This window comes from Candidatus Corynebacterium faecigallinarum, assembly GCF_052264515.1.
GTDB lineage: Bacteria > Actinomycetota > Actinomycetes > Mycobacteriales > Mycobacteriaceae > Corynebacterium > Corynebacterium faecigallinarum.
In genome coordinates this window covers 115,343-172,110 of sequence record NZ_JBQQOC010000001.1, presented here as the reverse complement: position 1 = coordinate 172,110, position 56,768 = coordinate 115,343, and the positions used below count along the sequence as shown (strand labels likewise).

Annotated in this window: 53 protein-coding genes, 7 tRNA genes and 1 pseudogene (2 of these 61 running past the window's edge); 40 read left to right on the top strand and 21 right to left on the bottom strand. The window is 66.6% G+C overall.

Annotation, left to right across the window (positions count from 1 at the left end):
* The 6 genes from galE to ACTXPP_RS00765 form a co-directional block, all read right to left on the bottom strand.
* Positions 1 to 168, bottom strand: the beginning of a protein-coding gene (gene galE, locus ACTXPP_RS00790) for a UDP-glucose 4-epimerase GalE (protein WP_301495795.1). The gene continues 849 nt to the left of window position 1, outside the view; 168 of the gene's 1,017 nt are visible here — the first part of the coding sequence; the start codon lies at positions 166 to 168; its stop codon lies beyond the left edge, outside the window.
* Positions 169 to 178: 10 nt separating this feature from the next.
* Entirely contained in the window at positions 179 to 925 is a 747-nt protein-coding gene (locus ACTXPP_RS00785) for a metal-dependent transcriptional regulator (protein ID WP_301495793.1), read from the bottom strand.
* 147 nt (positions 926 to 1,072) lie between these two features.
* Positions 1,073 to 2,203 (bottom strand): sigma-70 family RNA polymerase sigma factor, encoded by a 1,131-nt coding sequence (locus tag ACTXPP_RS00780; RefSeq protein ID WP_301495791.1) that lies wholly within the window; start codon positions 2,201 to 2,203, stop codon positions 1,073 to 1,075.
* A 127-nt stretch (positions 2,204 to 2,330) separates the two neighbouring features.
* Positions 2,331 to 2,804, bottom strand: coding sequence for a D-aminoacyl-tRNA deacylase (gene dtd / locus ACTXPP_RS00775; protein WP_301495790.1), 474 nt, complete (start codon positions 2,802 to 2,804; stop codon positions 2,331 to 2,333).
* Positions 2,801 to 4,426 carry a DUF7782 domain-containing protein gene (locus ACTXPP_RS00770; RefSeq protein WP_301495788.1) on the bottom strand — a complete coding sequence of 542 codons (1,626 nt, stop codon included), beginning with the start codon at positions 4,424 to 4,426 and terminating at the stop codon, positions 2,801 to 2,803. The genes dtd and ACTXPP_RS00770 overlap by 4 nt, the downstream gene beginning before the upstream one ends.
* Entirely contained in the window at positions 4,416 to 4,991 is a 576-nt protein-coding gene (locus tag ACTXPP_RS00765; protein ID WP_301495786.1) for a DUF3099 domain-containing protein, read from the bottom strand. Before ACTXPP_RS00765 ends, ACTXPP_RS00770 begins: the two co-directional genes overlap by 11 nt.
* Before the next feature lie 98 nt (positions 4,992 to 5,089).
* Between ACTXPP_RS00765 and ACTXPP_RS00760 the strand changes: the two genes are divergently transcribed.
* From ACTXPP_RS00760 to ACTXPP_RS00750, 3 genes are all read left to right on the top strand, one after another.
* Positions 5,090 to 5,344, top strand: a complete 255-nt coding sequence (locus ACTXPP_RS00760) for a DUF3039 domain-containing protein (RefSeq protein WP_301495785.1) — start codon at positions 5,090 to 5,092, stop codon at positions 5,342 to 5,344.
* Positions 5,341 to 7,074 carry a DEAD/DEAH box helicase gene (locus ACTXPP_RS00755; RefSeq protein WP_301495783.1) on the top strand — a complete coding sequence of 578 codons (1,734 nt, stop codon included), beginning with the start codon at positions 5,341 to 5,343 and terminating at the stop codon, positions 7,072 to 7,074. Before ACTXPP_RS00760 ends, ACTXPP_RS00755 begins: the two co-directional genes overlap by 4 nt.
* A gap of 114 nt (positions 7,075 to 7,188) precedes the next feature.
* The gene (locus ACTXPP_RS00750; protein ID WP_301495781.1) at positions 7,189 to 7,551 is read left to right on the top strand and encodes a hypothetical protein; all 363 of its coding nucleotides are present in this window, start codon (positions 7,189 to 7,191) and stop codon (positions 7,549 to 7,551) included.
* Positions 7,552 to 7,670: 119 nt separating this feature from the next.
* Here the strand turns inward: ACTXPP_RS00750 and ACTXPP_RS00745 are convergent, their stop codons facing one another.
* Both ACTXPP_RS00745 and ppgK read right to left on the bottom strand, forming a co-directional pair.
* On the bottom strand, positions 7,671 to 9,371 hold the full coding sequence (locus ACTXPP_RS00745) for an RNA polymerase sigma factor (protein ID WP_301495779.1): 1,701 nt from the start codon (positions 9,369 to 9,371) through the stop codon (positions 7,671 to 7,673).
* Between the two features lie 150 nt (positions 9,372 to 9,521).
* Positions 9,522 to 10,355, bottom strand: a complete 834-nt coding sequence (gene ppgK / locus ACTXPP_RS00740) for a polyphosphate--glucose phosphotransferase (protein ID WP_301495778.1) — start codon at positions 10,353 to 10,355, stop codon at positions 9,522 to 9,524.
* A 56-nt stretch (positions 10,356 to 10,411) separates the two neighbouring features.
* On the opposite strand from ppgK, the gene ACTXPP_RS00735 reads away from it, so the two are divergent.
* Positions 10,412 to 11,365, top strand: coding sequence for an inositol monophosphatase family protein (locus tag ACTXPP_RS00735; protein WP_301495776.1), 954 nt, complete (start codon positions 10,412 to 10,414; stop codon positions 11,363 to 11,365).
* 201 nt (positions 11,366 to 11,566) lie between these two features.
* Positions 11,567 to 11,866 carry a DUF4193 domain-containing protein gene (locus tag ACTXPP_RS00730; RefSeq protein ID WP_301495774.1) on the top strand — a complete coding sequence of 100 codons (300 nt, stop codon included), beginning with the start codon at positions 11,567 to 11,569 and terminating at the stop codon, positions 11,864 to 11,866.
* 126 nt (positions 11,867 to 11,992) lie between these two features.
* Here ACTXPP_RS00730 and ACTXPP_RS00725 read toward each other — a convergent pair whose 3' ends face one another.
* Positions 11,993 to 12,502, bottom strand: a complete 510-nt coding sequence (locus tag ACTXPP_RS00725) for a DUF3093 domain-containing protein (RefSeq protein WP_443340443.1) — start codon at positions 12,500 to 12,502, stop codon at positions 11,993 to 11,995.
* Positions 12,503 to 12,602: 100 nt separating this feature from the next.
* On the opposite strand from ACTXPP_RS00725, the gene dut reads away from it, so the two are divergent.
* The 5 genes from dut (at position 12,603) to dxs (ending at position 18,131) form a co-directional block, all read left to right on the top strand.
* Positions 12,603 to 13,061 (top strand): dUTP diphosphatase, encoded by a 459-nt coding sequence (gene dut / locus ACTXPP_RS00720; RefSeq protein WP_301495770.1) that lies wholly within the window; start codon positions 12,603 to 12,605, stop codon positions 13,059 to 13,061.
* Positions 13,062 to 13,140: 79 nt separating this feature from the next.
* Entirely contained in the window at positions 13,141 to 14,022 is an 882-nt protein-coding gene (locus tag ACTXPP_RS00715) for a DUF3710 domain-containing protein (RefSeq protein ID WP_301520900.1), read from the top strand.
* Between the two features lie 44 nt (positions 14,023 to 14,066).
* Entirely contained in the window at positions 14,067 to 14,699 is a 633-nt protein-coding gene (locus tag ACTXPP_RS00710; protein ID WP_301498502.1) for a DUF3159 domain-containing protein, read from the top strand.
* Positions 14,696 to 16,072, top strand: a complete 1,377-nt coding sequence (locus ACTXPP_RS00705) for a class I SAM-dependent RNA methyltransferase (RefSeq protein ID WP_301498500.1) — start codon at positions 14,696 to 14,698, stop codon at positions 16,070 to 16,072. The genes ACTXPP_RS00710 and ACTXPP_RS00705 overlap by 4 nt, the downstream gene beginning before the upstream one ends.
* A gap of 100 nt (positions 16,073 to 16,172) precedes the next feature.
* A complete protein-coding gene (gene dxs / locus ACTXPP_RS00700) occupies positions 16,173 to 18,131 on the top strand; it encodes a 1-deoxy-D-xylulose-5-phosphate synthase (RefSeq protein ID WP_301524739.1) in 1,959 nt (652 codons plus the stop codon).
* Here the strand turns inward: dxs and ACTXPP_RS00695 are convergent.
* Together ACTXPP_RS00695 and ACTXPP_RS00690 are read right to left on the bottom strand one after the other, a co-directional pair.
* The gene (locus ACTXPP_RS00695; RefSeq protein WP_443340442.1) at positions 18,102 to 19,370 is read right to left on the bottom strand and encodes an HRDC domain-containing protein; all 1,269 of its coding nucleotides are present in this window, start codon (positions 19,368 to 19,370) and stop codon (positions 18,102 to 18,104) included. The two genes, dxs and ACTXPP_RS00695, sit on opposite strands and share 30 nt — an antisense overlap.
* 11 nt (positions 19,371 to 19,381) lie before the next feature.
* Positions 19,382 to 20,095, bottom strand: a complete 714-nt coding sequence (locus ACTXPP_RS00690) for a DUF3000 domain-containing protein (RefSeq protein WP_443340441.1) — start codon at positions 20,093 to 20,095, stop codon at positions 19,382 to 19,384.
* Between the two features lie 90 nt (positions 20,096 to 20,185).
* Between ACTXPP_RS00690 and hemE the strand changes: the two genes are divergently transcribed.
* The 3 genes from hemE (at position 20,186) to hemQ (ending at position 23,597) form a co-directional block, all read left to right on the top strand.
* Positions 20,186 to 21,346 (top strand): uroporphyrinogen decarboxylase, encoded by a 1,161-nt coding sequence (gene hemE / locus ACTXPP_RS00685; protein ID WP_301497399.1) that lies wholly within the window; start codon positions 20,186 to 20,188, stop codon positions 21,344 to 21,346.
* Positions 21,343 to 22,752: a protoporphyrinogen oxidase gene (gene hemG, locus ACTXPP_RS00680; protein ID WP_301497397.1), complete on the top strand. Its 1,410-nt coding sequence runs from the start codon at positions 21,343 to 21,345 to the stop codon at positions 22,750 to 22,752. Before hemE ends, hemG begins: the two co-directional genes overlap by 4 nt.
* Positions 22,753 to 22,877: 125 nt before the next feature.
* Entirely contained in the window at positions 22,878 to 23,597 is a 720-nt protein-coding gene (hemQ, locus tag ACTXPP_RS00675) for a hydrogen peroxide-dependent heme synthase (RefSeq protein WP_301497395.1), read from the top strand.
* 1 nt (position 23,598) lies between these two features.
* Here hemQ and msrB read toward each other — a convergent pair whose 3' ends face one another.
* From msrB to ACTXPP_RS00635, 8 genes are all read right to left on the bottom strand, one after another.
* Positions 23,599 to 24,030 (bottom strand): peptide-methionine (R)-S-oxide reductase MsrB, encoded by a 432-nt coding sequence (msrB, locus tag ACTXPP_RS00670; RefSeq protein WP_301497393.1) that lies wholly within the window; start codon positions 24,028 to 24,030, stop codon positions 23,599 to 23,601.
* On the bottom strand, positions 24,027 to 25,358 hold the full coding sequence (locus tag ACTXPP_RS00665; protein ID WP_301497391.1) for a glycosyltransferase family 87 protein: 1,332 nt from the start codon (positions 25,356 to 25,358) through the stop codon (positions 24,027 to 24,029). The genes msrB and ACTXPP_RS00665 overlap by 4 nt, the downstream gene beginning before the upstream one ends.
* Before the next feature lie 206 nt (positions 25,359 to 25,564).
* Positions 25,565 to 25,640, bottom strand: a tRNA-Gly gene (locus ACTXPP_RS00660).
* Positions 25,641 to 25,671: 31 nt separating this feature from the next.
* Positions 25,672 to 25,743: transfer RNA gene (locus ACTXPP_RS00655), tRNA-Val, on the bottom strand.
* Between the two features lie 43 nt (positions 25,744 to 25,786).
* Positions 25,787 to 25,862: transfer RNA gene (locus ACTXPP_RS00650), tRNA-Gly, on the bottom strand.
* Positions 25,863 to 25,893: 31 nt separating this feature from the next.
* Positions 25,894 to 25,965: transfer RNA gene (locus tag ACTXPP_RS00645), tRNA-Val, on the bottom strand.
* 8 nt (positions 25,966 to 25,973) lie between these two features.
* Positions 25,974 to 26,045 (bottom strand) — tRNA-Cys (locus ACTXPP_RS00640).
* Between the two features lie 71 nt (positions 26,046 to 26,116).
* A tRNA-Gly gene (locus tag ACTXPP_RS00635) sits at positions 26,117 to 26,189 on the bottom strand.
* Positions 26,190 to 26,529: 340 nt separating this feature from the next.
* Here ACTXPP_RS00635 and ACTXPP_RS00630 point away from each other — a divergent pair.
* The 14 genes and pseudogenes from ACTXPP_RS00630 (at position 26,530) to ACTXPP_RS00565 (ending at position 39,317) form a co-directional block, all read left to right on the top strand.
* Positions 26,530 to 26,604, top strand: a tRNA-Val gene (locus ACTXPP_RS00630).
* A 228-nt stretch (positions 26,605 to 26,832) separates the two neighbouring features.
* Positions 26,833 to 27,408, top strand: coding sequence for a copper resistance CopC family protein (locus ACTXPP_RS00625; RefSeq protein ID WP_443340440.1), 576 nt, complete (start codon positions 26,833 to 26,835; stop codon positions 27,406 to 27,408).
* A 3-nt stretch (positions 27,409 to 27,411) separates the two neighbouring features.
* Positions 27,412 to 28,689: a Dyp-type peroxidase gene (locus ACTXPP_RS00620; protein WP_443340439.1), complete on the top strand. Its 1,278-nt coding sequence runs from the start codon at positions 27,412 to 27,414 to the stop codon at positions 28,687 to 28,689.
* A 245-nt stretch (positions 28,690 to 28,934) separates the two neighbouring features.
* Entirely contained in the window at positions 28,935 to 30,923 is a 1,989-nt protein-coding gene (thrS, locus tag ACTXPP_RS00615; RefSeq protein WP_301494062.1) for a threonine--tRNA ligase, read from the top strand.
* On the top strand, positions 30,883 to 31,527 hold the full coding sequence (locus tag ACTXPP_RS00610) for an HIT family protein (RefSeq protein ID WP_443340438.1): 645 nt from the start codon (positions 30,883 to 30,885) through the stop codon (positions 31,525 to 31,527). Before thrS ends, ACTXPP_RS00610 begins: the two co-directional genes overlap by 41 nt.
* A 4-nt stretch (positions 31,528 to 31,531) precedes the next feature.
* A pseudogene (gene pgsA, locus ACTXPP_RS00605) lies at positions 31,532 to 32,185 on the top strand (phosphatidylinositol phosphate synthase); the annotation flags it as partial.
* A gap of 145 nt (positions 32,186 to 32,330) precedes the next feature.
* Complete coding sequence (locus ACTXPP_RS00600) at positions 32,331 to 33,305, top strand: phosphatidylinositol mannoside acyltransferase (protein ID WP_443340437.1); 975 nt, start codon at positions 32,331 to 32,333, stop codon at positions 33,303 to 33,305.
* Positions 33,302 to 34,468, top strand: a complete 1,167-nt coding sequence (locus ACTXPP_RS00595; protein WP_443340436.1) for a glycosyltransferase family 4 protein — start codon at positions 33,302 to 33,304, stop codon at positions 34,466 to 34,468. The genes ACTXPP_RS00600 and ACTXPP_RS00595 overlap by 4 nt, the downstream gene beginning before the upstream one ends.
* Entirely contained in the window at positions 34,465 to 34,941 is a 477-nt protein-coding gene (locus ACTXPP_RS00590; protein ID WP_301494018.1) for a hypothetical protein, read from the top strand. Before ACTXPP_RS00595 ends, ACTXPP_RS00590 begins: the two co-directional genes overlap by 4 nt.
* Positions 34,942 to 35,107: 166 nt before the next feature.
* Positions 35,108 to 35,998 (top strand): pyridoxal 5'-phosphate synthase lyase subunit PdxS, encoded by an 891-nt coding sequence (gene pdxS, locus ACTXPP_RS00585; protein ID WP_443340434.1) that lies wholly within the window; start codon positions 35,108 to 35,110, stop codon positions 35,996 to 35,998.
* A 6-nt stretch (positions 35,999 to 36,004) separates the two neighbouring features.
* Complete coding sequence (locus tag ACTXPP_RS00580) at positions 36,005 to 36,895, top strand: acyl-CoA thioesterase (protein ID WP_443340433.1); 891 nt, start codon at positions 36,005 to 36,007, stop codon at positions 36,893 to 36,895.
* Complete coding sequence (pdxT, locus tag ACTXPP_RS00575; protein WP_443340432.1) at positions 36,892 to 37,560, top strand: pyridoxal 5'-phosphate synthase glutaminase subunit PdxT; 669 nt, start codon at positions 36,892 to 36,894, stop codon at positions 37,558 to 37,560. Before ACTXPP_RS00580 ends, pdxT begins: the two co-directional genes overlap by 4 nt.
* A gap of 59 nt (positions 37,561 to 37,619) precedes the next feature.
* Positions 37,620 to 38,480, top strand: coding sequence for a hypothetical protein (locus ACTXPP_RS00570; protein ID WP_443340431.1), 861 nt, complete (start codon positions 37,620 to 37,622; stop codon positions 38,478 to 38,480).
* 84 nt (positions 38,481 to 38,564) lie between these two features.
* The gene (locus ACTXPP_RS00565) at positions 38,565 to 39,317 is read left to right on the top strand and encodes a YebC/PmpR family DNA-binding transcriptional regulator (RefSeq protein ID WP_443340430.1); all 753 of its coding nucleotides are present in this window, start codon (positions 38,565 to 38,567) and stop codon (positions 39,315 to 39,317) included.
* 10 nt (positions 39,318 to 39,327) lie between these two features.
* On the opposite strand, the gene ACTXPP_RS00560 is transcribed toward ACTXPP_RS00565, so the two are convergent.
* Complete coding sequence (locus ACTXPP_RS00560) at positions 39,328 to 39,777, bottom strand: DUF3817 domain-containing protein (RefSeq protein ID WP_443340429.1); 450 nt, start codon at positions 39,775 to 39,777, stop codon at positions 39,328 to 39,330.
* 131 nt (positions 39,778 to 39,908) lie between these two features.
* Between ACTXPP_RS00560 and ruvC the strand changes: the two genes are divergently transcribed.
* The 9 genes from ruvC (at position 39,909) to ACTXPP_RS00515 (ending at position 50,601) form a co-directional block, all read left to right on the top strand.
* Positions 39,909 to 40,409 carry a crossover junction endodeoxyribonuclease RuvC gene (gene ruvC, locus ACTXPP_RS00555; RefSeq protein WP_443340478.1) on the top strand — a complete coding sequence of 167 codons (501 nt, stop codon included), beginning with the start codon at positions 39,909 to 39,911 and terminating at the stop codon, positions 40,407 to 40,409.
* The gene (ruvA, locus tag ACTXPP_RS00550) at positions 40,406 to 41,050 is read left to right on the top strand and encodes a Holliday junction branch migration protein RuvA (protein ID WP_443340428.1); all 645 of its coding nucleotides are present in this window, start codon (positions 40,406 to 40,408) and stop codon (positions 41,048 to 41,050) included. The genes ruvC and ruvA overlap by 4 nt, the downstream gene beginning before the upstream one ends.
* A 29-nt stretch (positions 41,051 to 41,079) precedes the next feature.
* Positions 41,080 to 42,162 carry a Holliday junction branch migration DNA helicase RuvB gene (gene ruvB, locus ACTXPP_RS00545; protein WP_443340427.1) on the top strand — a complete coding sequence of 361 codons (1,083 nt, stop codon included), beginning with the start codon at positions 41,080 to 41,082 and terminating at the stop codon, positions 42,160 to 42,162.
* 29 nt (positions 42,163 to 42,191) lie between these two features.
* The gene (gene yajC, locus ACTXPP_RS00540; protein ID WP_443340426.1) at positions 42,192 to 42,629 is read left to right on the top strand and encodes a preprotein translocase subunit YajC; all 438 of its coding nucleotides are present in this window, start codon (positions 42,192 to 42,194) and stop codon (positions 42,627 to 42,629) included.
* Between the two features lie 135 nt (positions 42,630 to 42,764).
* Positions 42,765 to 44,687, top strand: coding sequence for a protein translocase subunit SecD (secD, locus tag ACTXPP_RS00535; protein ID WP_301494037.1), 1,923 nt, complete (start codon positions 42,765 to 42,767; stop codon positions 44,685 to 44,687).
* Between the two features lie 3 nt (positions 44,688 to 44,690).
* Entirely contained in the window at positions 44,691 to 45,938 is a 1,248-nt protein-coding gene (secF, locus tag ACTXPP_RS00530; RefSeq protein ID WP_301520195.1) for a protein translocase subunit SecF, read from the top strand.
* 18 nt (positions 45,939 to 45,956) lie between these two features.
* On the top strand, positions 45,957 to 47,732 hold the full coding sequence (locus ACTXPP_RS00525; RefSeq protein WP_443340425.1) for an ABC transporter substrate-binding protein: 1,776 nt from the start codon (positions 45,957 to 45,959) through the stop codon (positions 47,730 to 47,732).
* Positions 47,729 to 48,298, top strand: a complete 570-nt coding sequence (locus tag ACTXPP_RS00520; RefSeq protein ID WP_443340423.1) for an adenine phosphoribosyltransferase — start codon at positions 47,729 to 47,731, stop codon at positions 48,296 to 48,298. Before ACTXPP_RS00525 ends, ACTXPP_RS00520 begins: the two co-directional genes overlap by 4 nt.
* Positions 48,299 to 48,333: 35 nt before the next feature.
* Positions 48,334 to 50,601 (top strand): RelA/SpoT family protein, encoded by a 2,268-nt coding sequence (locus tag ACTXPP_RS00515; RefSeq protein WP_301494044.1) that lies wholly within the window; start codon positions 48,334 to 48,336, stop codon positions 50,599 to 50,601.
* Positions 50,602 to 50,795: 194 nt separating this feature from the next.
* On the opposite strand, the gene ACTXPP_RS00510 is transcribed toward ACTXPP_RS00515, so the two are convergent.
* Positions 50,796 to 51,635 (bottom strand): peptidylprolyl isomerase, encoded by an 840-nt coding sequence (locus ACTXPP_RS00510; protein ID WP_443340421.1) that lies wholly within the window; start codon positions 51,633 to 51,635, stop codon positions 50,796 to 50,798.
* Positions 51,636 to 51,762: 127 nt separating this feature from the next.
* Here ACTXPP_RS00510 and ACTXPP_RS00505 point away from each other — a divergent pair, with 127 nt between their 5' ends.
* From ACTXPP_RS00505 to ACTXPP_RS00490, 4 genes are all read left to right on the top strand, one after another.
* Positions 51,763 to 52,437, top strand: a complete 675-nt coding sequence (locus ACTXPP_RS00505; protein WP_443340420.1) for an MBL fold metallo-hydrolase — start codon at positions 51,763 to 51,765, stop codon at positions 52,435 to 52,437.
* Between the two features lie 4 nt (positions 52,438 to 52,441).
* The gene (hisS, locus tag ACTXPP_RS00500; RefSeq protein ID WP_301494050.1) at positions 52,442 to 53,740 is read left to right on the top strand and encodes a histidine--tRNA ligase; all 1,299 of its coding nucleotides are present in this window, start codon (positions 52,442 to 52,444) and stop codon (positions 53,738 to 53,740) included.
* 105 nt (positions 53,741 to 53,845) lie between these two features.
* A complete protein-coding gene (betT, locus tag ACTXPP_RS00495) occupies positions 53,846 to 56,026 on the top strand; it encodes a choline BCCT transporter BetT (RefSeq protein ID WP_443340419.1) in 2,181 nt (726 codons plus the stop codon).
* Position 56,027: 1 nt separating this feature from the next.
* Positions 56,028 to 56,768, top strand: partial view of an aldehyde dehydrogenase family protein gene (locus tag ACTXPP_RS00490; RefSeq protein ID WP_443340418.1) — the beginning only. 753 nt of this gene lie beyond the right edge of the window; the window shows 741 of its 1,494 coding nt (coding positions 1-741); the start codon lies at positions 56,028 to 56,030; the stop codon falls past the right edge of the window.

The following is a 56,768-nucleotide window of genomic DNA, read 5'->3' as shown; positions in this document are numbered from 1 at the left end:
GCCGGCGGGGACGGCGTCCCGGTTGCCGGTGGAGAGGTCGTCGATCACGGAGACCCGGTAGCCCTGCTCCACCAGCACGGTGGCGCAGACACTACCGACATAGCCCGCGCCGCCGGTGACCAGGACATGGTCGCCGGCGGGGGAGGTGCCCGGTGCAACCGGTGCCATACGCGTAGACCTACTTCTCGATGACGATGCGGATCGCGTGACCGAGCCCCTCGGGCACGACGACGACGGAACCGTCCTCGGTGGTGATGGTCAGTCCGTCCGGGGTGTCCTGGATGGTCACCGTGACACCCGGGCGGATGTCGTTCTGGCCGAGCTGGCTGATCACCTTGTGCTCGACCTGGACGATCTCGTTGAAGCTGACGATCGTGGCCTTCGTCGGCGCACTCAGGTCAATGTCGGCGGCGCGGTGGGAGCCGTCCTCGGGGACCGGATCAGCCCTGACCTCAGTGTCGTCCACAGGGTCAGTCACTGAGCCGTCCTCGGGGACCGGATCAGCCTCGCCCAGCTTGTCCAGGCCCGGGACCGGGTTGCCGAACGGCGACGTCGAGTGGTTGTCCAGCACACTGATCAGGCGCTTCTCGACCTCAACGCCCATCACGTGCTCCCAGCGGCAGGCCTCGTCGTGGACGGACTCCCAGGGCAGGCCGATGACATCGACCAGCAGGCGCTCGGCGAGGCGATGCTTACGCATCACCGCGGTCGCGTGGTCACGACCCTCCTCGGTGAGCTTCAGGGAACGGTCGTCGGCGATCCAGAGGAGTCCGTCGCGCTCCATACGGGCGACAGTCTGGCTCACCGTCGGGCCGGACTGCTCGAGCCGCTCGGCGATGCGGGCACGCAGCGGGGGAATGCCCTCCTCCTCCAGCTCATAGATCGTCCGGAGGTACATCTCGGTGGTATCGACGAGGTCCTTCACTCGACCATTACCTTTCTCTGAAACACGGGCCCGTCAACCTGGACGGGCGATGTGAGGGAACTATTCACACAGCGGTAATTCACAAGGTACACGTTATTACCGTCCGGTGGTGACCGGTGCTCGCCTGCCCTGCCTCGTCTGTGAGGGTCACACGGCGTATTCGCGCAGTCGGGCAGCCCGGTCACCCTCACGAAGCTTCGACATGACTTCCCGCTCGATCTGGCGGACCCGCTCGCGGGAGAGGCCGAAACAGCGTCCGATCTGGTCCAGGGTGCGGGGCATGCCGTCGTCGAGACCGTAGCGCAGCTTGATGACGTCCTGCTCGCGCTCCTCGAGGGTGTCGAGCACCGCGCGGACATCGGAGTGGCGTAGCGACGCAACGACCGCAGCCTCAGCGTCGGTGGCTTCCGAATCCTCGATGAAGTCGCCCAGCGGGGCCTCCTCGTCGGAACCGACCGGCATATCCAGGCTCACCGGGTCACGGGACTGCTTCAGGAGCATCTCGATCTTCGACTCATCGATGCCCGACTCCTCGGCGAGCTCCTCGTTCGTGGCCTCGCGGCCGAGGTGCTGGTACATCTCCCGCCTGATCCGGGACAGTTTGTTGACCTGCTCGACCAGGTGGACAGGCAGCCTGATGGTGCGCGACTGGTCGGCCATGCCACGGGTGATCGCCTGGCGGATCCACCAGGTGGCGTAGGTCGAGAACTTGAAGCCCTTGGCGTAGTCGAACTTCTCCATGGCGCGGATCAGTCCAAGGTTGCCCTCCTGGACCAGGTCCAGCAGCGGCATGCCTCGGCCGGTGTACCGCTTGGCCAGGGACACCACCAGGCGGAGGTTCGCTTCCAGCAGGTGGGTGCGGGCGGCGCGCCCCTCGCGGGCCAGGACCTTCATGTCGCGCTTGGTCGCGCGGGTCAGCTTCTCACCGCTGTCGAGGATGTGCTCGGCGTACAGGCCGACCTCGATCTGCTTGGAGAGCTCGACCTCGTCCTGGGCGGTCAGCAGGGCGGTCTTTCCGATGCCGTTGAGGTAGACCCGCACCAGGTCAGCCGAAGGGTTCTCGTTGTTACCGCGGCGGCGACCCTTGTCTTCGGGGGCGCTGCGTTCGCTGTCGGTGTCGCCGTCGGAACTGTCACCGGAGCTGTCGGTAGGGTTGTCGTTGACAGCGGATTCGTCGAGGTCTTCGACGTCTGCCGGTACATCCCGGTCTGTGGCGGTCGTCTCCAGAATGTCGTTCTCCGCCGGTGTGCCGGCGCCCTTGGTACTGCGGTTGCCCATCTGGCTGACCTCCTGGGTTTGGGTGTCTGAAGCTCTGACTATGCCAACGGGGCACCCGATAGTTTTGTTCCCCGGGTCATGTGCGGCCCCGGAACGAATTACACCAATGTGGGGGTGGTGGTCGGGATCATGCCTCGATGATGAGGGTATATGGTCCGAGATTGGTGGACGAGACCTCCATCATCGCCCCGAACCGACCGGTCTCCACCCGCATCCCCCGGGACCGCAGATCGTCCACGATCTTCTCGAGGACCTCGGCCGCCTGCTCACCGGGCGCGGCCGGCGACCATGACGGTCGCCGACCTTTCGCCGTCGCCCCCATCAGCGTGAACTGACTGACCACCAGGACCTCGGCACCGTTGTCCTGGGCGCTGACGTCACGCCCGGACTCCCATGACTCACCGGCAGGCGGCAGGATCCGCAGCTCGGCGATCTTCCGTGCGACCGTGGCCCAGGCCTCCGGGTCGTCGTCGCGTCCCGCCCCGACCAGGGCGAGCAACGCGCCGCGTCCGGCACCGTCCCGGTCAGCGTCGACATGACCGACGACTTCACCGTCAACGACCACCGAGGCGGTCGCCACGGTACTGACCACCGCCCTCACAGTTCCGCCCCGCTGAAGCCGCTGTCGTCGCTGTCGTCAGTGTCGCCCAGGCCATCCACCAGCTCGACGGGCAGCACCAGACCATGGCGTACGAGGTCGACCACCAGCGGAACGAGGGCGGTGGTGAACTCGTCTTCGTCGAGCCCGTTGACCGCACAGTACAGCTCCGCGGTGTCACGCAGACTCAACCCCTGCGGGGACAGGCCGGCGATGACCGCCGACAGTGGGGCGTCGACCTCGTGGCTGTAGCGCGGCCCTTCGGTACGGGTCAGCCGGAGGACCTCCGGGTGGAAGCCCACGGCAGGGATGTCCTCGGTGCCGATCGTCGCCAGCTCGACGGTCTCCCTCGCCAGCCCCGGACGCACCTGGAACCGGGCGTCCAGGAGCCGGTCTGCATCGGTTTCGGCCAGCCAGGCGGCCCGGGTGAAGTGCTCGGCCACCTCATCACCGAAGAACTCCAGGTCCGGGGTGTCCAGCACCTCGAAGGTCACTTCGGAGGGTCCGTCGATGCGTTCCAGATGCACGTACCCCATGCCGATCCGGGCCACGTCATGCTGCTGCAGGTAGTCGAGCCAGTGGGTGCACCGTCGTCGTCCCTCCGGGGAACGGAGGTCGACCGAGGCGTCCGACAACCAGGTGCGCACGTACACCGACGGCGACACCTCGTCGCGCTGGACGACCCAGGCGCGGATACCCTCGGACGGTAGCCAGGAGGCCACCCGGTTCGCCGGGGATTCCGTCAGGCTGGTGACCCAGGCGCCGAGCAGGTGCGCGGTGCCGCCGGGGGCGAGGTGGGCTGCGACGCCCTCGACGACGGTGCGGGAGGCACCGTCCAGCTCCAGTCCGGAATCACGGTAGATCTGGCCGTCCTCCGCAGGGCCGACGACGAAAGGGGGATTCGACACGATGCGGGTGAACGTCTCATCAGTCACCGGCTCGAACCAGGAGCCCTCCCGGAAGTCGACCGGGGTGGCATCGGTGCCGGTGACGCTGCGCTCGGACGCACGGGCGTAGTCCAGGGCCCTGGTGTTGACGTCGGTGGCCACCGTGCGGGCGGCGGGCAACAGTAGTGCCAGGACCCCGGACCCGGTGCCGAGGTCCAGCAGACTCTCGGTGGGGGATGCCGGAACTTGATTGAGTAGCGTCAACGGAGCCTGACCCACTCCGGGAACGTGGTCACTGCGGCGGGTGGTGGTGGCTGCCGAGGCATCCGGGTCCGAGGCGATCAGCACCGGGCGGCCATCACCGTGGCGGTCGTGAGTCACCGGGCGGATGTCGATGGTGGAGCGCACCAAGGCGTCCGTATCAGTCTGGTCGGCCGCCAGGATGCCGGCGGCGACCAGGTCATCTGCCAGGTCATCGCCGAGTACCCCGGCGACGGCGCCGAACTCCACCGGCTCCCGGAGGAAGAAAACCGCTGTCAGGGTGGCGCTCCGGGGGTCGACAGCACCGGTGTCCCTGCGACGGGTCAGATGCCACACCGCGGCACCGGGGTTGCCGGACAACGCCTCGGCGTGACCTTCACGCCCCAGGGCGGCGAGCACCAGGTCGGCGCTGTAGTCCAGCGCGGTCAGCGCCCGGACCAGGTCGCCGAGGGCGGGGGACTGGACATCAGCGCTCATCAGGATCCTCGTTTCTCTCTGTGCTCTCTGTGCTCTCTGTGCTGTCTGTGCTGCCGGTGTCATCCATCTCGCCAGGGGTGTCCTCAGGTTCAGCGTCGATGACCTCGGACTCCGACGCCGCGGAGTCACCGCCGTCAAGTTGGGGACGGTGGGTGCCCGCGGTGCCTGACTCCAGCGCAGTACGCATCGCCTGCCGCTGCTGACGGACCAGGGCCGGCTTGTAGACCTTCGGCTGACCCTTCTCGGTGTCCGGTGCCTTTTCATTCGCCAGTAGCACCGCGACCCACGGCAACGGCAACGACGCGACGGCGAAGAACGCGGCCAACAGCGGACTGTGCAGCCAGGCGTAGGCCACCACCGCCAGGACGAGCAACGGGATACGGGCCAGCTGCAACGCCGCATAAACCCGCTTACGGTGACGCCAGTCGTCCAGCCGAGGCTTCTTGGCCGTGGTGATCAGTGACACCTCGTCACCGCTGTCCCGCAGCGGAGGGTGCGACTGTTGCGGACGCCGTGGGTCGCGGCTGTCGTCCTGCCGCTGTGTGGCGTCCTCGTTGTCTGGCATGGGGTCCACCGTAGTCCTGCACAGTCACAGCACAACCCGTGGGACCGGCCAATCGTCCAATCGAGGTGCGTGGCTGGAAAACAGCGGACGCGAGGGGCATGATTGGGGCTGTGACTACTCCATCAACGACAACGATTGAGCGCCCGGACGTCCGCACGGACGACCAGACGTCGGACGACACCCCGAAGTTCTTCCACTACGTCAAGAAGGACAAGATCGTCGACTCCGCGGTGAACGGAAGGATGGTCGTCGCCCTCTGCGGCGAGACGTTCCCGGTCACGAAGCAGGCGAAGCCGGGCTCCCCGGTGTGCCCGGACTGCGAGAAGATCTACCAGGGGCTCCGCCGGAAGTGAGTCTGCCAACGTCGTACGGCACTCTGCGTGCCTGGCAGCAGGCTGCGCTGCGCCAGTACATCGACCAGGCCCCCCAGGACTTCCTCGCGGTCGCGACCCCCGGGGCAGGTAAGACCACCTTCGCCCTGACTGTCGCCCGCATGCTGCTGGACAACCGCACCGTGCAGCGCATCGTCATCGTGGTGCCCACCGAACACCTGAAGACCCAGTGGTCGCAGGCGGCGGCCCGCCAGGGAATCTCCATCGACGCGGAGTTCACCAATTCCTCGGCGGTCAACCACGCCCACCAGGGCGTGGCGGTGACCTATGCCCAGGTCGGCATGAAGCCGACCAAGCACTACCAGGTGGCAACCGCCCAGAAGACCCTGGTGATCCTCGACGAAATCCACCACGCCGGTGACGCCAAGAGCTGGGGCGACGGTGTGCGCTTCGCCTATGACCAGGCCGAACGACGCCTGGCGTTGACCGGTACCCCGTTCCGTTCGGACGACTCGGCCATTCCCTTCGTCGGCTACCAGGAGATCGACGGGGCTATGGTCTCCCAGTCGGACTACACCTACGGCTACTCCGAGGCCCTTGCCGACGGCGTGGTGCGTCCGGTGGTCTTCATGGCCTACTCGGGTGAGGCCCGGTGGCGCGACAGCGCCGGCGAGGAGTACGAGGCGCGTCTCGGCTCGCCCCTGAATGCTGAGCAGACCGCCAGGGCGTGGAAGACCGCGCTGGACCCGAAGGGGGAGTGGATCCCCGCGGTGCTGGCCTCGGCCCACACGAGGCTGATGCAGATGCGGCAGAGCATCCCGGACGCCGGCGGTCTGGTCATCGCCACCGACACCACCACCGCCCGCGCCTACGCGGTGATCCTGGAACGCATCAGTGGCACGAAGGTCACCGTCGTGCTGTCCGACGAAGTCGGAGCCAGCGACCGGATCAAGCAGTTCTCCGACTCCACCGACCAGTGGATGGTCGCCGTCCGCATGGTGTCGGAGGGTGTCGACGTTCCCCGTCTCGCCGTCGGCGTGTACGCGACCTCGGCGTCGACCCCGTTGTTCTTTGCCCAGGCCATCGGACGTTTCGTTCGTTCGCGTCGCCCCGGGGAGTCAGCGAGTGTCTTCGTGCCGAGTGTGCCGGTACTGCTGGACCTGGCGTCCAACATGGAACGCCAGCGTAACCACGTGCTGGGCAAACCGGACCGTCCGAATGAAGGCTGGGACGATGAGCTCCTGGCGCAGGCGAACAAGCAGGAGGACGAGCCGGACGAGCTGAAGGGCTATGAGACGCTCGGCGCGAACGCCGAGCTCGACCACCTCATCTTCGACGGGTCGAACTACGGCACCACGGTCGCCGGTTCGGAGGAGGAGCAGGAGTACCTGGGGTTGCCCGGGCTGCTCGACGCCGAACAGATGCGTACCCTGCTCCAGCAGCGGCAGACCCGGCAGCTGGACAACCGGGAGCGGGCGGCGAAGTCCGCCGAGGTGGAGCAGAAGGAGCGTGCCACCCGGGTGTCCGACGACTCCGCGGACAGCTCCGCCGGGGCCGACCGGGTCGCCAGTGAACAGCTGCCGGCGTTGCGCAAGAAGCTCAATGCGCTGGTCGGTGCGAAATCCGCGCGTACCGGGCGTCCGCACGGTGCCATCCACAACGAGGTCCGGCGCAACTGTGGTGGGCCGCCCACCGCACTGTGCAGCGCCCAGCAGTTGCAGGACCGGATCGCCTACCTGCGTGACTGGTGACCGCTGCTTGATACTCTGGGCGGTGACAACAGCGGGTGCCGACAGTGTTGCGCACCCGGCCCCCAGACCAGCCGGTCACGGTAGCTCGTGCGGCGGAGAGGCGACGCCACCACCATGGCCCTGGCAGACAACACCCCGGCGGGACGCGATGTGCCCGGAACCAACCGTCGGCAGAGCCGACTGAGTATCGCCGCCCTGCTGCTGGCGGTGCTGGCCGTCCCCGCCGCACTGTTCCCCTGGTTGGGACTGGTGGTTGCCGTGGTGGTGCTGGCCGTCGCACTGGTCGCCTTGATCCGGACGATGCGTTCCTCCGAGATCAGTCGCGGCTACCCCATTGCCGCGGTCGGGGTGTCGATCGCCGCTGTCGCCCTGGCCGGCATCATCACCAACGGCACGGCGAATCAGATCGAGGAGTGCGATCCGCAGGACCAGGCGGAGCTGGAACAATGCCTGGAGGACGGCCGCTCCAGCAACTGACGACTGACCCGCCGGGCAGCGGGGGGGGGGCTGCACCGGCGGGTCAGAGTGGGCAGAGCGGGGGAGAGTGAGCCAACGCGGCGCCGTCGCGGCCACGTCGGTGCCCCTCCGTCGTCGGACTACTCCAGGTAGTCGCGCAGTACCTGGGAACGGGAGGGGTGGCGCAGCTTCGACATCGTCTTCGACTCGATCTGACGGATGCGCTCGCGGGTGACCCCGTAGACCTGGCCGATCTCGTCGAGGGTCCGAGGCATGCCGTCGGTCAGGCCGAATCGCAGCTTGACCACACCGGCCTCCCGCTCGGAGAGGGTGTGCAGCACATCCTGCAGCTGGTCCTGCAGCAGGGTGAAGCTCACCGCGTCGACGGCGATGACGGCCTCGGAGTCCTCGATGAAGTCACCGAGCTGGCTGTCGCCCTCGTCGCCGATGGTCTGGTCCAGGGAGATCGGCTCGCGGGCGTACTGCTGGATCTCCAGCACCTTGTCCACGGTGATGTCCATCTCGCGGGCCAGCTCGTCCGGGGTGGGCTCACGGCCCAGGTCCTGGAGCAGCTCGCGCTGGATCCGGCCCAGCTTGTTGATGACCTCCACCATGTGCACCGGGATACGGATGGTGCGCGCCTGGTCGGCCATCGCACGGGTGATGGCCTGGCGGATCCACCAGGTGGCGTAGGTGGAGAACTTGTAGCCCTTGGTGTAGTCGAACTTCTCGACGGCGCGGATCAGGCCGAGGTTGCCCTCCTGGATCAGGTCCAGGAACGCCATGCCGCGGCCGGTGTAGCGCTTGGCCAGTGAGACGACCAGACGGAGGTTCGCCTCCAGCAGGTGGTTCTTGGCCTTTCGACCGTCGCGGTCGATCTCGCGCAGGTCGCGCTTCTGCATCGGCGAGATCTTCTCCTCGGAGTTGAGGATCTCGTCGAGCTTGTGGTGGGCGTAGAGGCCGGCCTCGATACGCTTGGCCAGCGACACCTCCTGCTCGGCGTTGAGCAGTGCGACCTTACCGATCTGCTTGAGGTAGGCACGCACCGAGTCAGCAGAGGCAGTGAGCTCGGCATCCTTACGGGCCTGGCGCAGCGCAGCGGACTCGTCCTCGTCCCAGACGAAGCTGCCGTCGTCGGCCTTCGCTTCACCGGACTCCTCGGAGTCGTCGTCGGCGGCGGCGCTGCCGGAGCCTGCCCCGTCGGTGGCCTCGTCCTCGGAGTCGGCGTCCTCCTCATCGTCCTCCAGGTCGTCGCCGAGGTCGAGGTCGGCCTCCACATCATCGACGTCATCGACAACATCGACATCATCAATGTCGTCGATGCTGGTGAATCCGTCGACCTGGTCCGCGGTACCCTCGACTTCGTCCGCATCATCACCGGTGGTGGTGGCGTCCTTGGCCTTGGCTCCGCGGCGGGTCTGCTCGGCGGCATCTGCGGCGGTGGTCTTCTTCGCCGCGGTCTTCGTGGCCGTCGCCTTGCGGGCGGTGGTCTTCTTGGCTGTGGTCTTCTTGGCTGCGGTCTTCTTCGCCGTCTTCTTGGTGGCGGTCTTCTTCGCGGCAGTTTTCTTGGCAGCCGTCTTCTTCGCAGTGCCGGACGCACCGGTGGCACCCGCAGGCGATGCCGTCTCGGCGGCGTCTGCGGTGGAAGAGGTGGCTGTCTCAGCGGCGGCAGACGTGACCGGGGAGGCAGCGCGAGGCGCGGCCTTGCGGGCGGCGGTCCGGGCGGTCTTCTTCGCCGTCGTCTTCTTCGCCACCTTTCGACCGGTCGTCGTTGCCGAGGCCGCCGGGGCGTTGCCGCCGTCGGCGTCGTTTCCGGAGGTGGAACTGGTGTTGGCCGCCACGAAAGACCTTTCTTGCGGGGTCAGGGGACTTGCTTTCGGTGCTCCTCCATCAGGAACACAGTCGACCCCCGATTATAACCCAGGCGGCGCGAAAGGCGGTTGTTGGACCCCGGAGACTCCAGGAAGTCAGTGCCGGTACCCCCGAAACGGTCAGGGGCGCACCCCGTCACGCACCGCCAGGGCGGCGCCGATGATTCCCGCCCGGTTGCGAAGCTTGGCCGGGACCACAGTCACGTCCACGGTGAGCTTCGGAACCCACTTCTCGTGCTTCCGGGAGATGCCGCCACCGACGATGATCGTCGTCGGGTTGAGGATCCGGACGTACTCGTGCAGTACCCGGTCGACCCGTCCAGCCCATTCCCGGTAGGTCAGGTCTTCACTGGTGCGTACCGCCGCCGAAGCCCAGTCCTCGGCGTCCATCGCCGGAAACAGCAGGTGGCCGAGCTCGGTGTTGGGGAACAGCTCTCCATCATGCAGCAGCGCCGAGCCGATCCCGGTGCCGAAGGTCAGCAGCAACACACTGCCTGAGGTGGCCTTTGGATCCCCGAAGGCGACCTCGGCGATGCCCGCAGCGTCCGCGTCGTTGAGGACCGTGAACTCCGGGGCGGACCCGGCACCGGCAACCCCGGCGGCCGCCAGCCGGGTGGTGAACAACTCCCGGCAGTCGGTTCCGATCCAGGAGGGGTCGATGTTCGCCGCCGTCCGCGCGGTCTGGTCGGTGACGACCCCCGGGACGGTGAGTCCGACAGGTCCGTCCCACCCGGCCTGCAGCAGTAGTTCGGCGACGGTGTCTGCGACCGCCTCCGGCGTGGCGGGGCGGGGAGTGGGGATCCGGATCCGGTCACCGATGAACTCGCCGGTCCCCAGGTCCACCCGGGCCCCCTTGATCCCGCTGCCGCCGATGTCCACACCGAAACCGATGTCGCATGTGCCGGTGACGGTGGCTGCTGACCTGCTGTCTGACGAGTTGTCCGAGGTGCTCATGGTTTCCTGATGCTACCGCAGCCTTGGCCCCCGGGAGCGGTGGCAGAATAGGGAACATGGCTGAACAGAGCAACCACCACCTCCTCGACGAACAGTCCACCCGGTCACTGGACCCCGCAGCCGCGGCGGCCCTGGCCGGGAGAACCCCTGACGACCTGCGCCGCATGTGCGTGTCGATCGCCGCAGAAGCCGCCGCCCTGGTGCGGTCGGCACGGCACTCTGCGGGGGTGCGGGTGGGTGTCAGCGGCACCAAGTCCTCTGCGGTGGACCCGGTCACCGAGATCGACCGGGCCAGCGAGACGCTGATCCGCGACCGGATCGCCGCACACAGTGCCGCAGCAGGGGGGCAGGACGTCATTCTCGGCGAGGAGGAGGGCGGACGCATCGTCGAAGGGCGGGTCACCTGGGTGGTTGACCCGGTGGACGGCACGGTGAACCTGATCTACGGGATCCCCGCCAGCGCGGTGAGTATCGCCGCCACCGTCGACGGGGTTCCCGTCGCCGGTGCGGTGGCCGACATCGCCCGCCGTCGGGTGTTCTCCGCCGCCGTGGGGGAGGACGCCCGTATCGCCTGGGAAGCCGACCTCTCTGCCGAGCAGACGCTGCCCCGCTGGTCCCCGGAAAACACAGACGGAGACCTGTCCACCGCCCTGGTGGCCACCGGTTTCTCCTACCAGGCCGACAACCGGGCGGCGCAGGTAGGTCTGCTTGCCGACCTGATGCCACGGATCCGTGACATCCGGCGGGTCGGCTCGGCGGCACTGGACCTGTGCGCGGTGGCCGCCGGACGCGTCGACGGCTACTACGAGCACGGCCTGGGCCCCTGGGACCATGCTGCCGGTGGGCTGATCGCGGCCCGGTCCGGGGCCGTGGTCTACCTGCCCCGGTTGACGGCCGGTTACGCCGACGGACTGCCTGTGCTGGCGGCAGCACCATCGATCGTCACGGAACTGGCGGGGGAGATCGTGGGTACCCGCATTCCTGATCCTGATCGCGGGCGGTTGACCTAGTGCTTCGGTGTTTTTCCGGGGTCTCTCGGCCACCGGTGTGGGGTGGCGAAGTGACAAGTGACGTTCGCTGTTTTACTATGCGCGTCTAGTGCCCGGGAATGTTCGTCGGTCCAGCACCGTTGACCACGCATATCCACCCGGTGACCTGCGCGGGGGAGACTCCGTCACAGAACAGACACAACTGCCACGAGGAGCACGATTATGGCTACCGACTACGATGCGCCGCGCACCCGTCCTGAGGACGAGATCGAAACCGATTCACTTGAGGGACTGAAGGCCGCAGAGAAGGCTGAGCCCGCTGTCGACGACAATGACGACGGAGACGTCGTCGAGCCGATCGACATCCCGTTGGCCGACCTGTCAGGTGAGGAGCTCAGTGGTTCGGTGATTCCGCGCCAGAACGACGAGTTCACCTGCTCGGTCTGCTTCCTGGTCCAGCACCGCACCCGCATTGCCGAGGACAATGGTGCAGGTGAGCTGATCTGCGTGGACTGCGCCTAGATTCGACACGGCGCCACACGGCGTCATTCAGCGCCATTCAGCGCCACACGCAGTGCTACAAGTGAACGGCCCCACCTCGTGACGAAGGTGGGGCCGTTCATGTCACGTAAGGTGTGTCGGCGTCTGTCAGTCGACGACGGGACGTCCGAACGCGGCGAGTAGCTTCTCTGGATCATGGGTGGAGATCAGCCAGTAGGGGGAGGGGTCGTCCGGGTCGTCGAGGACGAGCATCGCCATCGAGGGGACCCAGGTGCGGTGGATCACGAATGCCGCCGGATCGAGCTGGCGCCCCATCGCCGCGCTCCGGGCACTCGGCGGCACCGCGAGAGTCCGGCTGACCACCGATGCCGGAAGAGACGCCTCTCCAGCCCGCAGCCAAGTCTCGCCGTCCTCGGCGCGCTCCACGACGAGCTCGTTGCGCGACAGGTGCAGCAGCGACCAGACGACCGCTCCGGCGGCGAGGAGCCCAGCGATCACACCCCAGTACCAGCCACGGCCCATCTGCCCCTGAAAGCCGATCAGGGTGGCCACCCCGAGACCAATCACCCACCAAGACAGCGGGACGCGTTGGCGCTCGCGGTACAGCACACCCGGCCCCACCCCGTCAGGATGGATCTGGCCAGAATCCTGAGGCACGTCTTCTCCTGTCGCTTCGGGCTCGTTCACGATCTCCCAGTGTATCCGCATGGGGGCCGAACCCGATAAGCCGACCCTCCCCCCGGTAGACTCCGGCACCATGACTGACAGTCCCGACTCTGCGTTGAAGATCCTCCGGCTCGATCCTGATCTGCCGTTGCCGCGCCGGGCGCACCCTACCGACGCCGGTATCGACCTGCATTGTGCGGTCGACGTCACGCTGGCGCCAGGGGAGCGTGCTCTGGTGCCCACCGGCATTGCCGTCGCTCTGCCGGCGGGCACAGTCGGACTGGTCCACCCCCGTAGTGGGCTGGCCACGAAGAAGGGACTGTCGATCGTCAACGCCCCGGGAACCGTGGACGCCGACTATCGTGGCGAAGTGAAGGTCTGTCTGGTGAACCTGGACCGCGTTGATCCCATCGAAATCACCCGCGGCGACCGTATCGCCCAGTTCCTGGTGCAGCAGGTGTCGCTGTGCGAGGTGGTCGAGGTGTCGGACGCCGATGATCTCGGTGATACCGCCCGGGGTTCCGGCGGTCACGGGTCCACCGGAGTCTGACCCCTCCCGCCGACTGCCTCCGCAGTCGACGACAGTTACGCAACACGTATGTACGCAACACAGTAGGGAGATTCACAGCATGTGGCCTTTCGGCAAGAAGAAAGACACAGCCACCGGTGCCGCCGACCGCGAGACCGGTCAGCCGACCCGCGCGGCAGCTCCGGCCGAGACAGGGGCCTCGGCTGAGGCACCAGCCCCGGTCGAGGTGCCCGCCACGGACCAGCAGTCCACCCCGGACACCACCGTCGCTGCCGCCTCGGGGTACGACCCGGTCAACGGCAGCTTCGGCCCGTTCGACGGCGACAACGTGGACTTCCGGGAGTTCGACTACTCGGACTTCGCGAAGAGTGGACTGGACCTCGGATCGCTCCGGGTCCCGGTACCGCACAACGGTGAGGTCCAGGTGGAGATGGGGTCCAAGGGCCCGCAGATGATCCACATCCTCACCCCGTTCGGCCGCCTCACCCCGGTCGCCATGGCCGCCCCCCGCTCCGGCAACCAGTGGGCTGACAGCATCTCGGACGTCACCAAGGGGATGAGTGGTGACGGCCTGGAGGTCACCGTGGGGTCCAGCCTGTGGGGTCCGGAGGTGCTGGGCACCGTGAAGAATGGTGCGATGCGGGTGATCGGCGTCGACGGTCCCCGCTGGATGCTGCGTATGACCTTGGCTGGTCCGCTGGACAAGGCCGACCAACTCGCCGAGCTGGCCTACGAAGTCATTTCCCGGACGTTCGTCTACCGCGGCACTGAACCGCTGCCGGCCGGTCAGACCCTGCCGGTGACGATTCCGGCGGCGATGGCCGAGGAGCTGAAGAAGCTCGTCGAGCAGCGTCAGAAGGAGGCTGCGGACAAGAACGGCGAGTCGGGCCAGGCACAGAACAAGAACCAGGCTCCATCCCAGGACCCGGCCCAGCCCCGCCGCGGGTCCACTGCCGACCAGCACCTCGGGGACGAGAAGTGACCCACCCGGACCCCCACTCCGGGGAGGCCGCGGCACCGACGGTGATGGAGCAGATGGGTGGCCTGTCGGGACTGGTGTCCTCGGTGCTGCCGGTGCTTGTGCTGGTCCCGGTGAACCAGAAGTGGGGTCTTGGTCCCGCTCTGGCGGCCGCGGTCGGTGTCGCCGTGCTGGTCTTCCTCTGGCGCCTACTGCGCAAGGAGACGGTCATGCCGGCGGTGTCCGGGCTGATGGGTGTCGGTATCTGTGCCCTGATCGCCTGGTTGATGGGTGATGCGAAGGGCTACTTCGCCTACGGCATCTGGTATTCCCTGGCGGCCGGTATCGTCTTCGTCATCTCGGTCGTGGCGCGGTGGCCGTTGGTCGGTGTGATCTGGCGCGGGGTCAACGGCTCCGGCCATGCGTGGCGCAATGTCCGAACCGCCCGGCTGGCCTTCATGTGGGCCACCCTGGCGTGGGCCGTGGTGTTCTTCTCCCGCTTCATCGTCCAGCAGTGGCTTTACGGGCAGGACGATGTGGCATGGCTCGGTGTTGCCCGTATCGCCATGGGCCTCCCGCTGACCGCGGTGGTCGTGCTGATCACCGTCTGGGCCGTACGCGTCGCCGACAAGGCTGAACGTGCCTCCCGTGCCGTGGAGAGTCCTGACGTTCCCGACCATCATGACCAGGAGACGGTGTGACTGTCACGCTCGACATGCTCGGCCCCGCCCACGGCGGGAGTACAGTCGCAAGACTTGACGGTACAGACGGCAGGGTCGTCTTCGTCCGCGGTGCACTGCCCGGGGAGACCGGTGTGCCGGTCGAACTCGACACTGACCCAGAGACCTCCCGCAAGCGCTTCCTGAGCGGTTCCGTCGTCGATTCTGCGGCCATCGCCGGTCCTTCGGCCCACCGCGTCGCCCCGCAATGCCCGGCGGCCGCCCGCGGTGCCGGCTGCTGCGACCTCGACATCATCGACGCCGAGGGCTCCGTCGAACTGAAGACCCGCGTGGTCCTCGACCAGTTCGCCCGGATCGGCCGTATCGACCTCGACGATGCCGGAGTCCCGGTTCGCCAGCTTTCGCCGGCCCCGTTCACCGGCTACCGGACCCGCGTGCGGTTGGGGGTCGACGAGAGTGGCCAGGCCGGACTACGTCTGCGTGCCAGCAACGGGATCGTTCCGGTCACCGAGGTGGGCTGTGCACAGTGGGCACCTGCGTTGGCTGATGGCCTGGCAGAAACGCTCGCCGAGGCGGAGCTGACCCCGGGGGCGGAGGTCTGTGTGGCTCTCGGGGAGGACGGCCTGCGCGGCATCGTCGAAGTCCCGGCCGCCCGTGCGTCCAACCCCCGGTCCCGTTCCGGTCGTCGTCGCCGTGTCCCGAAGGGCCAGCGCAGGAGCGACACCCGGATCGAGCGCCGGGTCATCGAGCACCAGGGTACCGGTGAGCCCGGCACCGTGACCCGCACAGTGAAGGGGGTGAGCTGGCCGATGCCGGTGGAGGCCTTCTGGCAGGCCCACGGTGCGGCCGCCGAACTGTACTCCGGCTGGGTGCACGACACCGTCACCGGTGCCGTCACCGGCACAGCCGCCACATCATCGGCACCGTCAGAGCCTGCAGAACCGACTGTGTCGTCAGAGCCGACGGCATGGGACCTCTACGGTGGTGCGGGCGTTTTCGCCGCCGCGCTCACCGAGGCGCTGCCCGGCACGCCGGTCTACAGCGTCGACGGTGCCTCGGACGCCACCGCGGCCGGACGCAGCGTCCTGGTCGAGCGGGACGTCCGCTTCGTCACCGGTGACGTCGCCGACGCACTTGCCGAGCTCTCCGGGGCAGACCCGACAGTCGTTGTACTGGACCCGCCACGCACCGGTGCCGGAGCGCCGGTCGTCGACGCGGTCATCTCCCGGGCACCGCAGCATATCCTGCACATCGGGTGCGATCCGGCCACAGCGGCACGCGACGCCGCCGGCTTCATCGCCGGGGGCTACCACCCGGAATCGGTGACGGTGGTCGATGCCTTCGGGTTGACCCACCATGTCGAGGTCCTGGTGCACTTCACCCGCCAGGGATGACACCCTGCCCCACGTAGAATGGGCACCGACAGTCACACCAGAGTTGCCAGACCGGCTCGTCCGGCCGTCACGCCGGACACGATCGGAGACCGAGACATCCATGACCTCCACATCACTTCTCGAGGGGATCTCGTCACCGGATGACCTGCGGTCACTGACCGCCACCCAGCTGGAGAACCTTGCCGGGGAGATCCGTGAGTTCCTCATCGAGAAGGTCTCGGCCACCGGCGGACACCTGGGTTCCAACCTGGGGGTCGTGGAGCTCACCATTGCCCTGCACCGGGTCTTCGACTCGCCGTCCGACCCGATCATCTTCGACACCGGGCACCAGTCCTACGTCCACAAGATCCTCACCGGGCGCCGCGACCTCTTCGGCACGCTGCGTCAGCGTGACGGACTCTCCGGATACCCCGACCGGGCCGAGAGCCCGCACGACTGGACGGAGTCCTCCCACGCCTCAGCCGCGCTGTCGTACGCTGACGGCCTGGCGAAGGCCTTCGAACTGACCGGGCAGGCCAACCGCCGGGTTGTCGCCGTTGTCGGCGACGGGGCGCTGACCGGCGGGATGGCCTGGGAGGCACTCAACAACATCGGTGACGCCAAAGACCGGCCGGTGACCATCGTGGTCAACGACAACGGCCGGTCCTACTCGCCGACGGTCGGCAGCCTGGCGCAGCGCCTTGCGTCGTTGCGACTCCAGCCGGCCGATAACAATACCGCCAGGGCCGGCAGGGCCGGCAGGACCGGCAAGTTCCACCAGGCGATGACCCTGTTGAGGTCCTTCAGGGAGAGGGTCAAGAGCATTCTCATGCCGCAGGAGCTGTTCAGTGCCCTGGGGTTGAAGTACATCGGCCCGGTCGACGGCCACGACATCGCCGCGCTGCAGGACGCGTTGAGCTACGCCCGCAGCTACCCCGGGCCGGTCATCGTGCACACCCTGACCACGAAGGGCAACGGCTACCCGCCGGCCGAGAACGACGAGGCCGACCAGATGCACTCCACCGGGGTGATCAACCCGTCGACGGGCCGGGCCGTGCAGGCCAGGCCCCGGAGCTGGACCGATGTCTTCGCCGAGGAGCTGGTCCGGATCGGGCACCGGCGGGACGACGTCGTCGCCATCACCGCCGCCATGGCCGGGCCGACCGGTCTGGCCCGGTTCGCCGAACGGTTCCCGGACCGTACCTTCGACGTGGGCATCGCCGAGCAACATGCCCTGACCTCCGCCGCTGGCCTGGCACTCGGTGGTCTGCATCCGGTGGTGGCGGTGTACTCGACCTTCCTCAACCGGGCGTTCGACCAATTGCTGATGGACATCGGACTGCTGCACCTGCCGGTGACCCTCGTCCTCGACCGGTCCGGGGTGACGGGACGGGACGGGGCCAGCCACAACGGTATGTGGGACCTGACGCTGACCGGGGCGGTCCCCGGCATCCACGTCGCCGCCCCGCGCGACGGCCGGCGCCTGACCGAGGCACTGCTCCGCTGCCTGTCGGTGACCGACGGGCCCTCGGTCATCCGGTTCGCCAAGGGCGCCGTACCGCAGGACGTCCCGGCGGTGCGCTCGACCGACGGTTACGACGTCCTGCACGAAAGCACAGCCGCGGGCCTGGACGGCCTGGACGGCCTGGACGTCCTCGTGGTCTCCTACGGCAGGCTGACCGACCTGGCGTCCGCCGCCGCCGATGAACTGGAGACCGCCGGTCACCGGGTGCGTGTGGTCGATCCTCTGTGGGTCACCCCGGTGTCCCACACGCTGGTGGAGTTGGTCGGCCAGGCTGACCTGGTCGTCACGGTGGAGGACAACGGGGTGCATGGTGGTGCGGGCCAGATGCTGCACCGGGCAGTCACCGAGGCGGACATCTCCACCCCGGTGCGCTACCTGGGGATCGACCAGCGCTTCCTCGACCACGGGTCCCGCGGTGAGGTGCTGGCCGAGGTCGGTCTCGACGAGGAGTCGGTGCGGCACCAGGTCACCGAGTGGGTCGGCAGCGAAGTCGCCCGGAGACTCACCGGGGGCGACGGGCCAGCGTCAGCCCAGCAGGTCAACCACGACCGGTAGCAGGACCGGCACCAGCAGGTTCAACTGCCACGGGCGGCAACCGCAGTCCTGGAGCAGCGAGCCGAGCAGGTTCTCCACATCCCCGACCGGGTCCTCGGACCCACTGCCGGGAACAGTGGCTACCGATGCCTGCGACACATCCCAGGCCACCGAACGCAGGTGACGGATGACGATCAGGTCCTCCACCCGGATCCCGGTGTCCCCGGAAAGATCACCGACGGCCCCGCGGAAACCCTGGAGCAGGGCATGGGCCCGCGGATAGTCCTGCGCCCAGTGCCGGTGGTCGGGACGCCTGGCACCGGAGCGCGGCAGCGTCGGCAACGTCGAGGAATCGGCTGCCAGAGCGTCCTGCACCGCCTGCAACAGATCCGTGCGTGCGGCACGATCGACCCGGCGCCCACCGGACTGGGGACGGCTGAGCTGACGCGACGCCTGCGACGGACTCTTCGCCACATCGAGGAGCGATGAGCTGCGCAGCACCTGCTCCGGGGGAATGTCACGCTCCCGGGCGATACGGGTGCGTTCCTCGGTGAGTCGACGGGCCACCTCCAACCCCCGCCGGTTACGCAGTGAGCCGATACCCCGCAGTTCCCGCCAGTCCTGGGGCTGTACCGGATGTGACCAGTCGACCCTGATGCGCTGACACTCCTGGTGGTACCACTCGGCACGGCCCAACGACGTCAGTCGGGACATCGCCGTGTCCAGCAGCTCGATGAGCAACTCGACGTCCAGGGCGGCGTAGGACAGCATGGCGGTCGGGATCGGACGCGCCGACCAGTCCTCCCGGCCCTTGTCCTTTGCCACGGTCACCCCCAGCAGGTCACCGAGCATGCCGGCCAACCCGACCTGCCCGTAGCCCAGCAGTCGTCCGGCGACCTGGGTGTCATGCAACTGCGGGGTGCGCCAGCCCAGGGAGGTCAACGCCGGCAGGTCCGAATGGCCGGCGTGCAGGATCCACGGGGAGTCGTTCATCACCGGGGCCAGCAGGTCCCCGGCCCCCGGGACCAATGCCGGATCGACAAGATGGGTTCCGGCCCCCTCACGGCGGACCTGCACCAGGTAGGCGCGGTCGTCGAACCGGAAACCGGAGGCACGCTCGGTGTCGACGGCGATAGGGCCACGTCCGTCACCGAGGACCTCGGCGACCCGGCGCACCGCAACAGCGGTGTCCGCCACCGGGGGAACACCCTCACGAGGGCGGCTCAGGTGCTGGACGGGGGAGTCGGGGTGATGGGGCACGGCAGTCAAACCTAGCGGCTTCCGATGGCCGTGATCCCCTCGGGCGGAAGACCCGCCACATTCGCCAACACATGGGCGAAGGCGGTGACATGGCCGGACAGGTCGGTTCCAGTGGCCGTCCAGGACGCCCGCAACTCGATCTGGAAGGCACTCGCCGGCCCGGCGATGTCACCGAACCGACTCGACGCGGTGGCGGTCACCGTCCCACCCAGGTCCGAGAACGCGGCGGCCGGGCTGCTCTCGCCACTCTCGGCACTGTCGGCACTGTCGCCGTCCTCGCTGAGCTGGTCGAGCTCCTCGGTCAACCAGTCCCACGCCACATCAGGGAGCAACGGATCCTGGGCCACCGAAGAATCAAGGTCGGCCTGAATGTAGGCGACCAGCTTCATGATCGTCGGACCCTCATCGGTGCCCGGATCATGCAGCAGGATCAACCGGCCGAAGGCATCACCGTCGGCATCGGTGGGGATGTTCACCGGGACGGCGGCTTCCCCACCGTCGTCCCGGACATCTCCGGCGAGTAATCGGTCGACCTCCAGCCCCACCGCGTGACTGTACGGCGCCAGTTTTCGTGGTGGGCGAATATCGGTGACGGTAATCCCGCCACGCACCTTCGCATCGTGCATCGAGGTCACCGCGTCGCGGAACGGGCCCGGGGCGCTCTGCTGCCCCGAGTCCGCAGCCCGCGGCCCCGACTCTCCTGTCAACTCACGTTCAACGCTCACGGGGGTCAATGTAACGACGGTGGGGGAGGAAGTGGGGTAGGCGCGCCGTCGGGCACCGTCATTGCGTCGGTCCCTGGCATAATCGGGCGCATGGAGAACCACAACCCTCACCTGCCCGGAGCCGACCTCGTTGCCGCCGCAGCAGCTGCCCGACGGGCCCGCGCCGACGCTCCCTTCCTTGCCGCCGCACGAGGGGAGGAGCCGTCCCGCCGTCCGGTCTGGATGATGCGCCAGGCAGGCCGCTCGCTGCCGGAATACCGGGAGCTGCGTAAAGACATCGGCATGCTGGACTCCTGCTTCCGTCCCGACCTGCTCGCCGAGATCACCCTGCAACCGGTGCGCCGACACGACGCGGACGCGGCGATCCTGTTCTCCGACATCGTCGTCCCGCTCAAGGCCGCCGGAGTACAGGTGGACATCGTCGCCGGACGTGGCCCGGTGCTCGCAGAACCGATCCGCACCGCCGACGCCATCGACGCACTGCCGGTGGTCGACGCCAGCCAGCTCGACGCGATCGTGGAGGGCATCGGTGGGGTGCTGTCCGAACTACGCGACGACCAGGTCCTCATCGGCTTCGCCGGGGCACCGTTCACCCTGGCGTCCTACCTCATCGAAGGTGGACCGTCGAAGAACCACGGTGTGACCAAGTCGCTGATGTACTCCCAGCCGCAGCTGTGGCACGCACTGATGGAGAAGCTGACCCCCACCGTCATCCAGTTCCTGCAGAGCCAGATCGGCGCCGGCGTCGACGCCGTGCAACTCTTCGACTCCTGGGCCGGCTTCCTCACCCTGAGTGACTACCGCGAGTACGTCGCCCCCTACTCCGCCCGCATCATCGAGGCAGTGCGCCCCTACGACATCCCGGTCACCCACTTCGGCGTCAACACCGGCGAACTGCTCGGCGAGATGGCCGCTGTCGGCCCCGACATCCTCGGCATCGACTGGAAGACCCCGCTGGACGTGGCCGCGCGCCGGGTCAGCGATTCGCTGGAGGCCGCCCACCAGGCCGGTGACGAGCGGGTGCCGGCCGACCGGCTGGTCCGGGCGATCCAGGGCAACCTCGACCCTGCGGTGCTGCTGTCCACCCCGGAGGTCATCGCAGACCAGGTGCGCCGGGTGTGTGCCGAGGCCGACCGTGCCGTCGATGCCGGGGATGCCTGCGGCCATATCTTCAACCTGGGCCACGGTGTGCTCCCGGAGACCCCTGCCGACGCGATCACCCGCGCCTTCGCCGAGGTGCATGAGCTGTGACCGGGCCACGGATCGCGATCGTCGGCGGCGGAGTCAGCGGCCTCGCCGCCGCCTGGGAACTGCGGCGTCGGTTGGGACCTGAGGCGCACATCCAGATCCTGGAGGCCTATGACCGCATCGGCGGAAAGCTGAAGACCGTGGACTTCAGCGACGGTCCGGTGGACATGGGTGCCGAGGCCTTCCTGACCCGTCGTACCGGGCTGGCCGGTGTGATCACCGAACTGGGACTGGGCGATGAGCTCCGGGTGCCGTCCGGTGCCCGCAGCGCCTTCCTCGTCGACGGTGAACTGGTCGACATCCCCGCTGCCACGATGATGGGCGTCCCGGCCCGTGGTGCGGATGTCGCCGAGGTACTGACCCCGGAGGCGTGTGCGGCGATCGATGCCGAACGTGATGGCGCGCCGCTGCCGTGGACCCCCGGTGACGATGCCAACGTCGGCGAGCTCGTCCGACAGCGGTTCACCGGTGAGGTCGTCGACCGGCTGGTGTCGCCGATGCTCGGTGGGGTGTACTCCAGTTCCGCCGACGATCTCGGGGTGCGCGCCACCATCCCGCAGCTCGCCGACGCCCTCGACAATCTCGCCGACCGTGGTGAGGACGTCCACCTGTCCACCGCCGTCCAGCAGGTGCTCGACGAGCGTGCCGCCGCCAGCGCCAGCGGTGACGGGACGCCGGGCCCGGCGTTCAACACCCTGGCCACCGGCTACCGCACCCTGGTCAACCGGCTTGCCGAAGCGTCGGCAGCCGATATCCGGGTCAACACGCAGGTGGAGTCCATCGGTCATTTGACTGACCGGATCTACCTGGAGCCGGTCGGACGGGTCGACGCTGTCATCGTCGCCGTCCCCGCTCCGACCGCGTCAGTGCTGCTGCAGGATATCGTCCCGTCGGCCGCGGAGATCCTCGATGAGGTGAAGCTCGCCAGCTCCGCGGTGGTCGGCATGAGGTTCGAGACCACCGAGGGGCTACCGGAACGCTCCGGAATCCTCATCGGGCAGGACGGTCCGACCCGGGCCAAGGCCTTCACCTTCTCTTCGCGCAAGTGGCCCCACATCGGCGAGCGGGGGACCGGTGCCGGGGCCTTCGTCCGCGCCAGTTTCGGCACCTTCCACGACCCCAGCCTGGTCGAGGCCGAGGACCGCACACTGATCGGCTACGCCCTGGAGGACCTCGCCGCGGTCACCGGGTTCACCGCCCGGCCGGTGGAGACCTTCGTCCAGCGCTGGTGGGGTGGTCTGCCGGTGTACGGTGTCGGCCACCCGGCGACGATGGACGCGGTGCGTCGGGCCGTGGACGCAGCCCCCGGTGTCGCCGTGGCCGGCGCCTACCTCGACGGGGTCGGCGTACCTGCCTGCGTGGAGGCGGGACGCGCTGCCGCGGAGAAGATCGTCGCAGAGCTGGTCTGACACCGGCCACGCCCTGATATCGGGGGTGGTCAGGCCACCCTTTGGCGTAGACTGAACCTGTCACGGAGGAACGAGATTCTCCGCGTGAAATCACCGTCGCACACGAGACAGGACAACAGATAGCAATGGCAAAGCTCGACTTCAAGGCGCTCAACGAGAAGCTGCAGTACACCATGTGGTCGGTGTTCAAGGTCAGGCAGGGGGAACTTGACCTGGAGGACGGCGACCGTGCAGCCGTCGCGGCGGAGTTCTCCGCCTTCCTGGCGTCCTTCGACGACGAGGAACTCACCGTCCGCGGTGTCTACGACCTCACCGGCCAGCGCGCTGAGGCGGACATCATGATCTGGTGGCACGCCGAGAAGTTCGACGACCTGCAGCGCGCCTACCGGCGCTTCCTCAAGGAGACCGCACTGGGTCGGGCCAGTGAGCCGGTGTGGACCAACTCCGCACTGCACCGCCCTGCGGAGTTCAACAAGTCCCACCTGCCGTCGTTCATCATGGGGGAGGATCCGGGCGAGTGGATCGCGGTCTACCCCTTCGTCCGCTCCTACGAGTGGTACCTGCTGCCGGACGCCGAGCGTCGCACCATCCTCGCCGAACACGGGATGGCCGCCCGCGGATTCGACGAAGTCCGGGCGAACACCGTCCCGGCCTTCGCCCTCGGCGACTACGAGTGGATCCTCGCCTTCGAGTCCCCGACCCTGGACCGGATCGTGGACCTGATGTACCAGATGCGCTACACCGAGGCACGTCGCCACGTCCGTGAGGAGATCCCCTTCTTCACCGGACGCCGGGTCAACAGCTCCGCCGAGGAGCTCGCCGGATTCCTCAGCGAGCTTCCCTGAGCTACTTCTCCCTGAGTTCCAGCGCGATACCGTTGATGCAGTAGCGCAGGTCGGTGGGGGTGTCGTAGCCCTCGCCGGCGAAAACGTGGCCGAGGTGCCCACCACAGGTGGCGCAGAGCACCTCGGTCCTTCGCGTTCCGAGCGAGTCGTCGGCGCGGGTGATGACCGCGTCGGTGTCCGCCGGGTCGAAGAAGGACGGCCATCCGCAGTGCGAATGGAACTTCTCGGTGGAGCGGAACAGCTCGGTACCGCAGCCTCGACAGTGGTACACCCCCTCGGTCTCCAGATCGGTGTAGGAACTGGTGAACGGACGCTCGGTCGCCGCATTCCGCAGGACCTGGTAGGTGTCCGGGGCCAGGCGCTCGCGCCACTGCTCGTCGCTGAGGGCGGAGAAGTCCTCGATGGGGTTGACCTCAGGGGTGTGGTCGGTCATCGTCGATGCCTCGCTTCATACTCGTCGGGGGAGTCTGTGTCGGTTGTGCCACCGTCCGGGGTTCCACTGTCCGGAGATCCGGCGTGGCTGTCGGTGTCGACCGGTGCAACGTGACCGGGGCCGTCATTGTTCCCCGACCCGGCTTCCTCACCGTTGCCGGCACGCCAGTCGGTGACCAACCACACCACCACGCAGGCAGCGGCTGTGATGACGATCAGTCCCCAGCCGACGGTGCCGCGGGTGTACTCGATGATCTTGCCGGCCCGCTCCCACCGGTCGGACCCCCACTCGTCGTAGGACAGACACCAGTAGATACCGAACCAGGTCACCGGGTTGTGCATCACCGACAGGCGCCCGAAGACGGTGAAGATCATCGGCAGCAGCATCATCGAGTAGTACATCTGGCCCAGGGAGCTGACCAGGAACACCCCGGTCATCAGGATGCCGGTGGACGTCGCCGCCCACATCCACGGGTCGCTGTTGCGCCAGCGCAGCAGTCCGAGCACCGCCACGGCAATGGCCAGGGCACAGAGCCCGCGCAGAACCAGGACGATCCAGTCGTCCATCCCGTAGTAGACACCCACCCCGGAGATGGAGGAATTGGCGTAGTCACGGACCTCGCCGAGATAGGGCACCAGCTTGTCCAGGTAGTCGCCGGGCTGGTTCATCAGTGGAATGGCAGCCAGGTTCAGCACCACCGGTACCGCGATACCGGAGATGACCGCCGACCACTGGGCGCGGACGAACGGCAGGAACAACAGGACGGCGAACTGGGGTTTGACGGTGATGGTCAGACCGATGACCAGGCCGGCCAGGATACTGGCCCACCGACTGTTCTGCCCGTTACCGGGGCCGAGTTTCCACGAGATGTCGCCGCGTCCGACAAGCAACCACCAGAGGAAGGCCACCTCGGCGAGCAACAGGATGCCGTTGATGTTGGAGAACAGCAGCGTGTTCGTCACCGACTCGGTGGCGAAGACCAGGAAGATGGCCACCGGCAGCACCGGTCCGGTCAACGGCTGACGGACAATCTTGGTCAGCAGTGCCAGGGCAGCGATCACGGCGATGGCGTTGGCGGCGATGAACATCGCCCGACCGAGACCCCAGGACGGGGCGAGGGTCATCGGGCTGAGCAGCAGGGTGCCGCCGGGGGAGTAGAGGTAGTGCGGGTCGACGAAGCTGTAGTTCTCGTTGTAGACCGGCACGCCATCGCGGAAGCGGTGCAGTGCGTCCCACACGGTAGTGAAGTCGTCGGTGGGGTGCTGGTTCTGTGGAATCAGCACGATGCGGTGCAGCATCGTCATGATGGCCAGCGGCCATGCTGCCATGGTCAGTGCCCCAGACGGGGTGCGCAGTGAAGCCCAACGAGAGGGCGCGCGTCCGTTCGAGGGAGGAGTTGTCGTAGTCATGGCGGTCACCCCGAGAATGTTAGCTGTTGTGCGGTCCGAAATACGGTTCCGCCACGGATTACGTGGACCGCACACGCCGGACGCCCGCCGCCTCCCGGGGGAGACGGCGGGCGTCCGGCCTGTCGTGGAGCGGATGACGAGACTCGAACTCGCGACCCTCACCTTGGCAAGGTGATGCGCTACCAACTGCGCTACATCCGCAAAAAAGTGACCAGGCGACGATGCCTGTTCGTGCGCGATACTGGGATCGAACCAGTGACCTCTTCCGTGTCAGGGAAGCGCTCTCCCGCTGAGCTAAACGCGCGGGCTTCTCCCGCCGCCACCAGCCCAGGGCCGGTAGGGGGAAGTGGAGCGGATGACGAGACTCGAACTCGCGACCCTCACCTTGGCAAGGTGATGCGCTACCAACTGCGCTACATCCGCAAAAAAGTGACCAGGCGACGATGCCTGTTCGTGCGCGATACTGGGATCGAACCAGTGACCTCTTCCGTGTCAGGGAAGCGCTCTCCCGCTGAGCTAAACGCGCTTACTGCGAGGTGGAAACGGGAATCGAACCCGTGTACACGGTTTTGCAGACCGTTGCCTAAGCCACTCAGCCATTCCACCGTGGCGTCTCCGCCTCGTTCGGACCTTGACTCTACCGGTTGGGCACCGGAAGAGTAAAACCTAAGACCCTGAGCGGATGACGAGACTCGAACTCGCGACCCTCACCTTGGCAAGGTGATGCGCTACCAACTGCGCTACATCCGCAAGCACCGTGTTGTTCCGGTGCGCTGCAAAACTCTATATGTTCCGTCCCCTAGGCACAAATGTGCACGTCATCGTTGGTTCCGGCGTGGGATGTCGGGCATGGTGCCCGGCAATCGAACCCCATCGTTGTGATTCTGCATCGAGAATGTCTGGTGATTGCACCGTTATTGCCCTGTGGTTCGGCCCTGTGGTTCCGCCCCGGTGCGCTGGCGGCGGTTCGCACGGGGCATAAGGGCGACAGGGCCTGCGACCGCAACGGCGAAATCAACCATCCATGCCGTGACGTGCGAAGTTGTGCTCGGGTGGTGTGGTGGTGATAGGTTACATCTCGTTCGCCCGAGGTCCCATAGCTCAGCGGAAGAGCGTTCCGTTCACACCGGAGAGGTCGCTGGTTCGAACCCAGCTGGGACCACCACGACACTACAGCCCGTCAGTACCGTCACGGTACCGACGGGCTGCTTTCGTTTATCCGGTGTCACCTGCCATAAGCTGGGCCTGTACCCCTATGCAGGTGTCCCCGGGAACTGCCGGGCAGTCCGGAACGACCTGTGGAGCGAAGGGCCGTAGACTACATGCTGCGCCCCGATTCACCTGTGCTGATTGACCTGCGCAGCCTGACCTGCGCTGATCTGAAAGGACGACGATGTCCCGTTCCTCCACCACTGTCCGCCGATGCATCCCGTTTGTCGCGCCGATTGCCGCTGCGGGACTGGTGATCGCGACGACTCCCGCCGCCTTCGCCCACGACCAGGTGGCCGGTGGAAGCCCGGAGCCTGAGAGCACCGTCTCCTCGGTTCCGGAGTCCATCGTGGTGGAGAACTCGGCGGAACCCCGCGAGGACTACAACTCGATCGCCCTGTCGCTCTGCGGTGACCAGGTGGTGTCTGGCGAGCCTTCCATCGACGGCTCGTCATTGACCCTCGACGTCCCCTCGGACGAGGACCTGGCTGACGGTGAGTACACGGTCGGTTACCAGATCACCTCCTCGGACGGTCACCCGATCCGCGGCAGCTACACCTTCACCCTCGACACCGGGAGTGGCGAGGTCGTCGACTGCGCGTCCGGTGAGGAGGAGTCCGCCTCCGGCGATGCGGACGAGGACGGTCTGCCCTCGTGGACCGGCACGGCGCTCGGCATCACTGGTGTCATCGTTGTGGCAGGTGCCTTGATCATGGCTATCGCCCGATTCCGGAACATGAACCGCGACGAGGACAACTGACCCATGATGTCTTCTCGCACCACCCGACGTAGCTTCCTCACCGGAGTCGGGGTTCTCTCGGCTACTGCGGCAGTAGCTACCGCCGCGTCCTGCGCCAACGGCGGTGGGACAGACGGTGACGGCACGGACAACAGTGGCGCAGACGGTGCAGGTGGCACAGGCACCGGCGGTATCGGCGACACCGGCACGGTCACCTTCGACGGCCCCCACCAGGCCGGCATCACCACACCACTGCAGTCCCACAACACCACCGTGGCATTCACGCTGCGTGACGGGGTGGACGCCGACGGCGCCCGGCGGCTGCTGCGTCTGTGGACCGACGATGCCAGGCGGCTGTGCACCGGCGGGACCGTCCTGGCCGACCTGGAACCCGAGCTCTCCGAGACCACCGGGAACCTCACCGTGACCTGTGGGTTCGGCGCGTCCTTCTTCAACCGGACCAAGATAGGGAACCGGCCGGACTGGTTGGAGCCGCTGCCGAAGTTCACCGGTGACCGTCTCGACAACACCTGGGGCGAGCGGGACATCGTCCTGCAGATCTGTGGTGACGACCGCACGACGGTCTCCCACGCGGTCCGCGTGCTGGTGCGGGGCGGGGCGGACTATGCCCGGCCGTCGTGGAGCCAGGAGGGCTTCCTCGACATCCCGCTCGACACCGACGGACAACAGGGAACCCCGCGCAACCTCTTCGGCTTCAAGGACGGCACGGTCAACCCGGACACCGCGGACGAGCAGGACGAGCATGTCTGGATCGGCGAAGGACCACTCGCCGGCGGGACATGCATGGTCATCCGGCGCATCGCCTTCGACATGCCGGAATGGGAGGCCGCGGACCGGATCACCCGCGAGGTGTCGATGGGACGCACCATCGTCGAGGGCGCGCCGATCGGTGGGGAGAAGGAGTTCGACGAGCCGGACTTCGAGGCCTTCGGTGACGACGGACTGCCGGTCATCGACACCAACTCCCACATCGCCCTGGCCACCGCCACCGGGCACGAGGACACCGACCCGCTGCTTCGTCGGGCCTACAACTACGACCTGCCGGTCACCGTCTCCGGTGCGGACGATCTGGTCGACGCTCCGCTGATGGACCTCTCGGACACCGGCTTGATCTTCACCTGTTTCCAGCGTGATCCCCGACGGTCCTTCATCCCGATGCAGCGGCGACTGGCGGAGGGGGACCGGCTGAATGAATGGATCGTCCACGTCGGCTCGGCGGTGTTCTATGTGCCGCCGGGAACCGACGAGGACGGCTTCTGGGGCGAGGAGCTCTTCGACTGACCTGATCCGTGCCGGTGGCACGGCTGGTCACCCCGCCAGGTAGTGTAGTCCTCGACTTCCAGTCGAGGATCGATGAAGCGATCCGGACCGTCACCAGGTATGTGACTGTCCTCATCTGTCGTGTTAGGAGCACACCCGAAGTGAGTAATTCAGCATTGGACGCCGGCAACGGAATCGGAAACCCCGAGGTCACCGTGCCGGAGGCGACGTTCACCGTCCCCGCCGGTGAGTCCGCTGGCGCCGCCATGCGTCCCCTGGAGCTGCCGAACAAGGGCCCGCAGGCCATTGTCTGCGTCCGTGATGCCGAGGGAAACCTCCGCGACCTGGCCTTCACTCCTGACACCGACACCGAGGTCACCGCCGTCGCCGCCGACACCGAGGACGGACGTGGTGTGATCCGCCACTCCTGCGCCCACGTGCTCGCACAGGCTGTTCAGAAGGAGTTCCCGGGCACCAAGCTCGGTATCGGCCCGGCCGTCGAGAACGGCTTCTACTACGACTTCGAGCCGGCCGAGCCCTTCACCCCGGAGGACCTCAAGCGCCTCGAGAAGGCGATGAAGAAGATCATCAAGTCAGGTCAGCGCTTCGAGCGTAAGGCCTATGACTCGGTGGAGGACGCCCGTGAGGAGTACCTCGACGAGCCCTTCAAGCTGGAGCTGGTGGACGACAAGTCCCGGGGTGACATCCCCGAGGACGACGCCGCCGCCGAGGTCGGCGAGGGCGAACTGACCGCCTACTCCAACCTCAACCCGCGCACCGGCGAGGTGGAGTGGTACGACCTGTGCCGTGGCCCCCACGTGCCCACCACCCGCTACATCCCGGCCTTCGCCCTGACCCGCACCTCCGCCGCCTACTGGCGCGGTGACCAGTCCAAGGCCGGCCTGCAGCGCATCTACGGCACCGCCTGGGAATCCAAGGAGTCCCTCGACGAGTACCAGACGATGATCGCCGAGGCCGAGAAGCGTGACCACCGGCGTCTCGGCTCCGAGCTTGACCTGTTCAGCTTCCCCGACGAGATCGGCTCCGGCTTCCCGGTCTTCCATCCGGACGGAGCGACGATCCGCCTGGAGATGGAGGAGCACTCCCGTCGCCGCCACATCGCCTCGGGCTACTCCTTCGTGTCCACCCCGCACATCACCAAGGGCACGCTGTTCGAGAAGTCGGGCCACTTGGACTGGTACGCCGACGGCATGTTCCCGCCCATGAAGCTGGACGAGGAACGCGACGCCGACGGCAACATCACCAAGCAGGCCGTCGACTACTACGCCAAGCCGATGAACTGCCCGATGCACAACCTGATCTTCGCCTCCCGTGGCCGGTCCTACCGTGAGCTTCCGCTGCGACTCTTCGAGTTCGGCACGGTCTACCGCTACGAGAAGTCCGGTGTGGTCCACGGCCTCACCCGTGCCCGCGGCTTCACGCAGGACGACGCCCACATCTACTGCACCGAGGACCAGCTCGAGGTCGAGCTGACCACCGTGCTGGAGTTCATCATCTCCCTGCTCAAGGACTACGGTCTCGATGACTTCTACCTGGAGCTGTCGACCAAGGACCCGAACAAATACGTCGGCTCCGACGAGGTCTGGGAGAAGGCCACCGAGACTCTGCGTGCGGTCGCGGAGAAGTCCGGCCTCGAGCTCGTCCCGGACCCGGAGGGCGCGGCCTTCTACGGCCCGAAGATCTCCGTGCAGGCCCGCGACGCCATCGGCCGCACCTGGCAGATGTCCACCGTGCAGCTGGACTTCAACCTGCCGGAGCGTTTCGACCTGGAGTACACCGCCAACGACGGCACCAAGCAGCGTCCGGTGATGATTCACCGCGCCCTGTTCGGTTCCATCGAGCGTTTCTTCGGCGTGCTGCTGGAGCACTACGCAGGCGCCTTCCCGGCCTGGCTGGCCCCGCACCAGGTCACCGGCATCCCGGTCGCCGACGAGTTCATCGCCTACCTCGAGGGCATCACCGCCGAGCTGCGTGAGCACGGTATCCGTGCCGCGGTCGACACCTCCGACGACCGCATGCAGAAGAAGATCCGCAACCACACCACCGGCAAGGTGCCCTTCATGCTGCTGGCCGGTGGCCGCGACGTCGAGGCCGGGGCGGTCAGCTTCCGCTTCCTCGACGGCACCCAGGTCAACGGTGTGCCGAAGGACGAGGCCGTGCGAATCATCACCGAGTGGGTCCGGGCTCGCCGCAATGAGCAGCCCAACGGAGAGAACATTGCCGAACTCCGCTGACACCCGCCCCACCTCCGACAGTGTCCCCGGCACCATTGGCGGCAACGGTGAGACGGTGACGGATACCGGCGTCGGGATAGAGGACGGACTCGCCCGGCTGTGGGCCCCGTACCGGTCGGCCTACATCGCCGAGAACGGGGCGTCCGGAGGTGCTGGCGCATCCGGCGCTGGCTCGAAGAGCGACGATCCTTTCGAGGACCTGCCGGAGAAGTCGGACGAGGAGGCCCTCATCGTGGCGCGCGGTGCCGAGGTCTTCTGCATCCTCAACCTCTACCCGTACAATCCGGGGCACATGATGGTCCTTCCGTACCGGAAGGTCGCGTCATACGAGGATTTGACCGACAGTGAGACTGCCGAAATGGCAGACTTCACCAAGAAGGCGATCCGGGTGCTGCGTCGGGTGTCACGTCCGGAAGCGTTGAACGTGGGCATGAACCTTGGCAAGGCCTCCGGTGGGTCGGTGCCGGGACACCTGCACCAGCACATTGTGCCGCGGTGGCAGGGCGACACCAGTTTCATGACGGTGTTGACCGGTTCGAAGATCATGGTGCAGTTGCTGGGGGAGACCCGCCAGCTGCTGGCGCAGGCGTGGAAGGAGATCTAGAGGAATGTTGAGCGTTCGCGGACGCCGTCCGGCGGCGGTGGTCATCGAGCCGATCGCCCGACGGTTGGTCAATTGGGGAGTGTCCCCGAACGCGGTGACGATCACGTCGACCGCGGTTGCCGTCATCCTCTCCATCGCTCTGATCCCCACCGGTCATCACTTCCTTGCCGGCATCCTGCTCGGCATCACGGTGGCCACCGACATGGTCGACGGCACCATGGCGCGTATGCGTGGCGGTGGCACCAAGTTCGGTGCCACCCTCGACGCCACATGCGACCGCATCTCCGACGGTGCACTGTTCGGCGCGATCGCCTGGTGGCTGGCCTTCCAGGACGAGCATTCACCGCACAAGGGACTGTTCGCCGCCGCCCTGGTGATCATCGTGGCCAGCCAGGTCACCTCGTATGTCAAGGCCCGTGCCGAAGCCTCCGACATCAAGGTCGACGGCGGGTTGATCGAGCGTCCGGAACGCCTGATCATCGGACTGGTCTCTCTCGGCATCTCCGGACTGGGCGTGCCGTACATCCTGGGGATCGGCATAATCGTCCTGGCCATCGGCTCGGTCTATACCGTCATTGAACGACTGGTCCTGGTGGCACGGTCGGATGCCGCCTCGGAGGTCATCGCCGCCCCGACGGGCGCGGCGGAGTTCCCCTCTGCCGAGGGACATGACGAGGCAGGGAAGGATGCTGCACAGTCGGAGGCCGCGGGATCGGACGCTGCAGGTACCGGCTCAAGCTCCCGCACTGACTCCGACACGAACCCGGGCGGCGACACCCCCGGAAACAAGGGGGTAACCACATATGAGTGACCGCGCTGAGTCCACGACCGAGTCCTTCGCCGAAAAGCTCAGCTCCCTGGCCTACCGTGCCGGATGGGCGCTGACCCGACGGGTGCCTGAACCTGTCGCCGACCGGCTGTTCACCCTCATCGCCGACAAGGTCTCCGACGGTGGAACCGGCCCGGCACAACTGCGCGCCAACCTCGGTCGCATCGTCGGTGACGCCAATGTCACCCGCGAGATGGTGCGGGACGCCATGCGGTCCTACATGCGCTACTGGCGCGAGGCCTTCCAGCTGCCCAGCATCGCCGGCCCGGAGCTCGCCGCCCGGGTCCACGAGGGTTTCGACCCCGCCGACGTGGCACGCCTGGACGCCGCGATCGCCCGTGGCCGGGGCGTGGTGCTCAGCCTGCCGCACTCCGGCAACTGGGACATGGCCGGCATCTGGCTGGTCGACCACTTCGGCCAGTTCGCCACGGTCGCCGAACGCCTCAAGCCCGAGAGCCTCTTCGACGCCTTCGTGGAGTACCGCGAGTCCCTCGGTTTCGAGGTCCTCGCCCTCTCCGGCGGGGAACAGCCTCCCTTCGGCCGGCTCAAGGAGGTGCTCAACGGCGGCGGTGTGGTGTGCCTGCTCGGCGAGCGTGATCTCTCCGGCAAGGGTGTCGAGGTCGACTTCTTCGGCGAGCGCACCTCCATGCCGGTCGGCCCGGCACGTCTGGCACAGCAGACCGGTGCCGCGCTGATGGTCTACCACTCCGGGTTCTCGGAGGACGGCTGGATCTCCCGGATCAGTGAGGAGCTCGACACCGACCCGGCGCGTCCGGTGGCCGACATCGTCCAGGACCAGGCGGACATCTACGCCCGCAACATCGCAGACTTCCCGACCGACTGGCACATGCTGCAGCCGCTGTGGTTCTCGGATCTCTCCGAATCGCGTCTCAAGCGTATGGGGGTCTCTGATGCCGGGTTGTCGGATCCGGAGGTGTCGGATTCGTGAAAATCGGCATGGTCTGCCCCTACTCCTTCGATGAGCCGGGCGGCGTGCAGATCCACGCCATCGACCTGTGCGAGGAACTTGCCCGACGTGGCCACGAGGTCAGCCTGATCGGCCCCGGTGGTCCCGATGCCGAGGTCCCGGACTTCGTCGAGATCGGTGGCGGATCGATCCCCATCCCGTACAACGGCTCGGTGGCCCGGTTGTCCTTCGGGCCGTCCACCTGGCGTCATCTGGGACGGTGGATCCAGAACCACGACTTCGACGTGGTGCACATCCACGAGCCGAACTCGCCGTCCTACTCGATGATCACCCTGGCGAAGGCCGACGGGCCGATCGTGGCAACCTACCACGCCTCAGCCAGCGAGTCGATGATCCTGCGGGTGTTCCTGCCGATCCTTCGCCCTTTCCTGGAACGGATCCAGGGCGGCATCGCGGTCTCCGAGGAGGCCCGACGCTGGCAGGTCGAGATGCTCTCCGGCGACCCGGTACTGATCCCCAACGGGGTGGACACCGGGACATACCGCGCAGCGCACCCGATGCCGGGTCTGGACCCAGAACGTCCGCGGGTGATGTTCCTCGGCCGCTACACCGAGCCGCGCAAGGGATTCCCGCTGCTCCTCAAGGCATTGCCGGCGGTGCTGAAGGACGTTCCGGACCTCGAGGTCGTCGTCGTCGGTGGCGGGGAGGTCGAGGAGTTGCGCCAGATGCTGCGCAAGGCCAGGATCAGCTACGTCGAGGGGATCGGCGAGGCTGGCGGTGACTCGTCGGCGACGGTGCGCATCCTGGGACGCCTCAGCGAGGTGGACAAGGCCGCGGCACTGGCAGCGTCCGACGTCTACGTCGCCCCGAACACCGGCGGTGAGAGCTTCGGCATCGTCCTGGTGGAGGCCATGGCCGCCGGCGCGGCGGTGGTGGCCAGCGACATTCCGGCCTTCACCGCGGTCACCGACCATGGACACGCCGGACGGCTCTTCGCCAACCGCTCGCACCGCGACCTCGCCCGGGTGATCTCCGAGGTTCTCGGCGACGACGTGGAGCGCGCGGCCCTGATCGAACGAGGTGTCGCCCGCAGCCGGGACTTCGACTGGGAGCGGGTCACCACCCAGGTCGAGCGGGTCTACGAGGCGGTTGTGACCCCGGGACGAAAGGTACGTAAGGCATGATCCCCGTATGGGCCCTGATCCTGGTGATCGTGCTGGCCGCGGCGGCTCTGATCGGCCTGTGGCTGTCGCTGACGGCGTCTCGGCTGAACCGGTTGCACATCCGCACCGACGCCGCCCGTCTGAGCCTGGAGGGCGCGCTGGAGACCAGGTCGGCGATAGTGTCGGTGCTGCGTCCCGACCTTGCCGCACGCACCGGCCAGACCTCCGCCGTCGCGCTGCGGGCCACCGACATGAGCGCCCGGTCGGACGCGGAGAATGTGGTGCTGCGTCAGCTACACCAGGAGGATCTGGTGGCTCCGGCGTTCGTCGAGGCATCGGTGAAGGTCGACCTGTCGGCCAGGTTCTACAATGAGGCCGTAGGAGACACGCGCGACCTGCGTAAACGTCCTGCAGTGCGGTTCTTCCGGCTGGCCGGCTCGGCACCGTTGCCGGAGTTCTACGAGGCAATGTCCATCGGCGACGGCTCCGAGTAGGGCAGGATAGAGTCCCGGGTAAGCCCGTTGTACAGCCCTATGGACAGCCCTGTGGACAGCTCTGTCTGAATTGCCCTGTAGGCTTGATTAACGATAACCATCTGCTGACACCGCGCGAACCGGTGTCATTCGAGAAAACATGAGGTTGACGATGACGGATAATGGTGTGGGAAGCGGAGCCCGTGGGACGGCACGTGTGAAGCGTGGACTCGCCGACATGCTCAAGGGGGGTGTGATCATGGACGTGGTCACCCCGGAGCAGGCCAAGATCGCCGAGGATGCCGGTGCCACCGCCGTGATGGCACTGGAGCGGGTTCCCGCTGACATCCGCGCCGAGGGCGGTGTGTCCCGCATGTCCGACCCGGACATGATCGAGGGCATCATCGAGGCGGTCTCCATCCCGGTGATGGCCAAGGCCCGCATCGGTCACTTCGTCGAGGCGCAGGTGCTGGAGAGCCTCGGTGTCGACTTCATCGACGAGTCCGAGGTCCTCACCCCGGCCGACTACACCAACCACATCGACAAGTTCGACTTCACCGTGCCCTTCGTGTGCGGTGCGACGAACCTGGGCGAGGCACTGCGCCGTATCAACGAGGGTGCGGCGATGATCCGCTCCAAGGGTGAGGCCGGTACGGGCGACGTCTCCAACGCCGTGACCCACATGCGTACCATCCGCGGCGAGATCAACCGCCTGCGTTCCATGGCCCCGGACGAGCTCTACGTCGCTGCCAAGGAGCTGCAGGCCCCGTACGAGTTGGTCCGCGAGGTCGCCGAGAACGGCAAGCTGCCGGTGGTGCTGTTCACCGCCGGTGGTATCGCCACCCCGGCCGATGCCGCGATGATGATGCAGCTCGGTGCCGAGGGCGTCTTCGTCGGCTCCGGTATCTTCAAGTCCGGCGACCCGGTCAAGCGTGCCAAGGCCATCGTCCAGGCCACCCTGAACTATGAGGACCCGAAGACCGTCGCCGAGGTCTCCCGTGGTCTCGGCGAGGCCATGGTCGGCCTGAATGTCGACGAGATCCCGGAGCCGCATCGTCTGGCCGAGCGGGGCTGGTGATCTTCCGTGTCCCCCCGTCGTCCCCGCATCACTGACGTCCTCGATCTCGAACGGATCGATGACGGGATCTACCGTGGCCAGGTGATCCCGTCGGCGTTGTCCAGGACGTTCGGTGGCCAGGTTGCCGCCCAGGCGCTGGTTGCCGCAACGAAGACGGTGGGACCGGAGTACCGGGTGCATTCGCTGCACGGTTACTTCGTGGGCCCGGGCAATTCGGATCATCCCACGGTCTACCTCGTCGACGAGGTCCGCAACGGCCGGTCGTTCCGAGTCCGGTCGGTCAAGGCCGTGCAGGACGGACGCACGCTGTTCATCATGCAGTCCAGCTTCCACCTCCGTGACGACTCCGGCCCGGAGCATTCCGACCTGATCCGTCGAGTGCCGCCCCCGGAGGACTGCGCTCCGGCATTGTCGAATGGACGGGCTGCGTCGAATGCCTTCGCCAAGGACTGGGAGGACTGGGACATCCGGATCGTGCCGCCGGAGGATTTCGATCACACCCCGGGCGCGGCGTCCGAGCAGGTGGTGTGGTTCAAGTCGAAGGTGCCCCTGCCGGACGACGAGACCTTCCATATCTGCACCCTGGCGTACATGTCGGATATGACGTTGCTCGGTTCGGCCCTGGTGCCGCACCGCGGCGAACCGGTGCAGGAGGCGTCCCTGGACCACGCGATGTGGTTCATGCGTCCATTCCGTGCCGATGAGTGGTTGCTCTACGACCAGAAGTCTCCCTCGGCCCACGGTGGTCGCGCGCTGACCACCGGCCGGATTTTCAACCAGGCCGGTGACCTGGTGGCCTCGGTGACCCAGGAGGGCCTGACGCGGACGTTGGCCGAAGGTAAGCCGTCCGTCCCGATCAAGACCGACCTGCAGGACCAGGGGAGTGACGCACAGTGACCGATCACCGGCCCCTGATCGGGGTGCTCGCCCTGCAGGGCGGGGTCGTCGAGCATGCGCGGATGCTCGAGTCCCTGGGTGCGCGGACCCGACTGGTACGCCGGACCGAGCACCTGGAAGGCCTCGAAGGTCTGGTCGTGCCCGGTGGGGAGTCGACGACGATGTCGAAGCTGCTGGAGATCGGCGGCCTGCTGACCCCACTGCGTGAGGCACTGGCCGCCGGCCTGCCGGCGTTCGGCACCTGTGCCGGGATGATCACGCTGTCCAGCGAGATTCTCGACACCCGGGCGGACGCCCACAGCCTCAACGCCATCGATGTCACGGTGCGGCGCAATGCCTTCGGCCGCCAGATCGACTCTTTCGAGACCGACCTGGAGGTCGCCGGGGTCACTGACGCCGACACTTCCGCTATCGCAGGGGAGCACACCCCGATGCACGCGGTGTTCATCCGCGCCCCGTGGGTGGAGCGGGTCGGCGCCGGGGTAGAGGTCCTGGCCAGGGTCAGCGACGGGGGCGCAACGGATGGTGCTGTCGTGGCGGTACGCCAGGGCTCCGTGCTCGCGGTGTCCTTCCATCCGGAGCTGACCGGCGACGACCGCATGCACCGCTTCTTCCTGTCGATGGTCGCGCAGCGGGGGAGTGTCCCGGTTCCTCAGGGTGTCTGATCTGGGGGTCTCCCCGACACCCCTTGCATATACGTAGACGTGTGCGTATATGTGGGGGCATGGGAAACAAGACGATCTACATCAGTGACGACGACCGCGAGTTCGTCGAGCGTGCTACCGAGATCGCCGGCGGATTCTCTCCGGCGGTCTCGCAGGCGTTGCGTGACTACGTCGCGGCCCATGACTTGACCGAGCGAGGGTTCGAGCAGGTCGAGATCACCACCCGCACCGGCGGGGTGGACTCGGTCAAGATCTTCCGTGGCCGACGACTCGCCCGCGTCGTGCAGTTCCACCGTGGCCGCTCGGTGCAGTGGACCAGTTATGCCACACCCAAGGGGAACATCGCCGTGATCACCTCCGAGTCCGCCGACTTCATCGGGATGATGCAGCGTGGTGCCGAGTCCGTAACCGACCATCTCGGTGGCGACCCACGCCGCATGATCGACGCGGTGCGGCGCAGGCTGGCGGAGCAGGGCGGTCCGTGGGCCGCGGTGGATGACTTTGGCGGGTTGTTCTCGGTGATCGACGGCCTCGCCAGTTCCTTCGGGTTCGGGACGCAGCGCCCCGGGCAGCGGGACAGTGCCGATAGTGCAGGCCGTGCCGACCGTGACGGTTCCGCTCCACGAGGTTTCGGTATTCCGGTGCCCATGATGCCGACGGTCGATGATGGCTCTGACGGCCTTGACGGTGATGGTGATAACCGCGAGACTGGATCGGCCGGAGCGTCCGGAGTGTCCGACACCGCCGATACCAACGGAACGCACCGGCTCCCGGGCGACAGTGGACTGGAGGTCTTCGCCTCGGTCGAGGACCTGCGTGAGGCAGCCTTCCGGGACGGTTCGGAGGGGCTCCCTGTCGCTTTCATCACCGCTACCCAGCAAGCGCTGGAGACCCCGCCAGTGGAGGTTCTCGACATTTGATCGACCGCGCCGCGACTATGTGACGGCGTCGTGCACTACTATGGAAGAGTCCTGCACACCAACCACAGGGAGATCAGGTAGACGATGTCCGGCCACTCGAAATGGGCGACAACCAAGCACAAGAAGGCTGCGAACGATGCCAAGCGTGGCAAGGAGTTCGCCAAGCTGATCAAGAACATCGAGGTCGCCGCGCGTACCGGCGGCGGCGATCCGGCAGCGAACCCCACGCTGGACGACATGATCAAGAAGGCCAAGAAGTCTTCGGTGCCCAACGACAACATCGAGCGCGCCCGCAAGCGCGGCTCCGGTGAAGAGGCCGGCGGCGCGGACTGGGAGACCATCGTCTACGAGGGCTACGGTCCCAACGGTGTGGCCGTGCTCATCGAGTGCCTGACCGACAACCGTAACCGCGCGACCACCGACGTCCGTACCGCGATGAACAAGAACGGCGGCAACATGGCGGACGCCGGCTCGGTGTCCTACCTGTTCAACCGTAAGGGTGTCGTGCTGCTCGACAAGGGCGAGAACACCGAGGACGACCTGCTCATGGCCGTGCTCGACGCCGGTGCCGAGGAGGTCAACGACCTCGGTGAGAAGTTCGAGATCGTCTCCGAGCTCACCGACCTCACCGCCGTGCACGAGGCACTGACCGAGGCCGGCATCGAGTACGACTCCGCCGACCCGGACTACCGCGCCGATGTCGAGGTCCCGCTGGACGCCGAGGGTGCGAAGAAGATCTTCCGTCTCATCGACGCCCTCGAGGAGTCCGACGACGTGCAGGACGTCTTCACCAACATGGACGTCTCCGACGAGGTCCTCGCTGAGCTGGACCTCTAGTTCCCGACCTCTAGTCGGCGAACGGGCCGCCGATCGCCATCAGGGCGACGAAGACCACGACCACGCCGACCGCGAGGACGGCGACCGTCACCTTCGGGCGGCCAAGTAGCAGTGCCAGGACGCGATCGGACGCGTCGGCGTCACTGCCCGCCTCGGTGCGCCACGGACCGTCCAGACCGCCCTTCTTCGCCACGGACTGCTCGAAGGGGATGGTGGCGAAGGGGATCACCGCGGCCACCAGGCCGAGGACGCCCCGGCCGGCGGACCACCGGTTGTTCATCCACACCAGTGCGGTGACCACGACGAAGACGAGGAAGGCGAAGCCGTGCAGGGGGCCGGCGATCTGCACCAGGGCTTCGGTGGAGTCCAGGGGATACTTCAGGATCATGCCGAGGATCAACAGGGCCCAGGTGAAGGCCTCGACGAAGGCAGTGGTTCGGTATGTATTTAGAGGAGTCATCAGGGCCTGATCCTACCTGAGGTGCCTGAATTCTCTGCATGTCCATGAACCTCTACTTTCGCACACCTGTGCTATCTTCGGGAGTTGTGAACCATCATGCGTTGAGTCGGTCGGCGGAGGGGCAGCTCGTCATGGGTATCGACCCCGGGCTGACCCGTTGTGGACTGTCGGTGGTGCGGACCGGTGCCGGGCGGGCAATCACGCCGGTCGCGGTCGGTGTCGTCCGGACCCCCTCCGACATCGAGCTATCGCAGCGCCTGCGTCGACTGTCGGATGCGGTGGCGGAGTGGATGGATGACTACCGCCCGGATGTGGTTGCCATTGAACGCGTCTTCGAACGTGGAAATGTGTCCACTGTGATGAACACCGCTCACGCCGTGGGCGTCCTGATGCTCAGCGCCGCCCGCCGCTCACTGCCGGTCCACCAGTACACCCCCAGTGAGGTGAAGAAGGCAGTCTCCGGAAACGGGCGCGCGGACAAGAAGCAGATGACCACCATGATCACCCGCATCCTGGGACTGTCGGAGCCACCGAAACCTGCGGATGCCGCCGACGCACTCGCGTTGGCGGTGTGCCACAGTTGGCGTGCCCCGTTCACCGCACTCGTCGACCAGAAAAGAGGACAACCGTGATCGCTTCCCTGCGAGGAACACTCATCGACAAGGGGTTGGACTACGCCGTCATCGAATGCGGCGGGGTCGGCTACCTGTGCCAGGCGACGGCACGGACCCTCGCCGAACTTCCTCGCGGTCAGGAAGTCTTCGTGCTGACCACGATGGTGGTGCGGGAGGACTCGCAGACGCTCTACGCCTTCCCGGACGCCTCCGCCCGGGAGATGTTCGGTGTGGTCCAGAAGGTCTCCGGGGTCGGTGCACGACTGGCCCTCGGGGTGATGTCCGTCCTGGACCCGCACGAGTTCGCCCGGGCCGTCGCCGACGGGGACGTGAAAGCTCTGCAGCGGGCCCCCGGGGTCGGCAAGCGACTGGCTGAGCGCATGGCCCTGGAACTCAAGGGCAAACTCGACGGCTTCCTGCTTCCCGACAATGGTGGTGGCGGTCAGGACGGCGAACAATCTGCTCCGGGTGCGGGTGCCGATGACTCCGCGGTATCGGAGGCCACAGTTGCCCAGGTGGTCGAGGCACTGGTCGGTCTAGGCTTCACCGGGAAGTCGGCGGCACCGACTGTGGCTGCTGTCGCGGCGGAGATGGACTCCGCTCCGGATCCTTCCGTGTTGCTGCGGGCGTGCCTGGCACGGCTCGGCGGACAGAAGTGACGGTAGTGGCGAAGGTAGGGTGAGCGATCATGGGTGATCTGGAACGGACCGAATTCGACGTGGGTGGCGGTACGACCCCCAGGCGGGGACGCGTCGGCACACCGGAGTTGAACACACCGGAGCTCAGTCCGGTGGAGATGCCGGGGGAGGGCGACGCCGAGTTGTCGCTGCGTCCCCGGTCGTTGCGGGAGTTCATCGGCCAGCCGAAGGTCCGTAGCCAGCTGCAGTTGGTCCTGGGTGGGGCGAAGGCCCGTGGGGTTGCTCCCGACCATGTCCTGCTCGCTGGTCCGCCCGGGCTGGGCAAGACCACGATGGCGCTGATCATCGCCCAGGAACTCGGTACCTCGGTACGAATGACCTCTGGCCCGGCGCTGGAGCGTGCCGGTGACCTGGCGGCGATGCTCTCCAATCTCATCGAGGGCGATGTCCTGTTCATCGACGAGATCCACCGCATGGCCCGGCCGGCCGAGGAAATGCTCTACATGGCGATGGAGGACTTCCGGATCGACGTGATCGTGGGCAAGGGTCCTGGAGCTACCTCGATCCCCATCGAGCTACCGCACTTCACCCTGGTCGGTGCCACGACAAGGTCCGGTATGCTCACCGGTCCGTTGCGCGACCGCTTCGGGTTCACCGCCCAGATGGAGTTCTACGACACCGAGGACCTGACCCACGTGGTCACCCGGGCCGCCGGGATCCTCGAGGTGGACATCACCTCGGATGCCGCCGTCGAGATCGCCTCCCGGTCCCGCGGTACCCCGCGTATCGCCAACCGGCTGCTACGTCGGGTCCGTGATTACGCCGAGGTGGAGGCCGAGGGCAGGATCACCCTGGAGGTCGCCCGGGCTGCACTGCTGATCTTCGATGTCGACGAGCTCGGACTCGACCGGCTCGACCGAGCGGTCCTCAACGCCTTGATCACCGGACACAACGGTGGCCCGGTCGGGGTCAACACCCTGGCGGTGGCGGTGGGGGAGGAACCCGGCACCGTCGAGGAGGTCTGTGAGCCCTATCTTGTCCGTGCCGCAATGGTGTTGCGGACCCCCAGGGGGCGGGTCGCGTCGGCGGCAGCGTGGCGACACCTCGGACTTGAGCCACCAGCCGAGGTGTAGCACGGTCACCATGTGGCAGACTGGTCGCCATGGAACTTATTCTTCTGCTGCTGCTTGTCGTTGTCTTCCTCGGTCTCCCGATCCTGTCGATGCGTAAGCAGGGCAAGCAGATCAACGAGATCAAGAGCTTCCAGTCGCAGCTAGAACCCGGCATGATCGTCCAGATGACCTCCGGCCTGCACGGCCGTATCGACGAAGTCGGCCCGACCACCGTCAGCCTCGAGCTGACCCCCGGTGTCATCACCACCTGGGACCGCAGTGCGGTGCTCAAGGCCGTCGAGCCGGTCGAGGACTCCGCGGACTTCGAGGAGGGGGAGGACTACGTGGGTGACTCTGCGGACGCCGCCGACAACTCCGAGATCTTCACCGAGGGTGCAGACAGCCAGGTTCCCGACAGCCCGGAGGGCATCGAGGACTTCGATTCCCCTCGCGACGGCGACGACAACTCCGACCGTCCCCGCGACTGACACCTCATCCGGACCCGCCCTCGAGAGGGTCGCGTACCCGGGTTCACAGATTCAGGGGTTACACTCTGTCGTCGGCACGCATAATAGTGCAGCCATAGCTATAGCCACATCCCCGATCCATCAGGAGCACATCGCGTGAGTTCACAGGGCTCAACGGCCGCGCGGGCGAAGAAGTGGCCCGTCAGGGCACTCCTCATCTTCCTCGCCATCACCGTGGTCACCTACGGTCTGGTCTTCCTCACCGGCAGCAAAGAACCGGTGCCCCGCCTGGGTATCGACCTACAGGGCGGTACCCGGGTCACCCTGGTTCCCCAGGGTGATGACCCGACCGACGACCAGCTCTCCCAGGCCAGGCGGATCCTGGAGAACCGTGTCAACGGTATGGGTGTCACCGGTGCGCAGGTGCGCGCCGACGGCGACACACTGGTCATCACGGTTCCCGGCGAGGACTCGGCGCAGGCCCGCACCCTGGGGCAGACCTCGCAGCTGCTCTTCCGTCCCGTCATCGACGACGGTGAGATGCCTGGTGAGGACTTCGACACCGCGCTGACCGAGATGGCTGACCGTTGGGTCGAGAACGGCATCATTACCGCCGAGGAGGCCAACCAGAAGCTCGAGGAGGCCGCGCCGGTCTTCGAACAGCTCGGCACGCCCCTCGAGGACGACCTGAAGGTCACCGCCACTGCACCGGAGGACCCGGCCAACTCGATCGAGGAAACCGAGCGCCGCAACCAGATCATCGAGGTGCTGCGCGAGGACCGTCAGTCCGAGGACCCGAACCTGCAGAACGCCGCGGCGATGCTGATGACCTGTTCCGAGGAGCCCGACCCGCTCAGCGGTGCGGACGACCCGGCCAAGCCACTGGTCGCCTGTAGTGCCGAGGGCCCGCTGCCGCTGGCACCGGCCCCCCTGCTCGACGGGGAGGACGACGAGGTCAACGGCGAACGTCTGACCGGTGACATGATCGACACCAACTCACAGATCTTCGGTGGCATGGACACCCAGTCCGGCCAGATCAAGATCACCTTCCGCTTCAAGACCGGGGAGAACAGCCCCGGCGGCGAGACCTGGCAGCGTATCGGCGAGGAGTACTCCCAGCGCCAGGTCGCCATCACCCTGGACAGCGAGGTGCTCTCGGCACCGGTCATGCGCTCACCCACTCCGCCCGGGCGTGACTCGGAGATCACCGGCGACTTCACGGAGCAGGAGGCGGACGACCTTGCGAACAACCTGCGCTACGGTGCGCTGCCGCTGAGCTTCACCGGTGAGGACGGTGAGCCCGGCGGAACCGCCGAGACCGTGTCGCCGACCATGGGTACCGCCTCACTGCAGGCCGGTCTTATCGCTGCTCTCGTCGGCCTGGTGCTGCTCGCCATCTGGTCGATGATCTACTACCGCGGCTTCGGCGTCGTGGCCGTGTTCTCACTGGTGACCTCTGCGGCGATCATCTACGGCGCGCTGGTCCTGCTGGGCAGGTGGATCGACTACAGCCTGGATCTGGCCGGTATCGCCGGTCTGATCATCGGTATCGGTACCACGGCGGACTCCTTCGTCGTCTACTTCGAACGCATCAAGGACCTGATACATCAAGGGTCGAGTGTCCGTTCCGCGGTACCGCGAGCCTGGAAGCGTGCCAGGACCACGATCATCACCGGTAACGTGGTGTCGATTGTGGCGTCGCTGGTGCTGTACTTCGTGGCCGTCGGTGACGTGAAGGGCTTCGCCTTCACCCTGGGTCTCTCGACCCTGGTGGACGTGTTGGTGGCCTTCCTGGTCACCGCCCCGCTGGTGACCCTGATGGCACGGTCGAAGATGTTCCGGTCAACGAAGTGGAACGGTCTGCGTATGGCCTTCCGCGTCGCCGAGCGCAAGCGCCTCGTGGCTGCGACCGCCGTCACCGGGGCGGACGCACCGGATGCACCGGAATTATCGGACGCGCCGGAAGCACCGGACGCCGTGCCCAGCGAGCCGGACGACACCAGCCCAGGTTCCGACACAGACGCAGACATCGACTCTGATGACGATGCCGATGCTGACGACTCCGGAAAGGAGAAGTGACCCATGAGCACCACGACACCCTCCCGGGACGTCCCGACTGTGAACGACCCCAAGTCCCTCGAGGAGCCCAGTTTCCTCGAGAAGGTCTACAACGGTGAGGCCAACTTCGGTTTCGTCGCCCAGCGTCGGCGCTGGTACTGGATCTACGCCTTCATCACCCTCGCCTGCTTCCTGGTCATCGCACTACGAGGTTTCACCCTCGGCATCGACCTGGAGGGTGGCACGAAGCTGAGCGTCCCGCCGGCCAACGGTGCGACCGAAACCACGGTCACCGAGGTGGTCGAGGACGCCATCGGTGTATCCCCGCAGAGCGTCCAGACCGTGGGCTCCGGGGCCAGCGAGCAGATCGAGGTCGCCTCCGAGCGACTCAGCGACGAGCAGATCCAGCAGGCCCGTCTGGCCCTCTACGAGGAGTTCGAGCCGTTGGACAACAACGGCAACCCCAGCCCGGACGCGATCGGTGACTCCACGGTCTCCGAGTCCTGGGGCCAGTCGGTCACTGAACGCATGGCCATCGGCATGGCCGTGTTCCTGGTGATCGTCTTCATCTACATCACCGTGCGCATGGAGCGCGACATGGCGATCTCCGCCATCGTCAGCCTCCTGCTCGACGGAATCGTCGTCGCCGGCATCTACGCCCTGGTCGGCTTCGAGGTCTCGCCGGCCACGATCATCGGTCTGCTGACCGTCCTGGCGTACTCGCTGTACGACACGGTGATCGTCTTCGACAAGGTCCACGAGAATACGCAGGACGTCTTCAGCTCCACGAGAGCGACCTACGGCGAACAAGTGAACCTGGCGACCAACCAGACGGTGATGCGTTCGCTGAACACCTCACTGTTCTCCGTGGTGCCGATCGCCGCCCTCCTCGTCATCGCCGTCTGGCTGATGGGCGTGGGCATGCTCAAGGACCTGGCGCTGGTCCAGTTCATCGGCGTGATCGCCGGTACGGTCAGCTCCATCTACTTCTCCGCCCCGCTGCTGGTCACCCTGAAGTCCAAGCAGAAGAAGGTCGTCGAGCACAACCGTCGCGTGGCCCGTGCCCGCGAGCTCGCCGCCGCCCGCGGCACCGCCGGTGCGTCCGACGACATCGGTGACGGCATGGACGCCGACACCGATGCCGACAATGACAGCCTCAACGGCGCGGACGGCGCGGAGGTCAAGCCGCGTCGCTCGGTGTCGCTGCCGCCACGCGAGTCGGGAGTGGAGCACACCCCCGACAGCAGCCGCACCTGGCGTCCCGGGATGTAAGGGAAGTACCACAATCTCATGTCTGCACGTGTCAGGCGGCTGACGCTCGCCGTCGTCAGCTCGCTCGTCCTCACGCTCGTCGCCTGCAGCTCCGGCGACGAAGGCTCATCGGCGGGAAGCGGTGAGCCGAAATTCGGCTACGCGCTGCCGCGTCCGATCGTCACCCTCAACGCCGCCAGTGCCCTGGGGGCGGCGACAGACGCCGCGAAGGTCTCCGCCCGCCTGTACCCCGGTGCCTTCCTCACCGGCCCGGACGGTAGGCTGTTGCCGAACACCGACCTCGTGACCGCCAGCCCCACCGACGGCAACGGGGACGTCATCGACTACCGCATCAACCAGGACGCCACGTTCTCCGACGGCACCCCGGTGGTCTGCGATGACTTCCTGCTGTCCTGGGTCGCCGCCGAACGCGAGGACCTCTTCGGTTCCGACCTGGGACTGATGCGCCGGATCGACGATCTCACCTGTGAGGGCGGGGCCAAGGACTTCCAGGTGGCCATGGACCGGGGGATCGGCGCGCGTTACCGCGAACTGTTCAGCGTCGGCGAAGTCCTGCCGTCGCACACCATCGCCGAGCGGGCCGGTGTGCCCGATGCGACCGAGGCGATCAACAGCGGTGACACCGAGCAGCTCACCGCCCTCGGTGAAGCCTGGCGGTCCACTTTCACCGTCGCAGCCAATGACCCGGCCACCGTGCCCACCTACGGGCCGTACCGGGTCGCTTCCCGCGGTGAGGACGGCTCATTGTCGCTGGGTATCAACCCGGAATGGCACGGCGTCCAGCCCGGGATCGACGAGATCGTGCTGTGGTCCGGCGCCGGCGCCGGTATCGAGACCCCGGACTACCGCCAGCTCGCCGACAATGACCAGCTCTACGTTGCGGACGTCGACCCCGAGACCGACTTCGTTGCCGCCGGCTTCGAAGCCGGCGCCGGGACGTCCGCCTCGGCGACGGAATCGGCCGACCCCACGGTCTCCGAGGGGGACGACGCAGTGCGTGGCGAGGACAGCTCCGAAGCACCGGACCTGTCGGACGCCGACCCCGGGGCAGGACGCTTCGCCGTCTCCCGTGGTTCCGGCACCCGGGTGGACGGGCTGACCCTGTCCACCGAAGGCATCTTCGCCACCACGGAGAACCGGCAGGCCTTCACCCGCTGCATCGACCGCTCGCGCGTGGCGTCGGCGGTGGAGGAGACCTCCGGCATCGCCGTCGACGAGACCCCGTTCCGGATCCTGGCCCCCGGATCCCCGGAGGCCGACAACCTCACCAGCATCGCGCGGCGCAACAACGACCGTGACCCGCAGGCCACGGCAGGGCGGCTGTCCGGCGCTACCGTCCGGATCGGCTACTTCGGTGACGTCGCCCGGTACCACGGGATGGTCGACGCCGTCGCGGCGTCCTGTACTGAAGCCAATGTCACCGTCGAGCCGGTCGCGTTGAACGCCGATGACTTCGGCTCGCTCGGTGAGGACTACGACGTGCTGCTGGAGACCCGCGCGGCCTTCGGACGCAACCCGCAGGTGTCGGTACCGATGTCCGCCGGGACGTCCACCACCCGTCAGCTCCGCGACGCGGAGAACCGGCTCGCCGACGAGGCCGCGACAATTCCCCTGACCGCCGAACCGCGGGCGGTCGCCGTGGACCGCAGCCTGCAGAACGTCATCGACAATCCGGGTGAGACCGGAATGAGCTGGAACATGGACCGTTGGTCCTCCCAGGATTTCCCTCAGAACCGGCCGGAATCCCCGGCCACGACGCCCGCCGCACGGGCACAGCGAGAGGACGACCAGTGAGTACGGCACAACAGCCACGTTTCAGTAGCGCGATCGAGGCGCTCGACGGGTTGACCCGCTACGTTCCGGACTTCCCCGGTGAGGGCATCGTCTTCCAGGACCTCACCCCGGTGCTGGCCGACGCCGACGGTTTCCGGTTGATCATCGAGGACATGGCGGAGGGTTCCCGGGCAATCACCGGGGCCGGCGGTATCGACGTGGTCGCCGGTCTCGACGCCCGCGGTTTCCTGCTCGGTGCCGCGGTGGCCCGCGAGCTCGGAGTCGGCATCCTGGCGATCCGGAAGGCCGGCAAGCTGCCGCCGCCAGTGCTGCACGAGGAGTATGCCCTGGAGTACGGCACCGCGGCGGTGGAGATCCCCGGTGAAGGGCTCGACCTGAGTGGCACACGCGTCCTGCTGGTCGACGACGTGCTGGCCACCGGCGGTACCCTCACCGCGGCCTGCGCCCTGTTGCGCCAGGCCGGGGCCGAGGTCGTCGGTGTGGCGGTGACGCTGGAGGTCGCCGAACTGGCTGGCGGAGAATGTTTGGGGGACCTACCGTTGTACGTGGTTTCCAGTGGGCAGTAGGCTGGTCGTTCACACACTAGAGGAGACGGTGAGGCATGACGAACGAGAAGAACTCGCTGTGGATGGCCGCGCGTATCGCGCGCAGCCTCACCGGTAAGAGCCGCATAACCCCGGTTCTCGGACCACTGGTCGCGGTGCACCGCCGCTACCACCCCAAGGCCGACATCGACATCCTGAACCGGGCCTACACCACCGCCGAGCGGCTGCACGCCGGGGTGATGCGCAAGTCCGGGGAGCCCTACATCACCCACCCGTTGGCGGTGGCCACCATCGCCGCGGAGATCGGCATGGACACCACCACCCTGGTCGCCGCCCTGCTGCACGACACCGTCGAGGACGCCGACTACTCCCTCGACGACCTCACCAACGACTTCGGCCCCGAGGTCGCGCTGCTGGTCGACGGGGTCACCAAGCTGGACAAGGTGGCACTCGGCTCGGCGGCGGAGGCCGAGACCATCCGCAAGATGATCGTGGCGATGGCGCACGACCCGCGCGTCCTGGTCATCAAGGTCGCCGACCGGCTGCACAACATGCGCACCATGCGGTTCCTACCGCCGGAGAAGCAGGCGAAGAAGGCCCGCCAGACCCTGGAAGTCATCGCCCCGCTGGCGCACCGGCTGGGCATGGCGACGATCAAGTGGGAGCTGGAGGACCTCTCCTTCGCGATCCTCTACCCGAAGAAGTACGACGAGATCGTGCGCCTGGTCGCCGACCGCGCCCCCAAGCGCGACCAGTACCTGGCGCGGGTGATCAACGAGATCCAGTCGACGCTGAAGGGCTCGCACATCACGGCCGAGGTGGTGGGGCGTCCGAAGCACTACTGGTCGATCTACCAGAAGATGATCGTGCGGGGCCGCGACTTCGACGAGATCTTCGACCTGGTCGGCATCCGCATCCTCGTCGACAGCGAGCGCGACTGCTACGCCGCGGTCGGTGCGGTTCATTCCCAGTTCCAGCCGATGCCGGGACGGTTCAAGGACTACATCTCCCAGCCCCGCTTCGACGTGTACCGCTCGCTGCACACCACGGTGATCGGGCCGGACGCCAAGGTTCTCGAGGTGCAGATCCGCACCCATGAGATGCACTACCAGGCGGAGTACGGCATCGCCGCGCACTGGCGCTACAAGGAGACCAAGGGCTCTCACAAGGGCGACAGTGCCGAGGTCGACCAGATGGCGTGGATGCGTCAGCTGCTCGACTGGCAGAAGGAAGCCGCCGACCCCAATGAGTTCCTCGACTCGCTGCGCTACGACCTGTCGACCAACCAGATCTTCGTCTTCACCCCGAAGGGTGAGGCGGTGACGCTACCGACCGGGTCGACCCCGGTGGACTTCGCCTACGCGGTGCACACCGAGGTGGGCCACCGCTGTATCGGTGCGAAGGTCAACGGCAAGCTCGTCGCCCTGGAGTCCACGCTGAAGACCGGCGACAAGGTCGAGGTCTTCACCTCCAAGGACGCCAACGCCGGCCCGTCGAAGGACTGGGAGAAGTTCGTGGTCTCCCCACGGGCCCGCAATCGGATCCGGTCCTGGTTCAACAAGGAGCGTCGCGAGGAGACCCTGGACAAGGGCCGCGACATGCTGGCGGCCGAGGCACAGCGTACCGGCATCCCGCTGCAGCGTCTGGTGACTGCCGCGGCCCTGCGCACCGTGGCGACCGAGCTCTCGCGCGACTCGGTCGACGCGCTCTACGACGCCATCGGCAAGGGCGGGGTGTCCGCCGAGCACGTCGTGCACATGCTGCAGGACATCTACCAGGGCGACCAGGACGAGGACGACACCCCGGTCGCCACCACCCCGGTGCGCAAACCCACCCAGCACCAGCAGGTCGCCTCCGGACGCAGCGACGGCTCCGGCATCCTGGTCCAGGGAAACTCGGACTTCTCCGCGAAGCTGGCGAAGTGCTGTACCCCGGTGCCCGGCGACGAGATCTTCGGCTTCATCACCAAGGGCGGTGGAGTGTCGGTGCACCGTACCGACTGCACCAACGCCGAGAAGCTCAACGCGGAGCCGGAGCGGATCATCGAGGTCGCCTGGGCCACCGATGTCCGCGATGCGGTGTTCGTGGTGACCCTGCAGATCGAGGGACTGGACCGTACCGGTCTGTTGTCCGAGGTCACCCGCGTGGTCAGTGAGCAGAAGGTCCCGATCATCGCGACGAGCACCCATGTCGCCGAAGACCGGGTGGCGATGTGCCGTTTCACTTTCGAGGTCTCCGACACCAAGCAGTTGGGCTACCTGATGAACCAGTTGCGCAACGTGGAGGGCGTCTACGACGTCTACCGCGTCACCACCGGCGGGTAGCGGTGGGTAGCGAAGGGTAAGCGGCGCCCGTACTTCGCTGTTCGGCGCAGCCCCAGTTCGGTGCAGCCCCAGAGAGAAATAACCACGCCTGGAGGTACGTTTCCGGCCAGAAAACGTACCTCCAGGCGTGGTTATTTGCTGCTGCCCAGGCGATGACACCGGAGGCCCGGGGTCACCGGCGTCGGCTGAGCTGACTAGGTGTCGACCGAGGCGGTCTCGATCTTCACCTCGTCGGTCGGTTCACCGTCGCCGCCGTTCTCCTGGTTGGCGTCGGCGTTCTCCTCGATGATGCCGTCGAGGGTCTCCAGGCCGTCCTCGGAGATGGTGCCGAAGATGGTGTAGTCGTTGGGCAGCTGCGACTCGTCGGCGACCAGGAAGAACTGTGAGCCGTTGGTGTTGGGACCGGAGTTGGCCATCGCCAGCACACCACGGGTGTACAGGCCCTCCTCCTCGACCTGCTCGCCGTCCTCGTTCCAGCGCGGGTACTCGTCGGGGAAGGTGTAGCCCGGACCGCCGGCACCGGAGCCGGAGGGGTCACCGCACTGCAGGATCTTCATGCCCTCGCTGACCACCACGCGGTGGCACACGGTGTCGTCGTAGAAGGACTCGGAGACCAGGTGCTCGAAGGAGTTCGCGGCACAGGGTGCCTGGGAGTGGTCCACGCTCACGCCGATGTCACCCTTGTTGGTGGCGAGGGTGAGGTCAGTGCTGCCGTCGGTGCGCAGGTCGTCGGCGGAGGGCATCGAGACCTCCTTGGCGGCCTCTTCGCCTTCGGTGTACTCGCAGTCCAGCGGACCCTCGCCGACGGCCTCGGAGGTCTCGGTCTCGTCGGGGAACTCTTCGTCGGCGAGGGTGTCTTGGTCGTCGCCGCCGCGGGTGGCGGCGAACCAGATGCCGCCGACCAGTCCGATCAGGACGACCAGGGTCGCCAGGGTGACGCCCAGTGGGCGCATCTTCTCGCGGCGGGAACGTGTCTTCAGTTCCTTCTCGAGGTTCTTCAGCGCCGCGTCGCGGCGGGAGGAGTTGTCGGACAAAGCTCCGGGGCCCTTCCTTTGAGGTGTGGGTCGTACTTCCAGCGTTTCATTGTTCCATCCCGACCCCTCGGACTCCACCTTTGACGTCGCCGTGGCTCGGCCGTGGTGGATCAGTAGGATTGTCGCCATGTCGACTATCACCGTGGAGAGCCAGCCGGCCGGGCCGCTGGACACCAACTGCGTCATCGTTCACGACGGTTCCGAGGCCACCGTCATCGACCCGGGGATGGGGGCTGCGGAGTTCGTGGCCGCGGTGGTGGAGCGCGACGGGGTGACCGTCACGCAGGTCGTCCTGACCCACGGGCACATCGACCACGTGCGTGGCCTGCCGGAGGTGCAGTCAACCTACAGTGTGCCGTCCTACATGCATCCGGCCGACCAGCCGTGGCTGACGGCGGAGGCGCTCTCGGCGATGGGTCCGCTGGGTGAGATGCACGACACCGCCTCGATGGAGACCCCGGCGGTGCCGACCCCGTTCGCTGACGGTGATGTGCTGACCATGGGCGGTGTGGAGTTCACCGCCCACCTCATGCCGGGCCATTCACCGGGCTCGGTGATGTTCCGCGCCGAGGAGGTCAATGGTGCGGGCCTGGTGCTCGGCGGGGACGTCCTGTTCCGTGGTGGGGTGGGACGCACCGACCTGCCGTTGTCGGACCCGGCGGCGATGGTGGAGAGTCTGCGCCGGATCGTCGCCGAGGATTCGCCTTTCGTCGACACCGACGTTGTCCTCCCAGGTCACGGACCCTCTACCACGGTGGGGAGGGAGAAGGCCGAGAACGGATTCCTGCAGGGTATAGTCTGATTCCGTGAGTGACTCCAGTAACGCTTCCCCTGTCCAGTCGTTCTCCGGCCCGAAGGGGGTGCCGGACTACGTTCCCCCGGCAGCCTCGTCGTTCCATGCTGTGCGCAGCACCTTCGAGCAGGTTATCCACAACTCGGGGTACGGGCACATCGAGCTGCCGGTGTTCGAGGACACCGCGCTGTTCGCCCGCGGTGTGGGGGAGTCCACCGACGTGGTCTCCAAGGAGATGTACACCTTCGCCGACCGTGGTGGGCGTTCGGTGACGTTGCGTCCGGAGGGCACCGCCGGGGTGATGCGTTCGGTGATCGAGCACAACCTGGACCGCGGCCAGCTTCCGGTGAAGCTGACGTATTCGGGCCCGTTCTTCCGCTACGAGCGTCCGCAGGCCGGACGCTACCGCCAGCTGCAGCAGGTCGGCGTCGAGGCCATCGGTGTGGACGATCCGGCGTTGGACGCCGAGGTCGTGGCCCTGGGCGACCGGTGTTTCCGTGCCCTGGGACTGTCCGGCTTCCGCCTGGAGCTCACCAGTCTGGGTGACGACACCTGCCGTCCGGCCTACCGGCAGAAGCTGCAGGACTTCCTGCTGGCACTGCCGTTGGACGAGGAGACCCGTCAGCGGGCGCAGATCAACCCGCTGCGGGTGCTCGACGACAAGCGTCCTGAGGTCCAGGAGATGCTGGTGGACGCCCCACTGATGCCGGACAACCTGTCGGCGTCTGCCCGGGAGCACTTCGAGACGGTCACCGGCCTGCTCGACGACATGGGTGTCGAGTACACCCTGAACCCGCGGCTGGTCCGCGGCCTGGACTACTACACCAAGACCTGCTTCGAGTTCGTCCACGACGGACTCGGCGCGCAGTCCGGTATCGGTGGCGGCGGACGCTACGACGGCCTGATGGCCCAGCTCGGCGGCCAGGACCTCTCCGGTATCGGCTTCGGCCTGGGGGTCGACCGCACTGTGCTGGCTCTGGAGGCCGAGGGCGTGTCCCCGGTGACCGGACGCCGGGTGGATGTCTACGGCGTGCCGATGGGTGTCGAGGCCAAGAAGCGCATGTCCGTGATCGTCGACCGGCTGCGCCGGGCAGGCGTGAGTGCCGACATGTCCTACGGCGACCGTGGTCTGAAGGGTGCGATGAAGGGCGCCGACCGTGCTGGCGCACTGTACGCGCTGGTGCTCGGGGAGAATGAGCTGGAGGCCGGCACCGTGGTGTTGCGCAACCTCGCCAACCGCGAGCAGCAGGAGATCGCAGCCGAGGACGTGGTCCAGGCGGTTCGTACTTCCCTTGAGGTTGGGAAAAGTTAGCAGATCTAAGATAACGTCGGAAAGGACAACAGGAACCTGACCATAAGCTCATAGCGAGCTGACAAGGAGATTCTCGTGGCGACACCCCCGACAGATGAACCATCCGTGCCGACGGCAGATGACCCCGGGGGCGACGCTGGAACGACCTCAACGAAACCGGTCTCGGCGAAGGTGAACTGGCCGGTGTTCTCCACGGCCTCGGTGATCATCATCGCCTTCGTCATCTGGGCGTGGCTCGCTCCAGACTCGGCCGACACCGTGATCAACACCGCCAAGGACTGGATCGCCACGAACCTGGGTTGGTACTACGTTCTCACCGCCGGCGTGGTCGTGATGTTCGTCCTGATCATCGCGGTTCGTCGAACAGGAAACACCAAACTCGGTCCGGACCATTCCCAACCACGCTTCGGTCTGTTCACCTGGGGCGCGATGCTGTTTGCCGCAGGCATCGGTGTGGACCTGATGTTCTTCGGGATTTCCGGCCCAGCCACGAACTTCCTCACTCCGCCAGAGGGCCTGGAGCTGTCCGATGAGGCAGCACGGATGGCCCCGCTGTGGACGATGTTCCACTACGGTATTCCCGGTTGGGCGATGTACGCCCTGATGGGCATGGCCTTTGGCCTGTTCGCCTACCGCTACCACATGCCGCTGAGTATCCGGTCGGCCCTCGCCCCGGTCTTCGGCCGCCGAATCCGTGGGCCGGTGGGACACGGTGTGGAGATCGCCGCAGTCATCGGCACGATCTTCGGCATCGCGGTGTCCCTGGGGATCGGTGTGGTGTTCCTCAACTACGGGTTGGCGGAAATCTTCGGAATTCCGAACAACATCGGGATTCAGATCGGCTTGATCGGCTTGTCCGTGGTGATCACCATCGTGTCCACCGTCTCTGGTGTGGACAAAGGAATTCGGCGGCTCTCCGAGCTCAATGTATGGCTTGCCGTGGCCTTGATGGTGTGGATCCTTGTGACAGGTAAGACTGCCGACCTTCTCAACGCCCTGGTGCAGAACATCGGTGACTTTATCTCGAAGTTCCCCGGCATGATCCTCAACACCTTCGCGTACACCGACGGGGTCGAGGAGTATCCGGTCGACCAGTGGCTGGGGGACTGGACCCTGTTTTTCTGGGCCTGGTGGATTGCGTGGGCACCGTTCGTCGGACTGTTCCTGGCCCGCATCTCGCGCGGCAGGACGTTGCGCCAGTTCATCCTCGGCGTCCTGATCATTCCGTTTACCTTCATCCTGGTCTGGATCTCCATTTTCGGCAATGCTGCACTCGGTTTCTTCCGCGAGGGCGGTGCGGCGAACGAGGAGTTCCTCAACACTGCGGTGGAGACCCCGGAGTCCGGCTTCTTCCTCCTTCTCCAGCAGTATCCCGGAGCGACTTTCGCTGTCGCCCTCGCCTCGCTCACCGGCCTGCTGTTCTACGTGACCTCGGCAGACTCCGGTTCGCTGGTCATGGCGAAGATGACCTCCGTTCCGGACGAGAATTCCGCTACCGACACCGACGGTCCTCCCTGGCTGCGCATCGTGTGGGCGGTGATCACCGGTGCACTGACGCTGGTCATGCTGCTCATCGGTGGGGTGTACACCCTCCAGGCGGCGACTGTGCTGATCGGGCTTCCGTTCTCGGTGATCATGTACCTGCTGATGTACAGCATCTGGAAGGTCCTCAGTGCGGAAGCCTACTGGCTGGATTCGCGACGGTTGTCACTGCCGGGAGCGTTGTCGGACCGCACCGGTACCCCGCAGCCGCGACTGGCGTGGCGAAACCGACTCAAACGGCGGATGAGTTTCCCCACGGCCGCCGAGACCGAGGAGTACGTGGTGAACACGGCCATCCCGGCAATCGAGGAGGTCGCGGCAGAACTCAAGGAGCTTGGGCTGGACGTGACCTGCAAGACAGGTAATCACCCGGAGTACCCGATCCGTTTCATCGACCTGATTGTCGCGTTCCCTGGACAGGACGATTTCAAATACCAGGCCTATCCGGTCCCGGGGCAGGTACCGAACTTCGCTGTGAACCTGAATGTTGAACAAGACACCTACTTCACACTCGAGATCTTCTCAGCCACAGGTTCGCGCGGACACAACATTCTGGGCTACTCGAAGGAGCAGGTTATCGCTGATGTTCTTGATGCCTATGAACTGCATCTGGAGTACATGACGTTGACCGGGGACGGCGGAACGCCGACCCGTGAGGTCCATGCCGTTGCCCCGGAGTTGTGGATCGAGGACGTTCCTGAGAGTGACAAGCGACAGAACGAAGCAACAGAAGGAGAGAAGTAGCATGGCTGAAACTACTGTGACCGGGCCAGAGACGCTGTACATCGAGGGGACGTGGGTGGCGTCCTCGGATGGTGGAACACGTACCGTGACCTGTCCGGCGGACGGGGAAGTGGTGGGAGTGGTGTCGGAGGCGACTTCCGCTGACACCGAGAAAGCCATCGCGGCTGCCCGTCGGGCTTTCGATTCCGGTGTGTGGTCGTCGGTGCCCGCCGGTGAGCGTGGCGACTTCCTGCTCAAGGTTGCCGATGCCTTGGTCGAGCGCAAGGATGAGTTCGCCCGCGCCGAGGCCCTGGACACCGGAAAACGCCTGGTCGAGGCAGAGGGCGACATCGACGATATCACGAACTGCTTCCGGTACTTCGGCAAGATCGCCGACCATAACCCTGGCCGCCTCGTCGATGCCGGAGATCGGTCGGTCATCTCCACCGTGGTCTATGAGCCGGTGGGTGTCTGCGGGATGATCACCCCGTGGAACTTCCCACTGCTGCAGGCGTCCTGGAAAATCGCCCCGGCGATCGCCGCAGGTAACTCCTTCGTCCTGAAACCTGCGGAACTGACGCCGCACACCGGCATCCTGATCATGGACGTCCTCGACAAACTCGGACTGCCGGCCGGTGTAGCGAATCTCGTTCTGGGCGCGGGTGCGGAAGCCGGAGCCCCGTTGTCGTCCCACCCGGACGTGGACATGGTCTCTTTCACCGGCGGTCTGGTCACCGGACGTCGCATCGCCGAGGCTGCGGCA

What these genes read in the sequence shown, in the direction of transcription:
- ACTXPP_RS00515 (WP_301494044.1), top strand. Translation starts at nt 48,334, where the DNA reads ATGACGAACGAGAAGAACTCGCTGTGGATGGCCGCGCGTATCGCGCGC.
- ACTXPP_RS00715 (WP_301520900.1), top strand. Translation starts at nt 13,141, where the DNA reads ATGTGGCCTTTCGGCAAGAAGAAAGACACAGCCACCGGTGCCGCCGAC.
- ruvC (WP_443340478.1), top strand. Translation starts at nt 39,909, where the DNA reads ATGGGTATCGACCCCGGGCTGACCCGTTGTGGACTGTCGGTGGTGCGG.
- ACTXPP_RS00620 (WP_443340439.1), top strand. Translation starts at nt 27,412, where the DNA reads ATGATGTCTTCTCGCACCACCCGACGTAGCTTCCTCACCGGAGTCGGG.
- ACTXPP_RS00780 (WP_301495791.1), bottom strand. Translation starts at nt 2,203, where the DNA reads ATGGGCAACCGCAGTACCAAGGGCGCCGGCACACCGGCGGAGAACGAC.
- ACTXPP_RS00625 (WP_443340440.1), top strand. Translation starts at nt 26,833, where the DNA reads ATGTCCCGTTCCTCCACCACTGTCCGCCGATGCATCCCGTTTGTCGCG.
- ACTXPP_RS00610 (WP_443340438.1), top strand. Translation starts at nt 30,883, where the DNA reads ATGAGCAGCCCAACGGAGAGAACATTGCCGAACTCCGCTGACACCCGC.
- ACTXPP_RS00565 (WP_443340430.1), top strand. Translation starts at nt 38,565, where the DNA reads ATGTCCGGCCACTCGAAATGGGCGACAACCAAGCACAAGAAGGCTGCG.
- secF (WP_301520195.1), top strand. Translation starts at nt 44,691, where the DNA reads ATGAGCACCACGACACCCTCCCGGGACGTCCCGACTGTGAACGACCCC.
- thrS (WP_301494062.1), top strand. Translation starts at nt 28,935, where the DNA reads ATGCGTCCCCTGGAGCTGCCGAACAAGGGCCCGCAGGCCATTGTCTGC.
- hemQ (WP_301497395.1), top strand. Translation starts at nt 22,878, where the DNA reads ATGGCAAAGCTCGACTTCAAGGCGCTCAACGAGAAGCTGCAGTACACC.
- dut (WP_301495770.1), top strand. Translation starts at nt 12,603, where the DNA reads ATGACTGACAGTCCCGACTCTGCGTTGAAGATCCTCCGGCTCGATCCT.
- msrB (WP_301497393.1), bottom strand. Translation starts at nt 24,030, where the DNA reads ATGACCGACCACACCCCTGAGGTCAACCCCATCGAGGACTTCTCCGCC.
- ACTXPP_RS00600 (WP_443340437.1), top strand. Translation starts at nt 32,331, where the DNA reads ATGAGTGACCGCGCTGAGTCCACGACCGAGTCCTTCGCCGAAAAGCTC.
- ACTXPP_RS00710 (WP_301498502.1), top strand. Translation starts at nt 14,067, where the DNA reads ATGGAGCAGATGGGTGGCCTGTCGGGACTGGTGTCCTCGGTGCTGCCG.
- ACTXPP_RS00765 (WP_301495786.1), bottom strand. Translation starts at nt 4,991, where the DNA reads ATGCCAGACAACGAGGACGCCACACAGCGGCAGGACGACAGCCGCGAC.
- ACTXPP_RS00525 (WP_443340425.1), top strand. Translation starts at nt 45,957, where the DNA reads ATGTCTGCACGTGTCAGGCGGCTGACGCTCGCCGTCGTCAGCTCGCTC.
- ACTXPP_RS00770 (WP_301495788.1), bottom strand. Translation starts at nt 4,426, where the DNA reads ATGAGCGCTGATGTCCAGTCCCCCGCCCTCGGCGACCTGGTCCGGGCG.
- ACTXPP_RS00760 (WP_301495785.1), top strand. Translation starts at nt 5,090, where the DNA reads ATGATTGGGGCTGTGACTACTCCATCAACGACAACGATTGAGCGCCCG.
- ACTXPP_RS00570 (WP_443340431.1), top strand. Translation starts at nt 37,620, where the DNA reads ATGGGAAACAAGACGATCTACATCAGTGACGACGACCGCGAGTTCGTC.
- ACTXPP_RS00730 (WP_301495774.1), top strand. Translation starts at nt 11,567, where the DNA reads ATGGCTACCGACTACGATGCGCCGCGCACCCGTCCTGAGGACGAGATC.
- ruvB (WP_443340427.1), top strand. Translation starts at nt 41,080, where the DNA reads ATGGGTGATCTGGAACGGACCGAATTCGACGTGGGTGGCGGTACGACC.
- hemE (WP_301497399.1), top strand. Translation starts at nt 20,186, where the DNA reads ATGGAGAACCACAACCCTCACCTGCCCGGAGCCGACCTCGTTGCCGCC.
- ACTXPP_RS00590 (WP_301494018.1), top strand. Translation starts at nt 34,465, where the DNA reads ATGATCCCCGTATGGGCCCTGATCCTGGTGATCGTGCTGGCCGCGGCG.
- ACTXPP_RS00560 (WP_443340429.1), bottom strand. Translation starts at nt 39,777, where the DNA reads ATGACTCCTCTAAATACATACCGAACCACTGCCTTCGTCGAGGCCTTC.
- ACTXPP_RS00750 (WP_301495781.1), top strand. Translation starts at nt 7,189, where the DNA reads ATGGCCCTGGCAGACAACACCCCGGCGGGACGCGATGTGCCCGGAACC.
- dxs (WP_301524739.1), top strand. Translation starts at nt 16,173, where the DNA reads ATGACCTCCACATCACTTCTCGAGGGGATCTCGTCACCGGATGACCTG.
- ACTXPP_RS00665 (WP_301497391.1), bottom strand. Translation starts at nt 25,358, where the DNA reads ATGGCAGCATGGCCGCTGGCCATCATGACGATGCTGCACCGCATCGTG.
- ppgK (WP_301495778.1), bottom strand. Translation starts at nt 10,355, where the DNA reads ATGAGCACCTCGGACAACTCGTCAGACAGCAGGTCAGCAGCCACCGTC.
- ACTXPP_RS00735 (WP_301495776.1), top strand. Translation starts at nt 10,412, where the DNA reads ATGGCTGAACAGAGCAACCACCACCTCCTCGACGAACAGTCCACCCGG.
- yajC (WP_443340426.1), top strand. Translation starts at nt 42,192, where the DNA reads ATGGAACTTATTCTTCTGCTGCTGCTTGTCGTTGTCTTCCTCGGTCTC.
- ACTXPP_RS00505 (WP_443340420.1), top strand. Translation starts at nt 51,763, where the DNA reads ATGTCGACTATCACCGTGGAGAGCCAGCCGGCCGGGCCGCTGGACACC.